The organism is Lacisediminihabitans sp. FW035 (assembly GCF_054880895.1).
In genome coordinates this window covers 901787-957067 of record NZ_CM142187.1, presented here as the reverse complement: position 1 = coordinate 957067, position 55281 = coordinate 901787, and the positions used below count along the sequence as shown (strand labels likewise).

At 68.2% G+C, this 55281-nt stretch carries 56 protein-coding genes (1 of these 56 running past the window's edge); 28 read left to right on the top strand and 28 right to left on the bottom strand.

Annotated elements, in window-relative coordinates; translation table 11 throughout:
- Positions 1-104: 104 nt before the first annotated feature.
- A complete protein-coding gene (gene serA / locus ACVXZ4_RS04680; protein WP_461797074.1) occupies positions 105-1694 on the bottom strand; it encodes a phosphoglycerate dehydrogenase in 1590 nt (529 codons plus the stop codon).
- A gap of 139 nt (positions 1695-1833) precedes the next feature.
- On the opposite strand from serA, the gene ACVXZ4_RS04675 reads away from it, so the two are divergent.
- Positions 1834-2235 carry a DoxX family protein gene (locus ACVXZ4_RS04675; protein ID WP_461797073.1) on the top strand — a complete coding sequence of 134 codons (402 nt, stop codon included), beginning with the start codon at positions 1834-1836 and terminating at the stop codon, positions 2233-2235.
- 10 nt (positions 2236-2245) lie between these two features.
- Here the strand turns inward: ACVXZ4_RS04675 and ACVXZ4_RS04670 are convergent, their stop codons facing one another.
- Genes ACVXZ4_RS04670 through ACVXZ4_RS04660 form a run of 3 tightly spaced genes read right to left on the bottom strand, consistent with a single transcriptional unit; the run spans position 2246 to position 4153 of the window.
- Positions 2246-2596 (bottom strand): hypothetical protein, encoded by a 351-nt coding sequence (locus ACVXZ4_RS04670; RefSeq protein ID WP_461797072.1) that lies wholly within the window; start codon positions 2594-2596, stop codon positions 2246-2248.
- Entirely contained in the window at positions 2596-3000 is a 405-nt protein-coding gene (locus ACVXZ4_RS04665) for a hypothetical protein (protein WP_461797071.1), read from the bottom strand. Before ACVXZ4_RS04665 ends, ACVXZ4_RS04670 begins: the two co-directional genes overlap by 1 nt.
- A 4-nt stretch (positions 3001-3004) precedes the next feature.
- Entirely contained in the window at positions 3005-4153 is a 1149-nt protein-coding gene (locus tag ACVXZ4_RS04660) for a mannitol-1-phosphate 5-dehydrogenase (RefSeq protein ID WP_461797070.1), read from the bottom strand.
- Positions 4154-4222: 69 nt separating this feature from the next.
- On the opposite strand from ACVXZ4_RS04660, the gene ACVXZ4_RS04655 reads away from it, so the two are divergent.
- A complete protein-coding gene (locus tag ACVXZ4_RS04655; protein WP_461797069.1) occupies positions 4223-5065 on the top strand; it encodes an FAD binding domain-containing protein in 843 nt (280 codons plus the stop codon).
- The gene (locus tag ACVXZ4_RS04650) at positions 5062-7755 is read left to right on the top strand and encodes a molybdopterin-dependent oxidoreductase (RefSeq protein WP_461797068.1); all 2694 of its coding nucleotides are present in this window, start codon (positions 5062-5064) and stop codon (positions 7753-7755) included. Before ACVXZ4_RS04655 ends, ACVXZ4_RS04650 begins: the two co-directional genes overlap by 4 nt.
- A 275-nt stretch (positions 7756-8030) precedes the next feature.
- Here ACVXZ4_RS04650 and ACVXZ4_RS04645 read toward each other — a convergent pair whose 3' ends face one another.
- The gene (locus tag ACVXZ4_RS04645; protein ID WP_461797067.1) at positions 8031-8927 is read right to left on the bottom strand and encodes an XdhC family protein; all 897 of its coding nucleotides are present in this window, start codon (positions 8925-8927) and stop codon (positions 8031-8033) included.
- A gap of 105 nt (positions 8928-9032) precedes the next feature.
- On the opposite strand from ACVXZ4_RS04645, the gene ACVXZ4_RS04640 reads away from it, so the two are divergent.
- Positions 9033-10319, top strand: coding sequence for an amidohydrolase family protein (locus ACVXZ4_RS04640; RefSeq protein ID WP_461797066.1), 1287 nt, complete (start codon positions 9033-9035; stop codon positions 10317-10319).
- Between the two features lie 246 nt (positions 10320-10565).
- Here ACVXZ4_RS04640 and ACVXZ4_RS04635 read toward each other — a convergent pair whose 3' ends face one another.
- Positions 10566-11507 (bottom strand): PDR/VanB family oxidoreductase, encoded by a 942-nt coding sequence (locus ACVXZ4_RS04635; RefSeq protein WP_461797065.1) that lies wholly within the window; start codon positions 11505-11507, stop codon positions 10566-10568.
- Positions 11504-12034, bottom strand: coding sequence for a helix-turn-helix domain-containing protein (locus ACVXZ4_RS04630; protein ID WP_461797922.1), 531 nt, complete (start codon positions 12032-12034; stop codon positions 11504-11506). Before ACVXZ4_RS04630 ends, ACVXZ4_RS04635 begins: the two co-directional genes overlap by 4 nt.
- 272 nt (positions 12035-12306) lie before the next feature.
- Here ACVXZ4_RS04630 and ACVXZ4_RS04625 point away from each other — a divergent pair, with 272 nt between their 5' ends.
- The 9 genes from ACVXZ4_RS04625 to ACVXZ4_RS04585 all read left to right on the top strand — a co-directional run bounded on the left by ACVXZ4_RS04625 (position 12307) and on the right by ACVXZ4_RS04585 (position 20369).
- Entirely contained in the window at positions 12307-13560 is a 1254-nt protein-coding gene (locus ACVXZ4_RS04625; protein ID WP_461797064.1) for an amidohydrolase family protein, read from the top strand.
- 5 nt (positions 13561-13565) lie between these two features.
- Positions 13566-14345: an ABC transporter ATP-binding protein gene (locus ACVXZ4_RS04620; RefSeq protein WP_461797063.1), complete on the top strand. Its 780-nt coding sequence runs from the start codon at positions 13566-13568 to the stop codon at positions 14343-14345.
- Positions 14345-15211 (top strand): ABC transporter permease, encoded by an 867-nt coding sequence (locus ACVXZ4_RS04615; RefSeq protein WP_461797062.1) that lies wholly within the window; start codon positions 14345-14347, stop codon positions 15209-15211. Before ACVXZ4_RS04620 ends, ACVXZ4_RS04615 begins: the two co-directional genes overlap by 1 nt.
- A gap of 73 nt (positions 15212-15284) precedes the next feature.
- On the top strand, positions 15285-16460 hold the full coding sequence (locus ACVXZ4_RS04610; protein WP_461797061.1) for an ABC transporter substrate-binding protein: 1176 nt from the start codon (positions 15285-15287) through the stop codon (positions 16458-16460).
- Between the two features lie 7 nt (positions 16461-16467).
- On the top strand, positions 16468-17256 hold the full coding sequence (locus ACVXZ4_RS04605) for an SDR family NAD(P)-dependent oxidoreductase (protein ID WP_461797060.1): 789 nt from the start codon (positions 16468-16470) through the stop codon (positions 17254-17256).
- 31 nt (positions 17257-17287) lie between these two features.
- Entirely contained in the window at positions 17288-18607 is a 1320-nt protein-coding gene (locus ACVXZ4_RS04600) for an FAD-binding oxidoreductase (protein WP_461797059.1), read from the top strand.
- Positions 18604-19383, top strand: a complete 780-nt coding sequence (locus ACVXZ4_RS04595; RefSeq protein ID WP_461797058.1) for a creatininase family protein — start codon at positions 18604-18606, stop codon at positions 19381-19383. Before ACVXZ4_RS04600 ends, ACVXZ4_RS04595 begins: the two co-directional genes overlap by 4 nt.
- Positions 19380-19964 carry a pyridoxine/pyridoxamine 5'-phosphate oxidase gene (locus ACVXZ4_RS04590; RefSeq protein WP_461797057.1) on the top strand — a complete coding sequence of 195 codons (585 nt, stop codon included), beginning with the start codon at positions 19380-19382 and terminating at the stop codon, positions 19962-19964. The genes ACVXZ4_RS04595 and ACVXZ4_RS04590 overlap by 4 nt, the downstream gene beginning before the upstream one ends.
- Before the next feature lie 12 nt (positions 19965-19976).
- Positions 19977-20369 carry a PPOX class F420-dependent oxidoreductase gene (locus ACVXZ4_RS04585; protein WP_461797056.1) on the top strand — a complete coding sequence of 131 codons (393 nt, stop codon included), beginning with the start codon at positions 19977-19979 and terminating at the stop codon, positions 20367-20369.
- Here the strand turns inward: ACVXZ4_RS04585 and ACVXZ4_RS04580 are convergent.
- Both ACVXZ4_RS04580 and ACVXZ4_RS04575 read right to left on the bottom strand, forming a co-directional pair.
- Positions 20356-20970, bottom strand: a complete 615-nt coding sequence (locus tag ACVXZ4_RS04580; protein WP_461797055.1) for a class I SAM-dependent methyltransferase — start codon at positions 20968-20970, stop codon at positions 20356-20358. The genes ACVXZ4_RS04585 and ACVXZ4_RS04580 overlap by 14 nt on opposite strands.
- Positions 20967-22019, bottom strand: coding sequence for a methylenetetrahydrofolate reductase C-terminal domain-containing protein (locus ACVXZ4_RS04575; protein WP_461797054.1), 1053 nt, complete (start codon positions 22017-22019; stop codon positions 20967-20969). The genes ACVXZ4_RS04580 and ACVXZ4_RS04575 overlap by 4 nt, the downstream gene beginning before the upstream one ends.
- A gap of 134 nt (positions 22020-22153) precedes the next feature.
- Here ACVXZ4_RS04575 and allB point away from each other — a divergent pair, with 134 nt between their 5' ends.
- From allB to ACVXZ4_RS04560, 3 genes are all read left to right on the top strand, one after another.
- Entirely contained in the window at positions 22154-23488 is a 1335-nt protein-coding gene (gene allB / locus ACVXZ4_RS04570; protein WP_461797053.1) for an allantoinase AllB, read from the top strand.
- Between the two features lie 95 nt (positions 23489-23583).
- On the top strand, positions 23584-24477 hold the full coding sequence (pucL, locus tag ACVXZ4_RS04565; RefSeq protein ID WP_461797052.1) for a factor-independent urate hydroxylase: 894 nt from the start codon (positions 23584-23586) through the stop codon (positions 24475-24477).
- A complete protein-coding gene (locus ACVXZ4_RS04560) occupies positions 24474-24956 on the top strand; it encodes a nucleoside deaminase (RefSeq protein ID WP_461797051.1) in 483 nt (160 codons plus the stop codon). Before pucL ends, ACVXZ4_RS04560 begins: the two co-directional genes overlap by 4 nt.
- A gap of 203 nt (positions 24957-25159) precedes the next feature.
- Here ACVXZ4_RS04560 and uraH read toward each other — a convergent pair whose 3' ends face one another.
- Positions 25160-25480, bottom strand: coding sequence for a hydroxyisourate hydrolase (uraH, locus tag ACVXZ4_RS04555; RefSeq protein WP_461797050.1), 321 nt, complete (start codon positions 25478-25480; stop codon positions 25160-25162).
- Complete coding sequence (gene uraD, locus ACVXZ4_RS04550; RefSeq protein WP_461797049.1) at positions 25477-25980, bottom strand: 2-oxo-4-hydroxy-4-carboxy-5-ureidoimidazoline decarboxylase; 504 nt, start codon at positions 25978-25980, stop codon at positions 25477-25479. The genes uraH and uraD overlap by 4 nt, the downstream gene beginning before the upstream one ends.
- Before the next feature lie 16 nt (positions 25981-25996).
- Between uraD and ACVXZ4_RS04545 the strand changes: the two genes are divergently transcribed.
- Positions 25997-26548 (top strand): nucleotidyltransferase family protein, encoded by a 552-nt coding sequence (locus ACVXZ4_RS04545; RefSeq protein ID WP_461797048.1) that lies wholly within the window; start codon positions 25997-25999, stop codon positions 26546-26548.
- A 34-nt stretch (positions 26549-26582) separates the two neighbouring features.
- On the opposite strand, the gene ACVXZ4_RS04540 is transcribed toward ACVXZ4_RS04545, so the two are convergent.
- From ACVXZ4_RS04540 to ACVXZ4_RS04530, 3 genes are read right to left on the bottom strand one after another with little or no spacing between them, the layout of a single operon-like run.
- Positions 26583-27392 carry a MurR/RpiR family transcriptional regulator gene (locus ACVXZ4_RS04540; RefSeq protein ID WP_461797047.1) on the bottom strand — a complete coding sequence of 270 codons (810 nt, stop codon included), beginning with the start codon at positions 27390-27392 and terminating at the stop codon, positions 26583-26585.
- Between the two features lies 1 nt (position 27393).
- Complete coding sequence (locus ACVXZ4_RS04535) at positions 27394-28617, bottom strand: allantoate amidohydrolase (protein WP_461797046.1); 1224 nt, start codon at positions 28615-28617, stop codon at positions 27394-27396.
- The gene (locus ACVXZ4_RS04530) at positions 28614-29831 is read right to left on the bottom strand and encodes a pyridoxal-phosphate-dependent aminotransferase family protein (protein WP_461797045.1); all 1218 of its coding nucleotides are present in this window, start codon (positions 29829-29831) and stop codon (positions 28614-28616) included. The genes ACVXZ4_RS04535 and ACVXZ4_RS04530 overlap by 4 nt, the downstream gene beginning before the upstream one ends.
- Before the next feature lie 94 nt (positions 29832-29925).
- Between ACVXZ4_RS04530 and ACVXZ4_RS04525 the strand changes: the two genes are divergently transcribed.
- Positions 29926-30690 carry an SGNH/GDSL hydrolase family protein gene (locus tag ACVXZ4_RS04525; protein WP_461797044.1) on the top strand — a complete coding sequence of 255 codons (765 nt, stop codon included), beginning with the start codon at positions 29926-29928 and terminating at the stop codon, positions 30688-30690.
- Positions 30691-30958: 268 nt separating this feature from the next.
- Here the strand turns inward: ACVXZ4_RS04525 and ACVXZ4_RS04520 are convergent, their stop codons facing one another.
- The 12 genes from ACVXZ4_RS04520 to ACVXZ4_RS04465 form a co-directional block, all read right to left on the bottom strand.
- Positions 30959-32509 (bottom strand): AtzH-like domain-containing protein, encoded by a 1551-nt coding sequence (locus ACVXZ4_RS04520; RefSeq protein ID WP_461797043.1) that lies wholly within the window; start codon positions 32507-32509, stop codon positions 30959-30961.
- The gene (locus ACVXZ4_RS04515) at positions 32502-33569 is read right to left on the bottom strand and encodes an acetamidase/formamidase family protein (protein ID WP_461797042.1); all 1068 of its coding nucleotides are present in this window, start codon (positions 33567-33569) and stop codon (positions 32502-32504) included. Before ACVXZ4_RS04515 ends, ACVXZ4_RS04520 begins: the two co-directional genes overlap by 8 nt.
- Positions 33570-33685: 116 nt before the next feature.
- Entirely contained in the window at positions 33686-34717 is a 1032-nt protein-coding gene (locus ACVXZ4_RS04510) for a sulfate/molybdate ABC transporter ATP-binding protein (protein ID WP_461797041.1), read from the bottom strand.
- Positions 34714-35523: an ABC transporter permease gene (locus ACVXZ4_RS04505; RefSeq protein ID WP_461797040.1), complete on the bottom strand. Its 810-nt coding sequence runs from the start codon at positions 35521-35523 to the stop codon at positions 34714-34716. The genes ACVXZ4_RS04510 and ACVXZ4_RS04505 overlap by 4 nt, the downstream gene beginning before the upstream one ends.
- A 2-nt stretch (positions 35524-35525) precedes the next feature.
- The gene (modA, locus tag ACVXZ4_RS04500) at positions 35526-36302 is read right to left on the bottom strand and encodes a molybdate ABC transporter substrate-binding protein (protein ID WP_461797039.1); all 777 of its coding nucleotides are present in this window, start codon (positions 36300-36302) and stop codon (positions 35526-35528) included.
- Entirely contained in the window at positions 36299-36703 is a 405-nt protein-coding gene (locus ACVXZ4_RS04495) for a TOBE domain-containing protein (RefSeq protein ID WP_461797038.1), read from the bottom strand. The genes modA and ACVXZ4_RS04495 overlap by 4 nt, the downstream gene beginning before the upstream one ends.
- A gap of 42 nt (positions 36704-36745) precedes the next feature.
- On the bottom strand, positions 36746-38335 hold the full coding sequence (arfA, locus tag ACVXZ4_RS04490) for an arabinosylfuranosidase ArfA (protein ID WP_461797037.1): 1590 nt from the start codon (positions 38333-38335) through the stop codon (positions 36746-36748).
- A 4-nt stretch (positions 38336-38339) separates the two neighbouring features.
- Entirely contained in the window at positions 38340-39611 is a 1272-nt protein-coding gene (locus ACVXZ4_RS04485; protein WP_461797036.1) for a family 1 glycosylhydrolase, read from the bottom strand.
- A 65-nt stretch (positions 39612-39676) separates the two neighbouring features.
- Positions 39677-40552 (bottom strand): carbohydrate ABC transporter permease, encoded by an 876-nt coding sequence (locus ACVXZ4_RS04480; protein ID WP_461797035.1) that lies wholly within the window; start codon positions 40550-40552, stop codon positions 39677-39679.
- Positions 40549-41502, bottom strand: coding sequence for a carbohydrate ABC transporter permease (locus ACVXZ4_RS04475; RefSeq protein WP_461797034.1), 954 nt, complete (start codon positions 41500-41502; stop codon positions 40549-40551). Before ACVXZ4_RS04475 ends, ACVXZ4_RS04480 begins: the two co-directional genes overlap by 4 nt.
- A 63-nt stretch (positions 41503-41565) precedes the next feature.
- Complete coding sequence (locus ACVXZ4_RS04470) at positions 41566-42831, bottom strand: ABC transporter substrate-binding protein (RefSeq protein ID WP_461797033.1); 1266 nt, start codon at positions 42829-42831, stop codon at positions 41566-41568.
- A 141-nt stretch (positions 42832-42972) separates the two neighbouring features.
- Entirely contained in the window at positions 42973-44013 is a 1041-nt protein-coding gene (locus ACVXZ4_RS04465; RefSeq protein ID WP_461797032.1) for a LacI family DNA-binding transcriptional regulator, read from the bottom strand.
- 152 nt (positions 44014-44165) lie between these two features.
- On the opposite strand from ACVXZ4_RS04465, the gene ACVXZ4_RS04460 reads away from it, so the two are divergent.
- The 8 genes from ACVXZ4_RS04460 to ACVXZ4_RS04425 all read left to right on the top strand — a co-directional run bounded on the left by ACVXZ4_RS04460 (position 44166) and on the right by ACVXZ4_RS04425 (position 52324).
- The gene (locus ACVXZ4_RS04460) at positions 44166-45251 is read left to right on the top strand and encodes a ThiF family adenylyltransferase (protein ID WP_461797031.1); all 1086 of its coding nucleotides are present in this window, start codon (positions 44166-44168) and stop codon (positions 45249-45251) included.
- Positions 45251-46441 (top strand): molybdopterin molybdotransferase MoeA, encoded by a 1191-nt coding sequence (locus ACVXZ4_RS04455; protein ID WP_461797030.1) that lies wholly within the window; start codon positions 45251-45253, stop codon positions 46439-46441. Before ACVXZ4_RS04460 ends, ACVXZ4_RS04455 begins: the two co-directional genes overlap by 1 nt.
- Positions 46438-47406 (top strand): bifunctional molybdenum cofactor biosynthesis protein MoaC/MoaB, encoded by a 969-nt coding sequence (moaCB, locus tag ACVXZ4_RS04450; protein ID WP_461797029.1) that lies wholly within the window; start codon positions 46438-46440, stop codon positions 47404-47406. The genes ACVXZ4_RS04455 and moaCB overlap by 4 nt, the downstream gene beginning before the upstream one ends.
- Positions 47399-47815, top strand: coding sequence for a molybdenum cofactor biosynthesis protein MoaE (locus ACVXZ4_RS04445; protein ID WP_461797028.1), 417 nt, complete (start codon positions 47399-47401; stop codon positions 47813-47815). Before moaCB ends, ACVXZ4_RS04445 begins: the two co-directional genes overlap by 8 nt.
- A gap of 185 nt (positions 47816-48000) precedes the next feature.
- Positions 48001-49494 carry an alkaline phosphatase family protein gene (locus tag ACVXZ4_RS04440; RefSeq protein ID WP_461797027.1) on the top strand — a complete coding sequence of 498 codons (1494 nt, stop codon included), beginning with the start codon at positions 48001-48003 and terminating at the stop codon, positions 49492-49494.
- Entirely contained in the window at positions 49494-50063 is a 570-nt protein-coding gene (locus ACVXZ4_RS04435) for a hypothetical protein (protein WP_461797026.1), read from the top strand. Before ACVXZ4_RS04440 ends, ACVXZ4_RS04435 begins: the two co-directional genes overlap by 1 nt.
- Before the next feature lie 136 nt (positions 50064-50199).
- The gene (locus tag ACVXZ4_RS04430) at positions 50200-51717 is read left to right on the top strand and encodes an alkaline phosphatase (RefSeq protein ID WP_461797025.1); all 1518 of its coding nucleotides are present in this window, start codon (positions 50200-50202) and stop codon (positions 51715-51717) included.
- 67 nt (positions 51718-51784) lie between these two features.
- Positions 51785-52324 (top strand): hypothetical protein, encoded by a 540-nt coding sequence (locus tag ACVXZ4_RS04425; protein WP_461797024.1) that lies wholly within the window; start codon positions 51785-51787, stop codon positions 52322-52324.
- Positions 52325-52342: 18 nt separating this feature from the next.
- Here the strand turns inward: ACVXZ4_RS04425 and ACVXZ4_RS04420 are convergent, their stop codons facing one another.
- Together ACVXZ4_RS04420 and moaA are read right to left on the bottom strand one after the other, a co-directional pair.
- A complete protein-coding gene (locus ACVXZ4_RS04420; RefSeq protein WP_461797023.1) occupies positions 52343-52585 on the bottom strand; it encodes a MoaD/ThiS family protein in 243 nt (80 codons plus the stop codon).
- Positions 52578-53675, bottom strand: coding sequence for a GTP 3',8-cyclase MoaA (moaA, locus tag ACVXZ4_RS04415; protein WP_461797022.1), 1098 nt, complete (start codon positions 53673-53675; stop codon positions 52578-52580). The genes ACVXZ4_RS04420 and moaA overlap by 8 nt, the downstream gene beginning before the upstream one ends.
- A 171-nt stretch (positions 53676-53846) precedes the next feature.
- On the opposite strand from moaA, the gene cobA reads away from it, so the two are divergent.
- Positions 53847-54884 (top strand): uroporphyrinogen-III C-methyltransferase, encoded by a 1038-nt coding sequence (cobA, locus tag ACVXZ4_RS04410; protein WP_461797021.1) that lies wholly within the window; start codon positions 53847-53849, stop codon positions 54882-54884.
- A gap of 54 nt (positions 54885-54938) precedes the next feature.
- Positions 54939-55281, top strand: partial view of a hypothetical protein gene (locus ACVXZ4_RS04405; protein ID WP_461797020.1) — the start only. 428 nt of this gene lie beyond the right edge of the window; 343 of the gene's 771 nt are visible here — the first part of the coding sequence; its start codon is at positions 54939-54941; the stop codon falls past the right edge of the window.

The window sequence follows — 55281 nt, the reverse complement described above, 5'->3', positions numbered from 1 at the left end:
CATCCGTCCGCAACTCCTGATCCGCGAACGGATGCAGGGTCGGACGGGCAACACCGCACCCGTCGAGGAACACCCAAGCAGCGTGCGCGCTGGCACGACGACACCTAATCGGTGATATCTACCTCGCACAGCAGGTCGGCCTGGATGGCGACACGCACGGTCTCGAGGAGCCCGGCGGGCACCGGCGAGTCGACGGTCAGCACACTCAGCGCCTGCCCGCCCGCCTCACGACGGCTGATCTGCATGCCGGCGATGTTGATGCCCGCATCGCCGAATTCCTTGCCGTAGACCGCGACGATGCCGGGGCGGTCGGTGTAGATCATCACGATGAGATGCTCGGCGACCGGCACCTCCACGTCGTAGCCGTTGATCTCGACGATCTTCTGCGCCTGCTTCGGCCCGGTGAGCGTTCCCGAGACGGAGATCTGGCTTCCGTCGCTGAGCGTGCCGCGGATGGTCAGCAGGTTGCGGTATTCATCGCTCACCGCATCCGTCGTCAGGCGCACGGTGATGCCGCGCTGCTCGGCGAGCAACGGCGCGTTCACGTAGCTCACGGACTCGCTCACGATGTTCGTGAAGATGCCCTTGAGGGCGGCGAGCTTCAGTACTTTGACGTCGAACTCGACGATCTCGCCACGGATCTCGACGTCGACGGCGGTGATCGGGCTCGAGGCGAGCCCGACGAAAAGCTGTCCGAGCTTCTCCATGAGCGGGATGCCCGGACGCACGGTCGTATCGATGACGCCACCGGCGACGTTGACGGCATCGGGCACGAGTTCGCCCGAGAGGGCGAGGCGCACAGACCGGGCCACCGAGACTCCGGCCTTCTCCTGGGCCTCGTCGGTGGAAGCGCCGAGGTGGGGGGTGACGACGATGTTCGGCAGGGCGAGCAGCGGCGAGCCGACCGGTGGTTCGTGTACGAAGACGTCGAGGCCGGCCCCGGCGATCGTGCCCGCCGTGAGCGCGCGATAGAGGGCATCCTCGTCGATGAGCCCGCCGCGCGCCACGTTGACGATGTAGGCCGTTTCTTTCATGAGGGCGAACTCGGCGTCGCCGATCATGCCGGTAGTCTCCGGGGTCTTCGGCATGTGGATGGTGACGAAGTCGCTCTGCGCAAGGAGCTCGTCGAGGCTGAGCAGGGTGACGCCGAGCTGCTGCGCCCGCGCGGCCGTGACATAGGGGTCGTAGGCCACGATGTTGGTGCCGAAGGCCTGCATGCGGGCAGTGATGAGAGCGCCGATGCGACCGAGTCCGATGATGCCGATCGTCTTCTCGAACAACTCGACGCCGGTGTACTTGGAGCGCTTCCACTGGCCATCGGCGAGGGCGCCATGGGCCGCCGGGATGTGGCGCGCGAGGCTCAGGATGTGCCCGACGGTCAGTTCGGCCGCCGAGATGATGTTGGAGGTGGGGGCATTGACCACCATGACACCGGCCTCGGTGGCCGCCTTGATGTCCACGTTGTCGAGTCCGACGCCCGCCCGGGCCACGACCTTCAGGTGCTTCGCGGCGGCGATGGCCTCGGCATCCACCTGCGTCGCAGAGCGGATGAGCACGGCACTCGCGTCGGCGAGCGCGGCGAGAAGGGCCGGCCGGTCGGTTCCGTCGACGGAACGCACGTCGAAGTCGGGACCGAGGGCCTCGACGGTAGCGGGAGAGAGTTCTTCAGCGATCACAACGATCGGCTTTGCCACGAATCGGATCCTTCGTTTGGAAAAGGGGGGATGCCGCGCCGCGACGGGCGCTTCGGCTCTTGAACTTTATCCCACCCCTCACGAACCGCTCCGCCGTGTGACGCCAAGCGGCAGGAGCTAGTGCTGCGAGGATGGAGGGATGACCGCCTTCGAAATCGTGCAACTCGCGCTGCGCATCCTGCTGGCCATCGTCTTCGTCGGCATGGGTATCACCCACTTCGTGCCTGCGCCTGCTCGCGGGATGGCCGCGATGATCCCGGGATACTTCACCCGCGGCGGGCTGATCTCCGGCAAGAGCCTTGTGCGATTCACCGGCGTCTGCGAGATCGCCGGCGGGCTCGGACTGCTCGTGCCAGTGACGACCTTCCTCGCCGGCATCATGCTTGTGGTGTTCCTCGTCGCGGTGTTCCCGGCGAATCACTTCGCCTCGGAGCATCCGGAGCGGTTCGGCTCCGCCGCCATTCCGTTCTGGCCGCGCTACATCGCCCAGCTGGTGCTCATCGCCGTGATCCTCGTGTCGATCGTGACCGTTCCTCGCTGAGGTCGAAAAGTCAGGCGAGGGCCTCGACCGACAGCGTCGTCGCGGCCACCAGTGTGAGCCCGATAACGAAGAGCAGCACCCTGAGCAGCAGCGGCTTCCGGCGTCCGATGACGAACGCGAGGGTGAACACGACCGGCGCGAGCAACACGTCGATCACCAGCCAGACCCACGGGATCGGCACCGGATCGAGTTTCACCACGGCTCGCGCCTGGTTGTAGAGGTCGATCTGCGAGGTGACGCCGACCACGTTGGACACCGCCTCGAAGAGGTCGTAGACGTAGAAGAGCCCGAACAGGATGGCGATGGCGATGCCGAGCCAGCCGAAGCGCGGGCGGTCCGGAATCTTGTCGGTGTCGGTCATCAGGCTCCCAGTCCGAGGATGAACGGCCACGGCGCGAGCAGCACGACCCCGAGCAGCAGAAGAAGGATGCGCACCAGCGTGCGGCGATTCCGCGCGAGTACGAGCACGCCCACGAACCACGCCGCCGGGGCCGCGATGGCAAGGATCTGCCCGAGCCGGTACATGAAGGCGAAGAACAGGTTCGCGCTCGGCACGGTTGCGCGCTGCACCCCGATGATCCAGCCGACGGTGAACAGCAGGAACACGCCACCGAAGACGCCGAGCGTCACCAGCAGCGCGGAACTCATCCCCGGTTCCTCGAGTTCGACGTCGGCGGACGGGTCGACGACGTCGGGCGCGTCGACATGGGTCGGATCGGTCTCGCCGCCCCAGGTGAGGGCTTCTTCGTCGGGGTCGATGGCCATGGCGCTAGCGGTTCAGTCGCAGCTGGATGACCTCGACCAGGTGAGGGAACAGCGGATGATCCGGCTCGACACCGGTGATGGCGACGGCGAGTTCGTCGGCCGGCAGCCCGCTCGAGAGCAGCTCCTGCAGTTGCACGCTCTCCTCATCCCCGGGAACGTCGAAGCGCAGGGCGGCGCCGACCGCGTTGAGGAGGTCCCAGGCCGGCATCCCGCGCTCGGCGAGCTCGGCCGCGGGTCCGATGAATCGTTCGTTGCGGCTCAACTTGCGCATGGGGTTGCGCCCCACCCGCTCGCAGGTGTCGGGAAGGTGCGGATTGGAGATTCGGACGAGCGTCTTCTCGATATAGGCCTGTTGTTCGTCGGCGTCGAACTCGTGTTTGGCCACGAGGAGCGACTTCGTCTCGGCGAGCGCGGCGCGCACCTCCGCCTGCAGTTCCGGGGTGGCGAGGGCCTCACGGATGGACACCCAGCCGCGATCGATGCCGTGATAGGCGGCCGCGGCATGGGCGGTGTTCACGGTGAAGAGCTTGCGCTCGATGTACGGGGCGAGGTCGTCAACCCAGGTGATCCCGTAGATGTCGGGGGTCGTGCCGGTGCCGTCGTGGCCGAGGAACGGTGTGCGGTCGACGACCCACTCGAAGAACGATTCGATCGTGACATCCAGCCCGCCGTCCTGCTCGGGCACGATACGGTCGATCGCGCAGTTCGCGAAGACGGCATTGTGTGCGGGGGCGTGCTTGCGCACGTGGCCGGCGAGGATGTCGGTGCCGCCGAGCGCGTTCTCACAGGCGATGACGGTGAGTTTTGGCGCATCTGTGTGCCGGGAGTCGAGTCCCTTGGCGATCACAGGGGCGATGAACTGCAGGATGCGCGCACCGACCGCCGTGGTGACCACGTCGGCGGAGGCGATGGCGGCCACGACCTCGGCCTCATGGGTGCGGCTGTTGAGGGCGCGGAAGTTGTCGACGACGCTGGATTTGGAATCCTCACCGACCTCGTGCACGTGGTAGCTGTCGGCCGCCTGAAGCTCCGCGATGATGTCGTCGTTGACGTCGGCGAAGATCACTTCGTATCCGCTCGCGTGCAGGAACTGGGCGACGAAGCCGCGACCGATGTTCCCGGCGCCGAAATGGACAGCGGTCTTGTTGCTCATGGCTGGCAATTCTACTTCGGCGGGCGCTGTCATCCATCCGTCACATTCGTGCTGTTTACTGATCAGACAATGGATCTCATCGATGTGCAGGAGGTGCGGGTACCCGCCACGCGCGCGGACCTGCGCGTCGGAGAAGGGGAGAAGGTGCTCGCCGGGGGCACCTGGCTCTACTCGGTGAAGGAGACCGGTCTGCGTGGCCTGGTGGATATCACCCGGCTGGGCTGGCCGCCGGTGACGTACACCGCGACCGCGCTCGTGATCGCGGCTACCTGCACGGTCGCCGAGCTCTCCCGCCTCACCCCGCTCGAGTTGCGCACGGACCCGGTTCACGCAGCTCGCGGAGTGGAGGCACACTCCGATCCGCTCGCGCTCTTCTGGCAATGCGCCAACTCGTTTCTCGCCTCGTTCAAGATCTGGAATGTCGCGACCGTCGGCGGCAACATCGCGCTCGCGCTGCCGGCCGGGCCGATGATCTCGCTGGCGGCGGGCCTCGACGCGGACGCGGTGATCTGGATGCCCGGGGGCGGTGAGCGACGGATGCCCGTCGCCGAGCTCGTCACCGGCGTGATGCAGACCGCCCTCGAGCACGGTGAGGTTCTGCGCGAGATCGAGATCCCCCGCTCCTCGCTCGAGTCGCGCACCGGGTTCCGCCGCCTGGCGCTCAACGACCTCGGCCGCACGGGCACTCTCGTGATCGCGCGGCGGGCGGCGGACGGGCAGACAGTGTTCACCGTGACCGGGGGCACGACGCATCCGGTGCAGCTGCGGTTCGACGAGCCGCCGGCCGCGTCGCTGCTCGAGGAGCGGATGCGCGCCATCGACTGCTGGTACGACGACGCCCACGGCTCCCCCGACTGGCGGCTCGCCCTCGGAGTGCGCTTCGCCGAACAGCTGCGACGGGAGCTGGAATGAGATTCTCGGTGAACGGGTCCCCCGCGGAAGCGAGTCCGGCCCCCGGCCAGGTGCTGCGAACGGTGTTGCGCGACCTCGACCACTTCGACGTGAAGAAGGGCTGTGACAGCGGCGACTGCGGTGCCTGCACGGTACTGCTCGACGGCGATCCGATCCACTCGTGCATCTACCCGGCCCACCGCCTCGAAGGGGCCGAGATCACGACGGTCGCGGGACTCGGGAGTGCGGAGCATCCGCATCCGCTGCAGCAATCGTTCGTGGATGCCGCGGGCTTCCAGTGCGGATTCTGCACCGCGGGAATGATCGTGACGGCGTCGACCTTCACCGACGACGACCTCGACGACCTGCCACGCCTCCTCAAGGGCAACATCTGCCGGTGCACCGGTTACCGGTCGATCCGCGATGCTCTCTGCGGTACCTCGAACACGCAGTCCCCGGCTTCCGGGGAGGCCGCCGGGCAGTCGGTGCGGGCGCCCGCCGGCCTGCGGGTCGTCACCGGCGAGGAGGAGTTCACCCTCGACTTCCGAACCACCGGACTCCTGCATCTCGCGGTGCTGAAGAGCCCGCACGCGCACGCTCGTATCGTCTCGATCGACACCTCCCGCGCGCTGGACGCCGACGGGGTGCACGCCGTCCTCACCCACCGCGACTCCCCCACTACCCTGTTCTCGACCGGCCGGCACGAGATGCGCACCGACGATCCGGATGACACCCTCGTGCTCGATCCCGTGCTGCGCTTCATCGGCCAGCGGGTCGCGGCCGTCGTGGCCGACACCGTCGCCATCGCCGAACGCGCGCTCGCGCTGATCGAGGTCGAGTACGAGGTGCTCGCCGGCGTCTTCGACCCGGAGCTCGCTCGTCAGCCGGGGGCTCCGCTGCTTCATGCCGACAAGGGAATCGACCAGCGGGTGGCCGCACCGGAGCGCAACGTGCTCGCCCAAATGCACGGAGAGATGGGCGATGTGGATGCGGCGATCGCCGCGGCGGATGCCGTCGCCACCGGCACCTGGCAGACGCAGCGGGTGAGCCACGCGGCCCTGGAGACCCACGCTACCCGTGGCTGGCTCGATGCCGACGGCCGCCTGGTGCTGCGCACCTCGTCCCAGGTGCCCTACCTCGTGCGCGACGAGCTGTGCCACATCTTCGACCTCTCGCACGACCGGCTGCGCGTTTTCACCGCCAGGGTCGGAGGCGGCTTCGGCGGAAAGCAGGAGCTCTTCACCGAGGACCTCGTGACCCTCGCCGTGCTCCGCACCGGGCGTCCGGTGCAGTACGAGTTCACCCGCGAAGACGAGTTCACCCTCGCCTCGCCCCGGCACCCGATGCAGGTCTCGGTGACCCTTGCTGCGACATCCGATGGCACGCTCACCGCGATGGCGATCGACGAGCTGATGGACACCGGTGCCTACGGCAACCACGGCATCGGCGTGATGTACCACAGTGTTCACGAGTCGATCAGCGTGTACCGCTGTGCAAACAAGCGGGTGGATGCCGAATCGGTGTACACCAACAACCTGCCCTCTGGCGCCTTCCGCGGCTACGGCCTTGGACAGGTGATCTTCGCGATCGAGTCCGCGATGGACGAGCTCGCCCGCACGCTCGGGATGGACCCCTTCGAGCTCCGGCGCCGTAACGTCGTGGTGCCGGGGGACGACATGGTCGTCGTGGAGCCGCACGCCGAGACCGACCTCATCTACGGTTCGTACGGCCTCGACCAGTGCCTCGACCTCGTGCAGGACGCGCTGTCCGGGCCCCCGCCGGCGTCCACGCCCGAATGGCGGGTCGGCACCGGTATGGCGCTCGCGATGATCGCCTCGCTGCCTCCGCGCGGGCACTACGCGGATGCTACGGTCACCCTGCTGCCCGGCGGGGATGTGGAGATTGGGGTGGGCACTGTCGAGTTCGGTAACGGAACGACGACGGTGCATGCCCAGTTGGTGGCATCCGCCCTCGGCCTGACCGTCGACCGCGTGCGCATTCGCCAATCGGACACCGACGTGGTGGCATACGACACGGGCGCGTTCGGATCGGCCGGCGTGGTGGTGGCGGGCAAGGCCCTACTGGCTGCGGCATCGCTGCTCGCAGAACTCATGCTCGAACGAGCATATTCAATCTCGCCTGTCCCCGGCGGGGTCGTGTCAGGGGGCGGGGTGCTCATTGGATCGCTTTTCCTCTCCGCGTCGGAGCTGCTCGCCGAGGGACCGCTCACCGCGAGCGGCCGGCACGACGGCACTCCGCGCTCGGTGGCGTTCAATGTGCACGGCTTTCGCGTGGCGGTGAATCCCGCGACCGGCGAGGTGCGCATCCTCGAGTCAGTGCAGGCGGCCGACGCGGGCACGGTGCTCAATCCCGAGCAGCTGCGGGGGCAGATCGAGGGGGCGACGGCGCAGGCGATCGGCACCGCGCTCTACGAGGAGATGCGCCTCGACGGCGCGGGACGCGTCACCACCACGGCGTTCCGCAACTACCACGTGCCCCGGTTCGCCGACGTACCGGTGACCGAGGTGCTCTTCGCCGAGACCTTCGACGCCCTCGGACCTCTCGGGGCCAAGTCCATGAGTGAGGCGCCCTACAACCCGGTGGCGCCGGCGCTGGCGAACGCGATCCGGGATGCCCTCGGCGTGCGACCACACGAGCTGCCGATGTCGCGAGACCGGGTGTGGCGACTGGCCGGGTCGCCGGGCGCGTAGGAGGCCGGCGCGGGTCGTGTCTCCCTTCGAAGGACTCCCCCGAAGGCGTTCGTTCGCTCCGCCGACCCCCATCGATTGCCTGCCCTGTTCGCGGATCAGGAGTCTCGGGCGAGTGTCGGCGTGTCGAACCTTCCGCGCGCGGCGTGTCGCGCGGCACTCCTGATCCGCGAACACCAGCGGCTGCCGGGATGCCCTCGGGCGAACGTGTTGCCACGGAGACTCGCGATCGGGTCGAGACGTGCTGCGGGTTGCCGCGCAGCACAGTCGCAGGCTCGTCAAACCCGGGTACGCACCCGGTGGATCGCCCCCGCCGTGGTAGACAACGGCAGCGCGGATGCCCCGGACCGGGCCGCGATCACCTCGGCGAGGATCGCGACCGCGGTCTCCTCCACCGTGCTGCCACCGAGGTCGAGGCCGATCGGCGAGCGCAGCCGGGAGATCGAGTCCTCGTCGACTCCGCGCTCCCTCAGGGATGCGACGCGGCGGTCATGTGTGCGGCGCGACCCCATCGCGCCGACGAAGCCGGCTGGCGACGCGAGCGCGAGCGCGACGAGCTCGGCATCGAACCGGGCGTCGTGGCTGAGCACGCAGATCACGGTGCGATCGTCGATCTCTGCGCTCTCGAGCCAGACCGTCGGCCAGGCGACGACGACCTCGGCTCCCGCAAATCGCTCTGGCGTCGTGAAAAGGGGGCGCGGGTCGCAGACCGTCACCCGATAGCCGAGCACCTGGGCGGCCGCCGACAGCGCGGCGGAGAACTCCATCGCACCGAACACGATCAGGTGGCGGTCGACCGGCGGCCGTTCGGTGAATCCCGAGCAGACTTCGATCTCGCTCCCGGTTCGCAACGCCTCGACGAGGTCGTCGGTGAGCAGCTGCACCTGGATGCGCAGCCGCCCGCCGCAGGTGAGTCCGACGGAGTAGGCGGTCTCGTCGCTCACCCCGTACTCGACAGTGCGCGTGACTCCGTCGGCACGCACGAGTTCGCAGGTGGCGACGACCGCGCCCTCGACGCATCCGCCCGCGATACTTCCGATCACGGCAGTGCCGTCGAACGCCATCGAGGTACCGGCGGTGCGTGGTGCGCTGCCCTCGATCGAGACGGCAGTCGCGACGGCAAGACGACGGCCCGCAGCAACGGCCGCCAGCAGCCTGTCGGCGATCTCGAACATGGATTCAGGATCGCACAGCCGCATAACGGGGCGGTTACGGACGGCTGTGCGGCGGCTGCAGGTCCACGTCACGCGCCGGACACACGCGGGTGCTAGAAAATCACCATGCTCACAATCACCGGCGCCACCCGCATCCTCGTCGACGAGACGACCGAACGCGATGGTGCCCTGGTGGTACGAGACGGGGTGGTCGCGACCGATACACGATCACCCGGCGAGCACAGCGAGACCCTCGATGCGAGCGGATGCGTCGTCACGCCGGGCCTCGTCAACGCGCACCATCACCTTCTGCAGTCCGCCTTCCGCACCCTTCCCGGCACGCGCGGCGTCGCCATGCGGGACTGGCTGCCCACGATGGCGACGGCCTATGCCCGGGCGGGGGTGGATGCGTCGCTCGCGAGCGCCGCGGCATCCGTCGGGGTCGCCGAGGGACTGCTCTGCGGCGTCACGACCGTCGCGGATCACCACCTGACCTGGCCATCGGGTGCGGACACCGTGGCCATCGCGACCGCGACCGCGGATGCCGCCCGCGCCCTCGGCGGCAGGCTGGTGTTCGTGCGGGGATCCGCCCGGGACGATCCCGAGGAGGCGGCGCTCTCCGCCGAGGAGATCGTGCAGGCGCTCCTTCCGCAAACGGCGGACGGCATGCTGCAGCTCGCGGTCGGGCCCGCCGGGGTACACAGCGACAGCAGGGAGACCTTCGAACTGCTGGCCGAGGTCGCCGCGAAGCACGGTCTGCGTCGGCGCACGCAAGCCAACGAACAGGTGGATGTCGCGATCGCGCTGGAGAAGTACGGAAGACGTCCGATCGACCTGCTCGAGGATTGGGGCTGGCTCGAGCCCGGAGTGACGCTCGCCCACCTCTGCGACGTGACCGGGGACGAGATCCGCCGGCTGGCGGCATCCGGCATCACGGCGACGCACGCCCCGGGCTGCGACCTGCCGATGGGATGGGGCATCGCGCCGGTCGCGGCACTGAGGGAGGCCGGCATCACGGTCGGCCTCGGCACCAGCGGCGGCGGAAGCAACGACGCGGGACATCTGCTGGCGGATGCCCGGCTCGCGATGCAGGTGGCCCCGCTCGTCGGACCTCCGCTCGCCGCTCGCGCGGTGCTCGGCATGGCGATGACGGGGTCCGCCGCGGGTCTCGGACGGTCGGACCTCGGCACTCTTCGCGAGGGGTCCGCCGCGGATCTCTGCGTCTGGGACGTCTCGGGTGTCGCGGATGCCGGCGTCGCCGACCCCGTGGCGGGGCTGCTGTGGGCGAATCCCGGGCGCCGCCCGAAGCATGTCGTCGTCGCGGGACGGGTGGTGGTGCGGGACTACGAACTCGTGAACGCCGACGAGAGGGAGCTGGTTGCACGGCTGGCGGAGCGGGTGCCGGTGCAGTAGGGACGCCCTGCCGGTCGAGTAGGGACACCCTGCCGGTCGAGTAGGCCGTCCACGGCCGTGTCGAGACCTGACTGCGCGCATGACGGGTCTCGCTCCCCACCGGCACGGCCGCTGAGCGAACTACTCGACCAGCAGACGGCACGGGTCTCGCTCCCCACCGGCACGGCCGCTCGATTCTGACGAATCGATCGGAACCGGCGGCGTGGCCCCACGGTCGCTGGCGCTCCCTACTCGACCAGCTGAGGGCTACAGCTCGAGCACCAACCGGGGGCAGGCCGCGCGCGAGACGCAGATGTACATCACGGCATTCTGCTCTTGCTCGAGCGGGGTGAGGATCGAGTCGCGGTGGTCCACGTCGCCCTCTATCACCGGCGTCTCGCAGGTGCCGCAGGTGCCCTCGCGGCAGCTCGAGAGCACGAACACCCCGGCCTCTTCGACCACCTCGAGGATGCTGCGATCCGGCGGGACAGTGAGCGTCTCGCCACTGAGCGCGAGCTCCACCTCGAAGTCGCCCGCGAAGACCGGCGCCGCAAGAGGTTTGGCCTCGAAGTGCTCCACGTGCAGCGGATGCCCGCCCGCGGCGGCCTCGACCGCCTCGATGAAGCGCGTGGGGCCGCAGGCGTAGATCGTGGCCATCGGGTCGAGCGACTCGAGGAGCTCCGCGACATCCAACCTCGTGCCTTCGTCGCTGAGGTGGAGGGTCGCCTCCCCGACCTCGTCGAGCAGCGCGAGCGCCGACCTGGACCGCCCCGAGTAATGCAGGTCGTAGTGGATTCCGGATGCCGCGGCCGCGCGCGCCATCGACGCGATCGGGGTGATGCCGACCCCGGCGGCCAGGAGCAGCACGGGCGATCCGGGGAACGGCGCGAATTCGAAGTGGTTGCGGGGCCCGCGCACCCTGATCGACGCTCCCGCTAGGAGGGAGTCGTGAAGCCACAGCGATCCGCCTCGGCCGGACGGCTCGCGCAGCACGGCGATGCGCCAGGTCGGGGACTCCGGCGACACCGCGGGAAGGAGGGAATACTGACGCTCGTCACCCGACGGCAGCACGAGGTCAATGTGCGCGCCCGCCTGCCACCGTGGCAGCGCTGCGCCGTCGGCCCGCGCGAGCTCGAAGACCTCGATCGAGTCGGCGGCGCGGCTGCGCGAGACCACGACGGCCTCGAACTCGGTCTCGTGCGAGCTCATCGGCCCTCTGGCTTCTCTTTGACCACGAAGAGCCGGTAGCCGCCCGGCTCGGCGGCGTGCCAGCGATGACGGATGCCCCCGGCGAAGTAGATCGAGTCGCCCGCGCTGAGAACCGACGACTCCCTGCCCTCGAAGTCCACCTGCACGACCCCGGACACCACATGGAGGAATTCGTCTCCCACGTGTTCGTAGAATTCGCCCGGCACCTGGTTCGATCCGCGAAACTCCATCGGGTGGAAGCGTCGGCGACCGTGCACGAGCAATCGGCCCTCACCATCGCCGTAGGGTCCACGAGTGCCCTGGTCGGCATGCACCACCACGATGTCCGACTGGTCGGCCGGGTCATCCTCCGCCTCGGCCATCAGCTCGAGCTGGCTGCTGCCGAGCGCGCGCGCGATCTTCTCCAGCGAGGTCATGCTCGGGCGTGCCCGGCCCCGCTCCAGCTGGCTCAGGAAGGGGTGCGACAGGTCCGCACTCACAGCGAGCTGGACTAAAGTTAGTCCTCTGGCTCGACGCAGTTGACGGATGCGGATGCCGATTCGTTCGGCCTGCAGGTCAATCGCGGAATCGACGGTAGTAACGGGGTCCTCCTCACTGTGAGAGCGCTAGCGATCCTGCAGGACGGGAGCGGCCCGGGCAACCCGACGGACTCAGGCTTAATAGATGGAAACGATGCCGTTACATGTCGGAAACGGGGCGTCCCTAGATTCGATGATGTTGACGATATCAACATTTTTCTGCGACCAGCTCACCGGTGCGATGGTCGCCCACCCCCGCCGTTCGAGGAAGGTGCAGCACCGTGTCATCCCTGCCTCGCAGCATCCATCACCTGACGAATGCGACGCTGCCCGACGGGTCGCGAGTGGATGTCACGCTCGAGGGCGGCACAGTGAGCGGAGTGTTCCCGGCGGGGCACATCGCTGACGGAGGCGGCCCCGACTCCCTCGATTTGAGGGGCTTCCTGCTCCTCACCGCCCCGGCGGAACCGCACGCCCATCTCGACAAGGCACTCTCCTGGGATCTGATCGATCCGCCGATGGGAGACCTCGAGCTCGCGATCCAGTCCTGGCGCGACTACACCGCGGTGATGACCGTCGAGAGCATCGCCGACCGGGCGCGCGCGGCCGCGCTGCTGCTGCTGCGCCAGGGCACCACCGCCGTCCGCTCCCACGTGGACATGCTGGTCGGCGACGACCCCATGCGGGGCGTGCGCGCCCTGGTGCGAGTGCGCGACGAGCTGCGTGAACTGATGGACATCGAGCTTGTGGCCCTCGCCGGCCCCTTCGTGCCGAGCGAGCACGTGGATGAGGCTCTCGACCTCGGCGTCGATCTCGTGGGTGGCGCGCCGCATCTCGCCGAAGATCCGATCGCCGACCTTCGCCGCCTCATCGGGATCGCCGAGCGGCGGGGGGTCGGCGCCGACATCCACACCGACGAGAGTCTCACGGGAGCACCGACCCTCGGGGAGTACGCCCGGCTGGTACGCGACTGGACTGTGCCGGCATCCGCGGGTCATTGCGTGCGGCTCGGCACTCTCGAACCCTCCGAGCTCGCCGCCGTGATCGCGGAGGTGGTCGCGAGCGACCTCGGCATCATCTCGCTGCCCATCACCAACCTCTACCTGCAGGGCTGGCAGCACCCGGTGGGCACCCCGCGGGGGCTCACGGCACTGCGCGCGCTGCTGGATGCCGGAGTACGGGTCGCCGCGGGCGCCGATAACGTGCGCGATCCGTTCAATCCCGTCGGGCGCAGTGATGCGCTCGAGACCGCGTCGCTGCTCGTCTCGGCCGGGCACCTCACGCTCGACGAGGCCTACGCGGCCGTGAGCTCCGGAGCCCGGTCGGTGATGTCGCTGCCCGACGCCGGGGTGCGGGTCGGTGCGGCAGCAGAACTGCTCGCCGTGCGAGGCACCAACCTCTCGGACGTGATCGCCAACGCCTCCGCCGACCGGTTCGTGATCCACGCCGGACGCCTCGTCGCGCAGAGCACCGTGAGCTATGACGTGGCCGCCCCCGCCCTTCTCCCCACCGAATCCCTAGCCGAAACGAGGTGATGCTGATGTCCGCACCAGCACCCACGAAACCGTCGCGCTCCGCTGCGGCGAACAACACGCTGCTCGACTTCCGCAATGTCGCGATGCAGTTCCCCAACGGGACTGTGGCGCTCAGCGGCATCGATCTCACCGTGAACCGGGGTGAGTTCGTCACCGTCGTCGGGCCGTCCGGCTGCGGCAAGTCCACCCTGCTGCGCATCGCCTCCGGGCTCGAGACCGCGTCGGTCGGCACCGCCGAGGTCGACACCAAACGCATCGGCTACGTGTTCCAGGATGCGACGCTGCTGCCGTGGCGCACTGTTCAGGACAATGTCGAGCTGCTCGCCGAGCTCGGCGGAGTGAAGCCGAAGGAGCGTCGCGCGAAGGCGCAGGAGGCGATCGACCTCGTGGGGCTCGGCGGCTTCGAGAAGAACCTGCCGAAGCAGCTCTCCGGTGGAATGAAGATGCGCACCTCGCTCGCCCGCTCACTCACCCTCGAGCCGGAGTTGTTCCTGTTCGACGAACCGTTCGGTGCGCTCGACGAGATCACCAGGGAGCGACTGAACGACGAGCTGCTCCGACTCTTCGTCGAGAAGCAGTTCGCCGGGCTCTTCATCACCCACTCGGTCTCCGAGGCGGTGTACCTCTCGACAAAGGTGGTCGTGATGTCCGGCCGCCCCGGATCGATCGTCGGCACCTTCGACGTGCCGTTCCCGATGCCGCGGGATCCGGACATCCGCTTCACCGCGGAGTTCGCGGAACTCGTCGGCGAGGTTTCGCACGCGCTGCGAGAGGGGCACCACTGATGTCGATCGCAGGCTCGGAATTCGCCTCCGGCGCCGGCGATGCGGTGTCCCCTCGCGCGCTCCGGCAGGCACGAATCAACCGGGTCTACGCCCGGCGGGCCAATCAGTGGTGGCCTCCGCTCGCAGTACTCGCCGTGCTGGTCGGGCTCTGGTACCTCGTGGCGAACTACTACGCCAGCCAGCAGCTCGCCTTCCTCGTGCCGTACCCGCACCTGGTGGTGAAGGCCGCCTTCGCGGATCCGCTGTTCACCCCCCAACTAGTCGCCGACCTCGGCAACTCCACCCAGGTCGCCCTCACCGGTCTCGTCATCGCCATCGTGATCGGAGTGGTCTGGGCCACCCTCATGGCGCAGGCGAAGTGGGTCGAGCGATCTCTGTTCCCCTACGCAGTGATCCTGCAGTGCATCCCGATCCTCGCCCTCGTGCCGCTGATCGGCGCACTTTTCGGCTACGAATTCCTCTCCCGCGTGATCGTGACGGTGATGATCTCGATCTTCCCGATGGTGTCCAACACGCTCTTCGGACTCCAATCCACCGATCTCGCCCAGCGCGAGCTGTTCAAGCTGCAGGGCGCAAGCAAGTGGACGACGCTCACGAAGCTGCAGTTCCCTGCGGCACTGCCATCGATCTTCGTCGGGCTGCGCAACGCGGCCGGGCTCTCGGTGATCGGCGCCATCGTCGGGGACCAGTTCTTCCAGCGCGGCACCCCCGGTCTCGGCGTGCTGATCCAGGTCTCGACATCCCGACTCAATGGCGCGGGCACCTACGCGGCCATCCTCACCGCCTCGCTGCTCGGCGTCGCCGTCTTCCTTCTCTTCGGATGGCTCAGCCGCCTGGCGATCGGCAAGTGGTACGACTTCGGCTGATTCACCCCCAGATTTCCACCCGCACAACCCTTCGCAATCACCCGCAGAATCACACAGCACACGAGGAGTACCAATGCACAAAACAGCAGTTCGCTCCACCATCGCCGTCGGCATGGTGTTCGCTGCCGGAATCGCCCTGGCCGGCTGTGCCAGCGCGTCACCCAGCAGCAGTTCAGCGCCGACCGCCGCAGCAGGCGCCGTCGACCTCTCGGGCGTGTGCCCGGCCACCGTCACCATCCAGACCGACTGGAACCCCGAGGCCGATCACGGGCATCTCTACCAGCTGCTCGGACCGAACCCGGTGATCAACGCCGACAAGAAGTCCGTGAGCGGCGACCTGTACGCCAGCGGCAAGTCCACCGGCGTCAAGGTCGAGATCCGTTCCGGTGGACCGGCCATCGGATTCTCCACCGTGAGCTCGGAGATGTACAAGGACAAGGACATCACCCTGGGCTACGTCTCCACCGACGAGGCCGTGCAGCTGTCCGCGAGCCTGCCGACAACGGCGGTCTTCGCCGAGAACGACATCTCCCCGCAGATGATCATGTGGGACCCGGCGACCTACCCGAAGGTGAAGACCATCAAGGAACTCGCCACGGCGTTGAAGGATGACGGCGGAGTCGTGCGTTACTTCCAGGGCGCCGCCTACATGGGCTACCTGCAGGGATCGGGCATCCTCCCGGAGGCCCAGACCGATGGCGCCTACGACGGCACCCCGGCCAAGTTCGTCACCGCGAAGGGCAAGGACGGCCAGCAGGGCTTCGCCACCGCCGAGCCGTACATCTACCAGAACGAGGTCTCGGCCTGGGGTAAGCCTGTCGACTTCCAGCTGATCAACGACACCGGATACCCCATCTACCCGGAAGCGATGTCAGTGCGTTCGTCCGAGCTCTCCACCCTCAGCCCGTGCCTCAAGAAGCTCGTGCCGGTGCTGCAGCAGGCCGACGTGGACTACATCTCGAAGCCGGCCGCGACCAACAAGCTGGTCGCCGACCTCGTGACGGCGTTCAACAACGGCTGGGTCTACTCCGAGAAGGTCGCTAACTTCGGCGTCAGCCAGATGAAGAAGCTCAAGATCGCCTCGAACGGATCCAACGCCTACGTCGGCGACATGGAGGAGGCTCGCATTCAGAAGGTCATCGACATCGACACCCCGCTGTTCACCGCCTCGGGTTCCGCACCCAAGTCCGGCCTCAAGGCGACCGACCTGTTCACCAACGAATTCCTCGACACGTCGATCGGATTCTGATCCACCCATGAGTGATCCACTGGTGACGACGACCCTGGCCCGCCCTGCGCGGGCACCCGGTCAGCGACTTCTCACGAAGCGTGTCGTCGTCACCGGTGGCGCCCGGGGGATCGGCGGCGAGATCGCCCGCCGATTCGCCTCCGAGGGCGCGACCGTGGTGATCCTCGATCGACTGGTCGACGAGGGAACGGCGCTCGCGAGCGAGATCGGCGGAGGCTTCCTGCCGGTGGACCTGGGGGATGCGGCAGACACCGAGTCCGCGACATCCGCCGCGATCGCCCGGCTCGGCGGCGTCGACATCCTGGTCAACAGCGCCGGAATCCTGCGCTTGTCCCCCTTGCTCGAGGTGACGGTGACCGACTGGAACGAGGTGTTCTCGGTGAACGCGCGGGCCATGCTCACCACGATGCAGGTGTGTGCGCGCATGATGATCGCGAGCGGCACCGGAGGCAAGATCATCAATCTCTCCAGCATGGCCGCCAAGAAGGGCGGCGCCGGGGAGGGGCACTATGCGGCGTCCAAGGCCGCGGTCGTCGCGCTCACCCGCGTGGCCGCGCTCGAATGGGGCTGCCATGGCATCACCGTGAACTCCCTGTGCCCCGGCTACGTGCTCACCGAGATGGGCGCCACCACCCGCACCGACGACGACGTGAAGACCTGGTCGAGCTACTCCCCGCTCGGCCGGCTCGGCGAGCCCGCTGATGTCGCGGGCGTCGCCCTGTTCCTCGCGTCCCCCGACGCCGACTATCTCACCGGACAGGCGATCAACGTCACCGGTGGGATGGTCATGCACTGAGCTCCCGGCACACCGAACCAAAGGAACACCAATGAACGACTCCCCCCTCGCGGCGCTCGAAGCCGAGTTGCGCGAACTTCTCGGCGATCGTGGAGTGAGTGTCGAACTCGCCGCGCGCCAGAGGGCCTCCACCGACGGGGCCCACCTCTCCCCCGTGATCAAGGAGCAGTTGCCGCTCGGGCTCGCCGAACTGGTGGCCTACCCCGCGAGCGCCGAGCTGATCGCAGCGACGGTCGCGGCGGCCGTTCGGCACGGCATCCCGATCACGCCGCGCGGCAAGGGCACGGGCAACTACGGGCAGGCGATCCCGATGGCGGGAGGCCTAGTGCTCGACATGTCGAGGGCGCGCGCGATCATCGAAGTCGGAGACGGATTCATCACCGCCGAAGCCGGGGCCTCGATGGCCGCCCTCGAGCAAGCCGCCAACAAGGCCGGGCAGCAGATCCTGATGTACCCGTCGACCGCGAACTCCTCGCTCGGCGGTTTCCTCTCCGGCGGCTCCGGCGGTACGGGATCGATCAAGCACGGCTCCAACAGCCAGGGCTTCGTCGCCGCCCTCGACGTGGTGCACGCCGTTCCGGATGCCTCACTCGTGCACGTCGCCGGTGAGGCCGCCCAGCCCTACGTGCACAACTACGGCACCGCCGGCATCATCGCCCGGGCGACCGTGGTGACCGAGCCCCTGCAGGACTGGCGGGGATTCTTCGCGAGTTTCGACACCTTCGAGCAGGCCATCTCGGTGATCCGGGAGATCGGCCGGCTCGAGCCGATCCCCCGCCTGGTTTCAGCCGATCTCCCGACTCTGGCGGGCGCATTGCCGCCCGATCCGGGCATCCCCGCCGACCGGGCGAGCCTTCGCGCCATCCTCGACCTCTCGACCGTGGCCGCGGCGACCGCCCTCGTCGAGGCGGCCGGCGGTCGGGTCGAAGACGTGCGGGAGGGTGCGCAGGCCACCATGAAGATCAGCATGATGTCGTACAACCACCCGATCGAGTTCCTGCAGAAGGCATATCCCGATCGCTACTTCCACGTGGAGGTGAGTGGCGACGCGCTCGTCGACCGCATCGACGAGGTGCACGCGGTGTACCCCGGCGGGATGCTCCACATCGAGGCGCAGCACGAGCGCCCGATCGGCATGCTCGCCGGTATCTACTCCAGCGCCGAGGAGGTCTTCGCCGGCTTCGAGAAGCTCACCGAGCTCGGCGTCGGCTACCACAACCCGCACCAGTGGTTCGTGGACTTCGAGCCGGAACGAACTGCCGCCCTCGCGGCGACGACAGACCCGCAGCGACTGCTCAACCCCGGCAAGCTCATCGCACCGACGGTGTCCACGGGGGCGAAGGTCTCATGAGCCCCTCTCGCGACCTCGTGAACCTGTCGGGACCGGCCGCGACCGCCGCCCTCACCGCCGACTCGATCCTGGTGCTCCCGACCGGCGCGATCGAGCATCACGGTCCACACCTGCCACTCTCGACCGACTTCCTCATGGCCGACCTGGTGGGGCGCGCGGTGGTCGAGTCCGCAGCATCCGCGGGGCAGGACGTCTGGCTGCTTCCGCCCCTTGCCTACACCAAGTCCGACGAGCACCACTGGGCGCCTGGCACGGTCTGGCTCACCTGGGACACGCTCATGCAGACGGTGGTGGACATCGGACGCTCGGTTGCCGCGACCCCGGCCAAGACGCTCGTGTTCTACAACGGGCACGGCGGCAACATCGCCCTCCTGCAGGTCGCACTGCGCGAGCTGCGACGTCGATTCGGGCTGCGCACCTTCCTCATGGGCACCGGCATCGTGGCCGGGGATGGCCTCGACGAACCGGATGAGCGCGGCTTCGGCATCCACGGTGGTCATGGCGAGACGTCCCTCATCCTGCACCTGCGACCCGACCTCGTCGACATGACCAAGGCGGCCCGCTGGGTGCCCGATCACCTGGCCGACCTTCAGTACATCAAGTTCAACGGCGGGCCGGTGAGCTTCGGCTGGCTGTCGAACGACTTCGGACCGGAGGGCGTCATCGGTGATGCGACCGGCGCGACCGCGGAGCACGGTCGCGCCATCTTCGACCGGGCCGTCGCGAACGGGGTCGCGTCTCTCGCCGAGATCGCCGGATTCCGGCACGAACCGTGAACGAGCCGAGCAGTCCCTGGCAGGTGATCGAGCAGTGGCTTCCCGCCAACGACGAAGTCGAACGCCCGCAGATGAATCTCGCCACGGTGAGCATCACCGGCGAACCGGATGCCCGCACGGTGCTGCTGAGCGAATACGACTCCTCGGGGTTCTACTTCCACACCGACGCGCTCTCGCGTAAGGCGGCGGCGATCGTGGCCAACCCGGCCGTTGCGCTGACCTTCCTCTGGCCGGGATTCACGAGGCAGCTCGTGGTGCAGGGCCGGGCAGAGGTGGCCCCCGCCGAGGAGATCAGCGCGGCCTACCGTGCGCGGTCCCCGTTCCTGCAGCAGCTTGCCTGGCAGAACACCTTCGAGTTCGCGCAGTACCCGGACGAGGAACGTCGCGCACGGTGGGCAGCCTTCACCGCGGAGCATTCCGACGGGGCAACCCCCGTCTTCCCCCAGCCCGACACCTGGATCGGGTTCCTCGTGCGTCCCACCCGGATGACCTTCTGGACGAGCGGCTCGGACACCCCGAGCCGCCGCGTCGAGTACCGCGCCACCTCGGGCGGCTGGACGGTGGCCTACCTCCCGGGGTGAGATGATCGAGCCATGTCCGCTCTCCCTCTCACCGAAGATGGCATCCGGTTCGTGACCGAGCGGCATCTGGCCACGCTCTCGACCCTGTCCCGCACCGGATCGATCCATACGGTGCCGGTCGGATTCACGCTTCACGACGACACCGCGTTCATCATCACCTCGCGGTCCTCGCAGAAAGTGCTGAACGCCCGGCGCTCGGGCCATGCCACGATCTGCCAGGTGGAGGGTGCCGGCTGGGTCACCCTCATCGGCCAGGCGGAGGTGCTCGACGATCCCGAGAGCGTCGCGCTCGCGGTGACCCGGTACGCCGCGCGCTACCGCCAGCCCCGCGTGAACCCCGAGCGGGTCGCGATCGCGGTACGGGTGGAGCGGATGCTCGGATCCGCCGGTTTCATCGAGCGGTAGCCGACGCGGGCTTGGTGGCCAGGAGGATGGTGTCGATCGCCACGGCGCCATCCGCCGTGGTGCGGTCGTAGCGACGACACTCGGCGATGTCGAGGCCGGAGGCGGCGGCGCGCACCACTTCGAGGTCGTGGAGCATCGCGGGATCCTTCGGTCCGCCGACACCGTGCTCGAGGTTCTCGCTGTCGTGGCCGATCAGGGCGAGGGTGCCTCCGGGAGTGAGGGAGGCCGTCGCGTTCGAGATCGCCGCGGTGAGCTCTGCCGCCGGTAACTGCAGGTAGGCCATGACGACGAGGTCGACCGGGGTCGGGGAGACCCAGGTGGTGGCATCCGCGGTCACCCAGGCGAGGTCGAGCGCGGCCTCGGCGGCGCGCTGCCGGCCGATGGCCAGTCCCGTGCCGGAGAAGTCGACCGCGGTGACGTTCCACCCGCGTGACGCGAGCCACAGGGCGTTGCGCCCCTCGCCCGCCGCGAGGTCGACGGCCGTGCCCGGGGCCAGCGTGCCGGTGACCTGCGCGATCCAGGCGTTCGGCTCGATCGACCAGACTGCCGCGCCCTCGGCCGCGGCCTTCGCATACCGGTCGTTCCAGAAGGCATTGCTCATGACACATCCAATTCGTCGGAGATTCGGGCGAGCGCTTCGGCGAACCAGGCCTCGCGGCCGGGTCCCGTGCCCCCGGAGAGGTTGACGCCGCGCACACCGTCGATCTGCAGCAACTCGCGCCCGAGCTCGACGGCCGCGGAGACACCCTCGGCGAAGGGGTCACGGGCTGCGAGGATCCGGTCGAGGTATCCCTCGGGGAGCACGAGGGTGGTGAAGGTGCGCAGCAGCGCCGCGCTCTCGTGATCGACCACGATCGGTACGCAGGGGATGAACATCATGGCGGCCCCGAGTTGCTGGGCGGCATCGATGAACCCGGCCACCGGTGCCGCGCCCCCGGCGTGGTTGACGAAGCAGACCTCGGCCCCCGCGTGCATCTTCTCGAGGAGCCGGGCCGGTCGGCGGTCGACCGGGGGTGTGGCCGGGGACTCTCCAACCGAGACGAGGTGGCCGGCGGCGCGGGCGAGAGCCGCCGTCTCGGTGGAGTCGAGATCGAAGACCGGGGCTGCGTCCGGTCGGCTTCCGGTGAGGGTGTGGTCGCCGGTCACGCAGTGCACGCCCGCCACCCCGACGTGGGCGAGACCGGCGAGCTCGCCCTCCAGCGCAACCCGGTTGCGGTCGCGGCAGTTGAATCCGGCCCAGACCGCGAGGCCCGCGGACTGGATGAGGTGGGCGCGGTAGCTCGGCGAGAACTGCACGCGGGCCGCGCCGGCATCCCCGGCGAGCACGGCATCCACGCGGCCGGAGAGGATGCCGGCGCACTCGGCGATCGATGCGGCATCGAGGGCGCGGGCCGGGAAGTCGGCGACGATCACCGGTCGGGTGGCCAGGAGTGCCCGCATCCGCTGCGCTCCGATCGAAGCGGTAGGCAGGGGCACCGGGTCGGCTGCGCCCGGCTCCCGGGCACGCTTGACACCGTGCCAGCGCACGGTCTGCGCATCGAGGAACACGCACCGGGCCGGCGACACCTCGCAGCTGCCGTCGAACTCGACGCCGCCGCACGGCCCGTACTCCATGTGCTTGGGGCACTCCGCCAGCGGCGCGATCGTCATCCCCTCATTATTCAGGAACCTGTGGGGCCGGATCGGGCGGATGCAGCCTCCCGGGTTCCCGGTGGTGCGCAACTGTCCCTCCCGCCCCACAACCTCCTGAATAATGAAAGGTCAGGACGACGGAGGGGCAGCGGATGACCGCACGGTTCGAGTGGGTCGTGCGGGCGGCATCCGCTCTCGTCGACGGGGAATTCCGTCCGGCATGGATCGGCGTCAGCGAGGGCATGATCACCGCCGTGTCCGCACAGCCACTCGACGGCGACCTCGTGGTGACCCTCGCCGATGACGAGGTGCTCATCCCGGGTCTCGTCGACACCCACGTGCACATCAACGAGCCGGGGCGCACCGAGTGGGAGGGCTTCGCCAGCGCCACCCAGGCCGCCGCCGCCGGCGGCGTCACGACGCTCATCGACATGCCGCTCAACAGCATCCCGGCGACGACCACCGTGCCGGCGCTCGCGGTCAAGAGGGAGGCCGCCCGCACGTCGATCGTCGACATCGGATTCTGGGGCGGGGCCGTGCCGCAGAACCTCGGCCACCTGCGTGAACTCCACGACGCCGGCGTCTTCGGCTTCAAGGCTTTTCTCGCCCCCTCCGGTGTCGACGAATTCGACCACCTCGATGCGGCCCAGCTCGAGCGGGCACTCGAGGAGATCGCCGGCTTCGGCGGAGTCCTCATCGTGCACGCGGAAGACCCCGGCGTGCTCGACGCCCATGCCGACGACGGCGGCACGGATTACCGCCGCTTCGTGGAGTCCCGCCCCGATGCGGCCGAGGTGACGGCCATCGAGAGGGTCATCGCGGGCGTGCGCCGCACCGGAGCGCGGGCCCACATCCTGCATCTGTCGTCCGCCGCCGCGCTTCCCGCTCTGCGCGCGGCACGGGCCGAAGGCCTGGCGATCACGGTCGAGACCTGCCCGCACTACCTCACGATCACCGAGGAGCAGGTGCCCGACGGGGCCACCCAGTTCAAGTGCTGCCCGCCGATCCGGGACGGCGCGAACCGGGATGCGCTGTGGCAGGCCCTGCTCGATGGCGACATCGACATCGTGGTCACCGACCACAGCCCGAGCACCGCGGCCCTCAAGTTCGCCCACGACGGAGACTTCGGCCTCGCCTGGGGCGGCATCGCGGGTCTCCAGACGGGACTCGCCGCCGTCTGGACGGAAGCCGCCCGCCGCGGCATCCCCCTCGAACGCGTGATCGGATGGATGTCCACCGGCCCCGCGGACTTCGCGGGCCTCGCGACGAAGGGTCGCATCGCGGTCGGGGCCGCCGCCGACCTCGTCTCCTTCGCCCCGGACGCGACCTTCACCGTGCACGCCGCCGAACTGCTGCACAAGAACCCGGTGAGCGCCTACGACGGCCGAGAACTGCGCGGGATCGTGCGGACGACCTGGCTCGCCGGGCATCCGGTGTCCGTGTCCGCGGACGCGCCGGCCGACGGACAGTTGCTCGTCCGTCCGTGAACGCTGTCACACGCTGTGCTGTCACACGCTGTGCTGTCACACAGAATGTTGACCACGGAAACATCGTCGTCACACGAGTTTGGGAGGATCCGGAGATGGCAATCATCCTTGGCGACAACCAGTACGGCAAAGCCGAGTCGCGACTGGTGCGCATCTACCGCGATTCGGCGCGTCACGAGATCCGAGACCTCAATGTGACCACGGCGCTGCGCGGCCCGTTCGAGCCCGCGTACCTCGTCGGCGACCAGTCCAATGTGCTGCCGACCGACACCCAGAAGAACACCGCGTTCGCGTTCGCCAAATCGAAGGGCATCGACTCGATCGAGAGCTTCGGACTCGAGCTCGCCCGCCACTTCGTGCACGACGTCGACCCGGTCGAGGGCGCCCGGATCGAGATCGAGGAATACGCCTGGGAACGCGCCATCGTCGACGGCGCCGAGCACGACCACACCTGGCTGCGCAAAGGCCAGGAAATCCGTACCGCCGCGGTGACGGTGGATGCATCGGGCGAACACGTGATCGGCGGATTCAAGGAACTCGTCATCCTCAAGTCCACCGGCTCGGAGTTCGCCGGGTTCCTCACCGACGGCTACACGACTCTCGCAGAGACCCACGACCGCGTGATGGCGACCGCCCTCGACGCCAAGTGGCGCTTCACGACCACGGATGTCGCGTGGGACGAGGTCTACCGCGACATCAAGAGGATCCTCGTGCGCGAGTTCGCGACGCTGCAGTCGCTCGCGCTGCAGCAGACCCTGTGGCACATGGGCAAGGCGGTGCTCGAGGCGTATCCGTCGATCGCCGAGGTGCGGCTCAAGGCACCGAACCGGCACCACTTCAGCTACGACATCGGCCAGTTCGGGCTCGACAACAGCAATGAGGTCTTCATCGCGGCAGACCGGCCATACGGACTCATCGAGGCCACCATCCTCCGCGACGACGCCCCGGATGCCGGCCAGGCCTGGCGCGCATCGGCGGGTCTCGCATGACCGGGATCTCACCGGTCGATGCCGGGTGGCTCGAACGCACTGTCGAGCTCGCTACCCTGAACATCGCGAACGGAGGCGGACCCTTTGGGGCACTCATCGTGCGAGACGGCGTGCTCGTGGCCGAAGGGCAGAACCGGGTCACCGCCGACCTCGACCCGACCGCGCACGCCGAGGTCGTGGCCATCCGGGCCGCCTGCCAGTCGGAGCGGTCGTTCTCGCTGGCCGGCGCGACGCTCTACACCTCCTGCGAGCCGTGCCCGCTCTGCCTCTCCGCGGCCCTCTGGGCGCGAGTCGACCGGGTGGTGTTCGCGGCCGACCGGCACGATGCCGCCCGCGGAGGGTTCGACGACCTCGAGTTCTACGAGCTGTTCGCGCGCGACCGCGCCACGTGGCACGTACCGGTGGAATCTGTGCGGATCCCCCAGTCCCCGGCACCCTTCGACGCCTGGCTCGCGAACGAGGCCCGCACGGAGTACTGAGCTGCGGCGCTTGCTGCGCTGTCGAGCGCACGGCGGGGCGCGAGGTCGCGCGACTCTGCGTTGCAGAGTTGACTCAGCGCGCGAAAGTCACGCCTCCGTGAGACCGTGCTGCCTTTCGTGCACCGTGCGTCACGAAGTTCGACCGCAGGGTCAACGAATGGCAGCACAGCTCGTGCGGGCACCGCGGCAGCGCCGCCCGGCGCTCAGGATCCGCGATACGTCGAGTACGCGAACGGGCTCAGCAGCAGGGGCACGTGGTAGTGCGAGGCGATATCCGCGAGGGTGAAGTCGATCGTCACGCGCGGGAAGAAGTTGGGAGCGCCACCGAACCAGCTTCCGGTGTCGAACACCAGGCGGTAGTCACCCGGGGTGAGCGCATCCGGCCCGAGGGAGGCGATGCGACCGTCGCCGTCGGTCGATCCGCTCGCAATCACGGATCCGTCGCCGGCGACGAGGGTGACCGGCACACCGACAGCGGGCCGGCCGTGAGCGGCGTCGAGAACGTGCGTGGTGACGTGGCTCATGACAGGTTCTCCTCCGCAGGAGCGGCCCACAGCTTCTCGATGCGCAACACAGCGATGTCGCGCAGCTGCTCGCCGACGATCTCGAGCTCCGAACTGTTGGGCAGTTCCAGCCGGCGCTCGAGTTCGGCGAGGATCTCCGCCCGTGAGCGCCCGGCCGCACGGATGATGAACACGCGCCCGAACCGCTCCTCGTAGGCGCGATTGCCGGCCGCGATCGCCGCGATGAGGTCGTCTTCGTCAGAGCCGAGGCCGGCCTGCTCGCTGCGGCTGAAGGCCTGCGCCGCGCCCTCCCCCACCGGCTTCTCACCGATGCGCGGATGATGCGCGATCGCCTCATCGATCTCGCTCGCGCTGAGCGGCGTCGCTGCCTCACTTGCGACTTCCAGGAGTTCGGCGACCGACGCGAACGGGGCGACCCGCACCACGTCATCCACCCAGCGGGGCACGGCGAGGCTCGCCATCAGCCCCGCGCGCAATTCGGTGAGAGGGAGCTCGATCATCTGCCTAACATTACCCATGACCACGCTCACCGGAATCGTGCTCGCGGCGGGTGCCGGCTCGCGGATCGGGCGTCCGAAGGCGCTGATGCGCGCAGCGGATGGCGAGCCCTGGGTCGCCCGCGCCGCCGGCCTCCTGCGGGCTGCGGGCTGCGATCGCGTGCTCGTGGTGCTCGGCGCTGCAGCCGCCGAGGCTACCGCTCTCGTGCCCGTCGACGCTGACATCCTCGTCGTCGAGAACTGGGTCGATGGTATGGGCGAATCCCTGCGGCAGGCGCTGGCCACCGCCACGGGGGATGCCGCGCTCGTCACGCTCGTCGACCTTCCCGACCTGCCCCTGGCGGTGGTGCAGCGAGTGCTGCGGGAGCCGGTGGATGTCAGCTCGCTGACTCAGGCGGTCTTCGAAGGCAGGCCGGGGCATCCGGTGCTCATCGGGCGCTCGCACTGGGCCGCGGTGTCCGCCACCCTCGCGGGCGACCACGGCGCGCGCGGTTACCTCATGGCCAATGGCGTCACCGAGGTGGAGTGCGACGACCTATGGGACGGGCACGACGTGGACCGCCTGACCTGACCCCGCGGGCGTGGACGATCACCCTCCTCGCCCGTCAGTAGACCTCCAGCTCGTCGAGGGCGGCGTAAGAGCGGCCGATATCGTCGAGACGGGTGCGGCCGGAGTCCCCGACCGCAACCAGCACCTCTGAGGCCAGCAGGCTTACGACGCTCGACACCGCCGCGTAGCTGTCGAACCCCCCGACGCTGTCGAGCGGGCACTCGATGAGGGCATCGACGAGATCCCGGTAGCGCCGGCCCCCGGCATCGGTCAGCAGCAGCACGCGCGCGGGAGCGGCCGCGAGGGTGTCGACGAGCCGAGCGAAGTCCGCCGGACGGCGGCGGAACCCCACGAGCACCACAACGTCGTCGGGGGTGAAGGCAGACAGCTCCTCGCCGAGTGTCTGGCCGGGAAGGGGAGCGAGCTCCACGCGATCGCGCGACTGGGCGAATTGCTGGCGCAGGTGCAGGGCCACCGGGTAGCTGTTACGGAAGCCGATGACGATAACCCGACGGGCATTCGCGATGAGTGCGGCAGGCGCGGCGAGATCGAGCCCGGACAACACCGAGCGCAGGTTCGCGATCTCTCGCTCGAGATGTTGCGAGACCGTCGGCGAGGCGGCCACCGGGGTTCCCGATCCGCGCGCGGCCCGCACGTGATCCCGCAGGTCGTCGGCTCCGTCGAACCCGAGTCGTCGATACAGCCGACTGACCGTCGCCTTCGACACCCCGCTGAGGTTGGCCACCTCGGTGGCGTTGTAGACCGCGAGATCGGAGAGGTGCCCCCGCATGAATTCGGCGGCGCGCTGCTCCTGGGGAGACAGCTCGAACCAGGTGTCGTCGATGCGCTGCGTGAGAGTGGGCATGTCAGTACCCTGCCACGAGAGACAGCACCGTCGCTTCATACGCGTCGAGGGCGGCATCGACATCGGCTGGCGTGACGTGCTCATCCGGATGGTGACTCACCCCGCCACGGCAACGCACGAACAACATGGCGAACCGGGTGAGTGCCGAGACAGCGACGCCGTCGTGGCCGGCTCTGCTCCAGAAGGCCATCGGGTCGGCATCGCCGGTGGAACGGATGCCTGCGGTGACCGCCGCCTGCAGCGCGGGATCGCAGGTCACGGCATCCGCCCGGTAGGTCTCGGTCTCGGCGAAGCCGAGTCCGCGGCGGGTGCAGATCTCTCCGGCAGCGGCACGGATGCGTGCGAGGCAGTCATCCCGGTCGGCATCGAATTCCGCGCGCAGGTCGAGACTCAACTCGACCCGCCCGGGAATCACGTTCACTCCGCCGGGGAAGGCCTGAAGGCGGCCGACGGTGCCGATCGTGCCGGTCTCCCGGGAGATCCGCTCGATTGCGACGACGAGTTCGCTCGCTCCCACGAGCGCGTCCCGCCGACGGTCGTAGGGGGTGCCGCCGGCATGGCCGGCCTTCCCGGTCACCGTCAGGGCGAAGCGGCGTGCACCGGCGATCGACGTGACGACGGCGAGACGACGGTCCGCATCCTCGAGCTGCGGTCCCTGCTCGATATGGGCCTCGAGGTACGCGACGACCGACTCCGGCCGGCGGAACGCGCCCGGCAGGCGGGCCGGGTCCAGGCCGAAGTCCTGAAACGCCTCGGCCAGGGTGATGCCGTCTTTGTCAGTGAGCTGCCACCAGTGCTCGTCCCAGGTGCCGGCGACAGCCCGGCTGCCGAGCAGTGCCGTGCCGAAGCGGGTGCCCTCCTCGTCGCTGAAGGCGACGACCTCCAGCGCGAACGGCAGGGCGATGCCCGAGCGACGAACTCGGTCTGCGACGGCTATCGCGAGTAACACGCCGAGCATCCCGTCGTAGCGCCCGGCATCCGGGACAGTGTCGATGTGCGACCCGAGAAGCAGCGCCGGCAGCCCGGGGGTCGCCCCCTCGAGACGGCCGCACTGGTTGCCTGCCGCATCCTGCCAGGTCGACAGGCCCGCCTCGCGCATCCAACCGGCGACGAGGTCGTTGGCGGCGCGATGCTGCGGCGAGAGGTGAACTCGTTCGAGGCGGTCCGGCTGGCTCGAGATCGTGGCCAGCTCATCGCACCGATCCAGGATGAGTGCCGAATTCATGAGGCGTAATAGTCGAGCGCGGCGCCGACACCGCCGCCAGCGGGCACCGGCACGCCACCGCGGCGGAGCACCTGCTCGAGCGCCGCCAGGGTGGTGAGCACCGTGTCACGACGCGCGTTGTAGCCCATGGTGCCGATGCGCCAGACACGACCGTGCAGTGGGCCGAAAGAGGTACCGATCTCGATTCCGTAGTCGGTGAGCATCGCGGCTCTCGCGCCATCGCCATCGATCCCGGCCGGGATCTCGACACCGACGACATTGTTCATACGCACCGACTGGTCGCCGAAGAGGTCCAGGCCGAGGCCCACGAGCCCAGCGACCATCGCCGACCCGTGAAGCCGATGACGCTCGACCGCCTGCGGGATGCCCTCCTCGAGCAGGATCCGCGCGCATTCGCGGGCGCCGTAGAGCATCGTTGTGGCCTCGGTGTGGTGATTGAGACGCTTGGGACCCCAGTAGTCCATGATCATCGCGAGGTCGAAGTAGTTGGACCGGATCGGGCTGGCAAGCACCGCGTCCCCCTCGGACCGGATGCCCGCCTCGATGCTCTTGCGGCGGTCGATCACGTCCACGGCCGCGGCCGAGAGGGTGATCGGGGCGCTGCCGGACGGGCCGGCCAGGCACTTCTGCAAACCGGCGGTCGCGACATCCACCCCCCACGCGTCGGCCTCGAACTCATTGCCGCCGAGGGACGCCGTGGTATCGGTGTAGAGCAGCACGCCATGCTTCGCGCAGAGGGCCCCGAGTTCGTCGAGAGGCTGGGCGAGCGTCGTAGAAGTGTCACCGTGCACGATGGCGAGGATCTTCGGCCGGGCCCGCACGATCTCAGCTTCGATCTCCGACGGGGTGAAGACGGTGCCCCATTGCCGCTCGAAGGCGTGCACCTCGGCGCCACATCGCTCCGCGATCTCCCGCAGAAGGTGGCCGAAACGCCCAAAAACCGGCACGAGCACACGATCTCCCGGCTCGATGAGCGACACGAGAGCCGCCTCGATACCCGCGCGGGAGGTGCCGTCGACGAGCAGTGTCGCCTCATTCTCGGTGCGGAAAACGCCGCGATAGAGCTCCATCGTCTCGGTCATGTAGGCCGTCATCGCCGGGTCGTACTGGCCGACGAGCTGGGCCGACATCGCGCGCAGAACTCTCGGGTCGGCGTTGATGGGGCCGGGTCCCATGAGCAGCCGCTGGGGAGGATCGATAGGGTTGCTCGGCATGGTGTCCTCAGCTCGTGAATCAGTTGTTGCAGATTTCCAGTCTACGGAACACATGTTTCAGACGGGTTTCGGGAAGTGTGATGGACTCGATGTCGTGCACCTTGACCTGTCGAGTTACGTCGCCATCGGCGACAGCTTCACCGAGGGCGTCGGCGACGACCTTCCCGACGGCCGTGTCCGCGGCTGGGCGGACCTCGTCGCCCTCGGCCTCGCCGCCGCTTCGGCGCAGCCCGTGACTTACGCGAACCTCGCCATCCGGGGCCGGCTGCTCGCCCCGATCGTGTCGGGCCAACTCGATGCCGCGATCGCCTTGGGTCCGGCACTGCTGAGCATCAACGGCGGCGGCAACGACATCCTGCGACCCCGGGTCTCGATCGCGTCGATCGCCGACCAACTGGAGGCTGCCGTCGACCGGGCCGTGGCGAGCGGGGTGCACGTGATCCTGGCGAGCGGCGCCGATCCGACCAGGCACATCCCGCTCGGCTCCTTCGTGCGGGCGCGCGGAGACCAGCTCGCCGCATCCGTTCGCGATCGCCTGCCCAAAGAGAACGTGACCTTCGTGGACAACTGGGCCGATGCGGAGCTCGGGCGCCTGCCCTACTGGTCCCGCGACAAGCTCCACCTGAATCCGACCGGTCACGCCCGGGTGGCCGGCACCGTGCTCGCGGCGCTCGGCGTGCCGATCGCGGATTCCTCGGACCCCGGCGCCCCGGCGGAGGCCCACGAACGCACCGCCGCCTACTGGCGCCGGTACGTCTTGCCGTGGATCGGTCGACGCCTCACCGGTCGCTCGTCCGGGGACGATCGCGAGCCGAAGATCGCCACCCTGCAACCGGTAGAGACTCCGCCGCGCGACTGAGGGGTGGGGCTTCCGTGTCGCTAGGCGTCCCGGGCACTCCTCGGCCGGCCGGTCGCCGGTCGCTCCCCCGTCACCCGTCACCCGTCACAAACGGTCCCCCCGGCCTGCCGCGGCAGCAGTTTCTGACGGCTGAACCCGCCACTGACCGCCAGCCACCGCTAGTCCCCCGGCGATCCGTCACAAACAGTCGCCCCGGCTTGCCGCGGCAGCAGTTTCTGACCGGTGAACGCGCGCGAGCAGACCGGCAGACACCCCCGGCGCCGCCGACCTACGCCAGCGACTCCCCGAGCGCGATGAGCGCGACGTCGGTGTTCGGCGGCCCGACGAGGCAGAGTCCCACGGGAGCGCCGTCCACCGTCAGGGCCGGCACGCTCAGCGCCGGGCGCCCGGCGATGCCGGCGACGCAGGTGAGGCGCAGCGTGGCCTGGCGGACCTGCTCGATCGCCTCGGCATCCGCGGTCGTCGACGGGGCGACGGATGACGCGGACGGCAGCAGCAACACCCGCTCACCGACGATCGAGACGATGCGCTCCCTGGCGAGCTCGAGAGCCTGCCGCGCGAAGGACTCGGTCTCCGAGTCCACGGTCGAGCCGAACGCGAACCGGGCGGCGATCTCGTCGCCGAGGGCGTCCGGATGGGCCCTGATCCATTCGCCGTGGGTCGCCCATGCCTCCGCGGACTGCACGGTGCGGAAGATCTCGTGCAGGTCGTCGATGTCGGGAAGGGTCACCTCGACGAGGTCGTCGGTGAGTCCGGCTTGCGCAAGCCTGGCGAGGGCCTCGGCGAAGGCGTCCTGCACGGCCGGCGAAGCGAGGGCCATCAGTGCCGGGGCGATGGCGAATCCGGCGGTGAGGCCCTCACGGCCGGAACTCCCCAGTGACGCGGATGCCGCGGCCCGCAGGGTCGCTGCATCACGCGTCATCCACCCGACAGTGTCGAACGACGGCGCGAGACCCAGCAGGCCATCGCGGGCTACGGCCCCGTGCGTCGTGCGGAGGCCCCACAGCCCCTGGTACGACGCGGGAACCCGGATCGACCCGCCGGTGTCGGTGCCGAGACCGATCGAGACCTGCCCGGAGGCGACGGCTGTTGCCGGGCCGCTCGACGATCCGCCCGGGATGGCGCCGGCGACCGCGGCGTTCGGCGGGGTGCCGTAGTGCGAGTTCTTGCCAGCCACGCTGTAGGCGAATTCGTCGGTCTGGGCGATGCCCTGCACTGCGGCTCCGGCGGCGAGAAGCGAGGTGACGGCCGAGGCATTGGCGACGGTTCGCGGTGATTCGGCGAGGTACGCGGGCACCCCGGCACCCACGGCGAATCCCGCCACATCGAAGAGGTCTTTCACGGCCACGGTCTCGCCGACGAGCGGTCCGTCGGCGGCGCCGGTGACGAGCGGGCTGCCGACGACGCGCCAGACGGATGCCGCGATCGCGGGCGCCGGAACGCTCACGTGGGCGGCCTCGACCAGCCAGTCGGCATCCCCGTCGTTGGTGGAGCCGCGGTGCCAGACCTGGGTCTGCTGGCCCCGGCCTCCGGTCGCGGGCAGCGTCTCGGCGACGATGAGCGCCCGGTCATTGCCGAGGTCACGCACGTGGATGTCGCCGATGGTGCGTGCCGGGGCTCCGCCGCGCCCCTGGCGGAACGCGCTGATGGCGTCGTGCCCGACCAGGATGCCGCCGGCGTCGCCGCGAAGCGTCTCGTCTCCCGGTGCGAAGATCCGGTCGAGCGCCTCGAGGTCGTTGGCCATGAGGGCCCGCTCGTACTCCCAGAATGCGTCGAGGAGCCCGTCTGGAGCGGCTCCTTCTACGGTGCTGTCAGTCAAAATCTGCCACCCTAATCTTTGCGTGAACGCCTTTCACGATATCCACGACCTGCGAGATGTTGAAGTCCGTCGCCGCGCTGAGGTACGCGTAAGCGTGCGCGGCGTCGAGTGAGAATCGGGCCTGCAACAGGGCGATCGCAGCGCGCACGCAGGCCTTGACCGCCTCATCCAGGTCTTCGTCCATGCCGGTCGGCACGAGGTATTCGGTCGTCTCGACGAGAGGCCCGACGAGCGCGCCGAAGGCCTCGAGTGCGTCCCGCTGGGTGAGCACGTCGAAGCGGAGGGTAGCCCGAAGTGAGGCCTCCATCGCGGTAAGGGCGACTTCGCCGTCCCCCTGCGCGAAGTGCGGGTCGCCGACATAGGCGAGGGCGCCCTCCGCCTGCACCGGCAGGTAGAGGGAACTACCGACTGTCAACAGGTTGATATCGATGTTGCCGCCGTGGGGACCGGGTGGCACCGAGTGCGGACGCACGTCGCCCGCCACGGCCACCCCCATGATTCCGAGGAACGGCGCGAGCGGGAAGCGGATGCTGTGCTCGCCGCCCCGCACGCGCGGCATGGTGCCGAAACCCTCCGAGACGCCCGCGAAAACGCTGACGCGCTCGCCGTCGACCGGGTACTCGCCGGGCAGTGCGCCACGACCGTGCCGGTTCGACACGATGCCGTACGGCACGCGTTGCAGGGTCTCGACAACGGTGATCTTGAGCAGGTCGCCCGGGCGGGCACCCCGCACGCGCACGGGTCCGGTGACGACGTGCGGCCCGTCGACCGCCGGATCACGCCGGTAGTCCGAGGAAGCGAGGGCCACGGCATCCGTCAGCACACTGGCGGGATCGACCCCGAAGCCCGCGAAGAAGGCGAGCGGATCGCGCCCCTGGTCTTCGTGGATACCCTCGTGGCTGATCGTGTCGATCGTGACCTCGTCGCCCGGGTCGATCGTGAGCACGGGGCTGTCGGAGGCGCAGGGAAGGCGTCCCCAGAGCACCGCGGCCGGATCGGCGGGCAGGTAGTGGGCAGCGCGAACCGGGCCGACGCCGGGCTGGAGCACCGCGTTCTGCATGCCGCCCTCGCTTTCCGACTCTGTCGACCGCACTGACAACCTGTGTCCCCTGAACCCTACAGAGGCAGCCAACGGGGGCGGCGGCGCCATGCGGCGGGGGCGCAGATCGGCACCCGTCAGACGGCGTAGATGGACACTTCTTCAGGGGCGAAGCCGAACCATGCCGTCAGTCCGGGCGTGAGGCCGAGGGCTGCCGCACGACCGGGCGAGATGTCCGCGACGATCGATCCGGCGCGCACCCGGATGCTGTCCTCCCGCGGTTCGAGATCCTCGACGATCACCCGGAGGCAGTTAGGGGTGTCACTGCGCTCCAGCGAGATCGTCACGGCCGAGGGGCGCACCGCAGCGGCCGCGGGCGCACCGGTCGGGCCAGAGCCCGGCCCGGTGATCGTCGTGCCGTCGGGCATCCGCAATCCGTCGGGGGTGCGGACACCGGTGAGCAGATTGAGACCCGCGAGCCGGGCGGTGAACGGATGCCGCGGCCGCTGCAGCACCTCCGCCGTCGCCCCCTGCTCCACGATCACGCCATCCCCCATTACAACCACGCGGTCGGCGAGAGTGAGTGCATCGAGCACCTCGTGGGTCACGAGGATCGCGGTGCGGCCCGCGAGCACTGATCGCAGCATGCGTCGAAGGGTCGGCGCGACGGCCACATCGAGCGCCGCGAGCGGCTCGTCCAGCAGCAGCAGTCGAGGCTCGGGAGCCAGTGCGCGCGCGATCGCCACGCGTTGGGCCTGACCACCGGAGAGCCTGGCGGGCCGATCGTCCGCGAGTTCCGCGGCCTCGACGGCGGCGAGCCACCGGCGTGCGGATGCCCGGGACTCGGCCCGCGATCGGCCGGCGCTGCGCGGACCGAAGGCCACATTCTCGAGCGCGCTCAGGTGTGGGAACAGCAGCGGCTCCTGGGCGAGCAGGGAAATCCCGCGCAGATGTGGCTGAAGCCAGTGCCCCTGTGCGAGGTCGAAGAGAGACTCGTCGTCGAGCCGGGCACTGCCCGAATCCGGCCGCAACAGGCCGGCGAGGATCGACAGGAGGGTCGACTTGCCCGCGCCATTGGGCCCGAGCACCGCCAGGGTCTCACCCTCGGCGACGTCGAGAGATACATCGAAGCCGCGCCCGGTGAGGCTGGCCTGCAGGTGGAGGCTCACCCGTCGACTCGTTCCCGCCGCGGCCCGGGCGCTGTGCGCAGGGTGAGTCCCACCACCACGAGGGAGACGAGTACCAGTACGAGGGACAGGGCCACCGCAGCATCCGGATCGATCTCCCGCTGAAGGTAGATCTCCAGCGGAAGCGTGCGGGTGACCCCCTGCAGGCTGCCGGCGAAGGTGAGCGTCGCGCCGAATTCGCCGAGCGCCCGCGCGAACGACAGCACCGCTCCGGAGAGCAGGGCGGGCAGCACCAGCGGCAGCGTGATCCGCCGTAGCACGGTGGTCGGGCGTGCCCCCAGTGTCGCAGCGACGGCCTCGTACCGGGTGCCGGCCAGCCGGACTGCGCCCTCGAGGCTCAGTACCAGAAAGGGCAGCGCAACGAAGGTCTGGGCGATCACGACCGCGACCGTTGAGAAGGCGACGCTGATGCCGAGCACCTCGAGCGGGCGACCGAGCAGCCCTTGGCGACCGAAGGCGGAGAGCAGCGCGATGCCGCCGATCACCGGCGGCAGCACGAGCGGCAGCAGCACGATGGTGCGCACGATCCGCTGTCCGGGAAATGTGGTGCGGGCGAGCACGAGCGCCATCGGCACACCGAAGACGACACAGAGGATCGTGGCGGCGACCGAGGTGCGCAGGCTCAGTAACAGGGCGGCGACTGATGATTCGCTCGAGACCAGCGCGACGAATCCGCCCCAGTTGACCCTGGTTGCCATCGCCACCAACGGAAGCAGCACGAAGGCGGTACCGATGATCGCGATCACGATCACCCAGCGGGGAACCCCGGAAAACGATGCGCGGTCCATTATCAGGGAGCGCCGAAGCCTGCCTTCGCGAGCACCGAACGACCGACCTTCCCGGTGACGAAGTCCACGAACGCCTTCGCGACCGTCGCATTCTTGCTCGCCGCGATCGTGGCGATCGGGTAGGTGTTCACCGCCGTGCTCGACTCCGGGAACGGGATGCCGGTAACGCTGGATCCGGCGCCTTTCACATCGGTGACATAGACGAGTCCGGCATCCGCCTCGCCCGACGAGACCTTGCCGAGCACGTCGGTCACGGCGTTCTCCTCGCTGACCGGGGTGAGCGTGACGCCGGCGGAGGTCTCGATCGCGACCGTTGCGGCGCCACAGGGGACGGCCGGAGCGCAGACCACGGTCTTCACGCCGGGCTTCGCGAGATCGGCGAACGAGGCGATCTTCGCCGGGTTGCCCGGCGGTACTGCAATCTCGAGAACATTAGTCGCGAAGTCCACCGGGGTGCCGACCAGGGTCGAGACCTTCGCCATGTTCTTCGTGTCGGCAGAAGCGAACACGTCGGCGGGTGCTCCCGCGGTGATCTGCGCAACCAGGTCGGCGGATCCCGCAAAGCTCGTCGAAACGGTTACACCGGGGTGCGCGGCCTCGAACTTCGTGGCGAGCTCACCGAAGGTCTTGGTGAGGGATGCCGCGGCGAAGACCGTGATCGACCCGTTGAGCGAGTCCTTTGAGGGGGTCGTCGAGGGTGCCGGGGCTGCGGGAGCGGAGCATCCCGCGACGGCGAGCACGATGCCGACGGCGAGGGTGCTGAGCAGCTGTTTCTTCACTGGTGCCCCCCGGGGGTCTCGATGATGACCGTCGTGGCTTTCACGACGGCGATGGCCACGGATCCGAGCTCGAGCCCGAGGTCGCGGACGGCCTCGCTGCTCATGAGGGAGACGACGCGGTGGGGGCCGCACTGGAGTTCCACCTTGGCCATGACGGTGTCCATCACGATGTTCGTGACGAGCCCGACGAAACTGTTGCGTGCCGACCGGGAGACGCCGGAGGGGTCATCCGGCAGCACCGCATGCTCCCGCGCCAGGGTTGCGAGGGCGAAGCCGTCGACCACGGCCCGGCCGGACTCGTCCTTCTCGGCGACCAGGGTGCCGTTGTCGACCCAGCGGCGAACCGTGTCATCGCTCACGCCCAAATAGAGCGCTGCGTCCTTGATCCGTATCTGCGGCATGAAAGCCATATTACTTCCGTTTTAGCGGATCTAAGCTCTCTACTACCCGTGGCTCAGGGAACCTGCCGGCCCGATCCCGGTGGCCCGGGTCGCGGGCGCCGACCTCGGTGCCGCCGCTACCTCCCCGTTCGTGACGGTGATCTCGGTCCACGAGATCGGTGGCAGCACTATCGAGAGACGGGATCCGACCAGCTGAAGGGATGTGTTGCGTTCCAGGCCGACCCGCGTCGGCGTCTCGAGGGTGTTGGTCGCATCGGGGTCTTCGTCGCTCAACGTGCGCGCGTCGATGGTTCCGAGTGCGATGTCGCGCAGATCCACGACGACTTCGGCCTCCTCATCCTGGCTTCGATTCACGAGATAGACGGATGCGTTGCCGCTGATCGGGTCGCGGGTCGCGACGGCATCGATGATCGGCACATCGCCGAAAGTCGCCGTCGTGTAGGTGTCACAGTCCACCTTCACGGAAAGGGACTCTCCCCTCGCATTCGCGGCGGTGGCGGCGAACGGGAAGAACGTCGTCTGGCGCCAGGACGCCCCACCGGGCTCCGTCATGATGGGCGCGATGACGTTCACGAGTTGCGCGAGCGATGCGCTGGTCACCCGGTCGGCATGCTTAAGGAGTGAGATGAGAAGGCTTCCGAAGACGACCGCGTCGGTCACCGTGTAGGCGTCCTCGAGCAGACGCGGAGCGATCGGCCAGTTGTCGACCCCCTGGATCTTGTCGACCTTCTCGAACCGTTCGTTGTACCAGATGTTCCATTCGTCGAATGAGATGTTGATGGTCTTGTCGCTGCGACGGATGGCTTTGACATGATCCGCCGTCGCGACGACGGTCTCGATGAAGCGATCCATGTCGACACCGGAGGCGAGAAAGGCCGCCCGGTCGCCGAGGTCCTCGTAGTAGGCGTGACAGGAGATGTAGTCCACCTCCTCATAGGTATGAGTGAGTACCACCCGCTCCCACTCACCGAAGGTCGGCATCGCCGCGCTGGACGAGCCGCATACTACGAGCTCGAGCGTCGGGTCGAAGGAGCGCATCGCCCGTGCGGTCTGGGCGGCGAGTTTTCCGTAGTCGTCGGCAGATCGATGACCCAGTTGCCACGGACCGTCCATCTCGTTTCCGAGGCACCACATCGATACGCCGAATGGTTCGGTGCTGCCGTTCCTGATCCGAGCGTTGGACAGGGAGGTGCCGTTCCGGAGATTCGTGTATTCGAGCAAGTCGAGCGCCTCCTGGGTTCCTCGCGTACCCAGATTCACCGCGAGCATCAACTCGCCGCCGACCTTATCGAGCCAGCCGGCGAACTCGTGTAGGCCGATATCGTTGGTCTCGGTGGAGTGCCAGGCGAGGTCGATCCGCGTGGGCCGCTCCTCGCGCGGTCCGACGCTGTCCTCCCACCGGAATCCGGAGACAAAATTGCCACCGGGATAGCGGATGGTCGTGGCCCCGAGCTCCGTGACGAGATCGATCACATCCTGTCGGAATCCATCGGAATCAGCCAATTCATGGCCGGGTTCGTAGATGCCGGTGTAGACGGCTCGGCCAAGGTGCTCGACGAAAGAGCCGAAAAGGCGCCGGTCGATCGCACCGATCGGCATTGTGGAGTCGACAGCGAGATGTGCTTTCAACATCGGTTCACTTCCCGGTGGGGACAGCAGCGCGGAACAACGCGGTCGCGTGTTCGAGAAACCGGTCGGCAAGGGGATTGCGCCGCCGTTCGAGGTGACCGGAGGACGACTCGACGAGGTCGTACAGGCCCATCGTGAGCAGGTGGTCGGCCCGCGGATTGGTGCTGTGGCGATAGGTCCACTCATACATGTCGAAGAGCGGCCACCAGGTGAAGCCGACCACCGGCACGCCTTCGGCGCGGAGTTCGCGGAGTGTCAGGACGGACTCATCCATCCAGGCAAGTCGCTCTTCGACTGTGCCGGTCACACAGGTCTCGGTCAGCATTACCGGTGCTCCGTAACGCTCCGCGAAAGTGGTGAGCACCTCGCGAAGGCCGTTCGCGCCCGCATCGAAGAACGGCCGTGGATCAGCGAATCCGCCCCGGTGATGGACGCCGGTCTCGAAGACCTCCGTCGAATGCCGCGGGTAGTAGTTGACGCCCATCACATCGGGCCGAACGATGTTGTCACCGAACCAGGCGAGCTCCTTGTCGGTGACGCCGCCCCTGGCGAGCTGGGCGAGAAGCGGATGACCGTCAGTGACGTTTCCGGTGACCAGGTCCTCGACCAGGAAGGCCTGCTCGCGAAGGCGGGCGACCGTGGCGCGATGTTCGGGAGCATCGACGTCGCCGACGTATCGCATTCCCGCGTCCACATGCACGAAGGTCGCCGAGTCGCCGAGGATATCGGCGACTGCCTGCTGAGTGAGAACGAAACCTCGCGCAATCGAGGTCGCGATCGTCGCGAGGCCCGACGGACCCTCGAGATACGGCGGCCAATACGCGTATTCACCCGCGAAGAGTGAATGGATCATCGGCTCGTTGACGGGCGTGTAGTCAGTGGCGATGTGGCCGTATCGCTCAGCGAACCGTCCGGCGAACTCGCTCACATGCTGCGGATAGTCGGGGTTGGCGAACTGGTCGTCGAGCCAGAGCGGTGTGCCGTAATGGAGAAGGTCGATCACGGGTCGCAGTTCGAGGATCTCGAAGCGAGCCATTGCGCGGTCGACCCAGGTCCAATCCCAGGCGCCCTCCGCCGGTGCCACTCGATGCCATGGCACCCCCCAGCGCACCAATTCCGCTCCGACCTCTTTCGCGAGCCCGAGGTCGGTTTCGACCTGCGCGTAGTGGTCGGTCAGTTCGTACTCGTCGATCGGCCTCTCGCCGACACGGCTCTGGGGCACGAAGGTGTCCTCGATACCGAGTGCGAAATGCAACTCTCCGTCGTCGAACCATTTCATGGGCAGTCTCGTCTCGTGTGTGGTCGAAGAAGGATCTCGGTGAGTGGACTCGTCGAACCGACGGGTCATTTGAGCCCCGTGCTCGCGACGCTCTCAATGAAGCGGCGCTGCACGATGAGAAACATGATCGCGAGGGGAAGCACCGCGATCAGCGCACCGGCCATCATGATTCCCTGCGGGATGATGCCACCAGGCCCGGTGAGCAACGTGAGACCGGAGGTGATGGTGCCCATGTCCTGGTCGGTCGTGAACACCAGGGGCCAGAGCAGATCGTTCCAGTTGTTCACGAAGGTGAAGATCCCGAGAGTCAGGAGCGCCGGCACCGCGTTGGGAAGCACGACGCTTCGAAAGACCCGCCACTCGGAGGCGCCATCGATTCGCGCGGCGTTGTCAAGGTCCCGCGGGAGCGACAGGAAGAACTGGCGGAGAAAGAAGATCCCGAAGGCGTCGGCGGCTCGAGGTGCGATCAGACCGAGGAAGGTGTTGACCCAGCCCAGCTGCGAGACGAGCTGATAGATCGGAATCAGCGTGGCCTGGAACGGGATCATCAGGCTCGCGATGATCACGACGAGGAGTACTCGCGACCCTCGGAAGTCCAATCGCGCGAGCGCATAGGCGGCAAGCGAATCGAAGACCAGCGCGAAGAGCGTCACGCCCCCGGCGAAGACGAAGCTGTTCGCGATCAGTCTCGCAAACGGGAGCTCTGAGAAGATCGCCCGGAAATTGTCGAGCGTCCAGGTGTGCGGAAGAAGTGTCGGCGGGAACGCATTCACCTCGGAGGCCGGCTTGAAAGCGGTAAGCACGATGATGATGACTGGCAGCATCAGGGCGAGGGTGACAAGCAGGAATCCGGCGAAGAAGATCCAACGGGTCGGATCGCGTCGTTTCCGGGTGCGGCTGTTGCCAATCGGGATTGCGCGAGAACGGGTGAGAACGGTCACGATGCGGTGTCCTCACCGCGACGCCCGAAGAAGAGGAACTGCACGAGGCTGAGGAGCAGGGTAACTATCAGAAGCACGTAGGAGAGCGCGGACGCGAACCCGAGATTGAGCTCTTTGAATCCGGACTGATAGATCTGCATGACGATCGTCTCCGTACTGCGGTAGGGACCTCCGCCGGTGAGGACGTAGATCTGGTCGAAGGCCTGGAGTGCGGCAATCAGCGCCACGATCACGACGAAGGCCATCGTGTTGCTGAGCATCGGAAGAGTGACATTGGTGAATCGCTTCCAGCCGCTTGCGCCGTCGAGCTGGGCCGCTTCGTAAAGGCTGGTGGGTATGTCCTGCAGTCCCGCGAGGAAGATCACCATGTAGAAGCCGAAGTTCTTCCAGACCGCGACGAGCACCACCGTCGGCATCGCGAGCACGGGGTCCTGCAGGACGTTGCCGATCCGGATGCCCAAGGACTGAAGCCAATAGTTGACGAGCCCGATCTGGGGGTCGAGAAGGTACGACCAGGCGAACGCCGCGACGGCGAGCGAAACGATGAACGGGAGGAAGAGGGTGGACCGGAAGAATCCGCGGAACGGCAACCGAGGACTGTTTATGGCGAGAGCGAGCACGAGGGCGGTCACGATCGCCACCGGGGTGAACAACACGGCGTAAAGACCGGTGTTGAGCATCGCCCTCAGGATGCTCGAGTCGGTGAAGGCACGAACGTAGTTGTCGAACCCGACGAAGCTCGGGGTTCCGAACCCGCTCGCGTCGGTGAACGAGAGCTGGAGGGCCGAGATCATCGGCCACGCGACGAAAGCGGCGAGGACGACGAGGGCGGGGGCGAGGAAGCCCACGATTGTGGCCCGGCGTTTGAATGATCCGTTGAGGGCCGTGCGCCCGCCGAGCTGGCCGGGGGGACGATAGGGGCGTCGTCGCGAGACTGGGTGGGTGCTCATGATGTCTCCGTCGGGAGTGGGAGCCCGCTCGCGGGCCCCCACTCGCTGGGGTGATACAGCGTTCTACTTCGCGAGAGCGCTCTGAATGCTCGACTGCGCCTCGGTCAGCAGTTGCGCTGGGTCACCACCGGCGACGGCCTTCTGAGTGGCAGTGTCGATCGCCGTGAGCACGTCAGTGCTGTTCACGACTCCGGGGAGCAGAGCGCGGGTGTTAGGGGCGATCTTCGTAAGGCTCGCGACGGTGGCGTTCGCTTCGACATCCGCAGCGGACACGTCGGTGCGCAGCGGGGGCCAGCCCGAGCCGAGCGACCAGGTGGTGGCAGTGGACTTCTCGTTGAAGTAGGCGAGGAATTTCTCGGCCGCCTTCTGCTTGGCCGGGGTGGTCTGCGCGGTGATAGCGAGGGAGATGCCGATCGCCGAGGACGCCTGAGCTGTGGGTCCAGCAGGAATCGCGGCAAGGCCGTAGTCGATCTTGGATGCGGTCGCGACACCGGCCATCCATGGACCACCGACCTCCATCGCGGTCTTGCCCGCGGTGAACAGCTTGTCGGCGCCGATGCCGTCGAGGCCGGTCGGCGAAATCTTGTCTTTGCGAATAGCATTCGCCCAGTAGGTGAGTGTCTCGACGTTTGCTTTCGAGTCGATCGTCGCCTTCGTGGCGCCGTCATTGGTGATCGAACCACTGTTGCCGGCGAAGAGACTCGGCCAGATTCCGTTACCGACCGTTGCGTGGTCAGGAAGCGCGAGCCCGAACTGTTCCGGAGTTCCATCCCCGTTTGCGTCCACGGTCAGCTTCTTCGCGTCTGCCACCCATTCGTCCCAGGTTGTGGGGAAATCCGTGATGCCGGCTGCGGCGAAGAGGGTCTTGTTGTAAATGACCGACAGCGGTACGAATCCGCTCGGCACTCCGAACTTCTTGCCGTCGACAGTCTCCATCGCGACGGCCTCTGTCTTGAGTGCCGCGGTGTTGCTCGACGCCTGCGAATAGAAGTCGTCCAGGTTGATGAGTGCGTTCTTCTGTGCATAGACCGGGAGGCGGTCGGAGGTCATCGCGACGATATCGGGGCCGTTCTTCGAGGACAACGCGGGCAGCAGTGTGTCGTCGATGACCGCCCAGGTCTTCGTCTGCGTCTTGATGGTGATGTTCTTCTGCGACGAGTTGAACTTCTTGACGATATCGTCGAGCACTCCCCCGTCTGCCTCCGTATAGCCGTGCCAGAACGTCAGGGATACTTTTCCACCGGCACTGTCGCCGGAAGGACCGGCGCAGCCGGTGAGTCCTGCCGCCACGACCGCCGCAGCCGCCATGACTCCAATCAGCTTCTTCACTGAATACCTGCTAACTGCTTCCGACGTCTCTGTTCGGAAGCGATCGAGTTGTGAGTACAAGATTTACATCGATGTAAATAAGGATCATACGGAAGGGGACTGTTCGTGTCAACGCACCTGCGAAAGTGCCGGCCAGTGCGTTCAGACGGCCGGTGTTCCGACGGAGGATTCGCGGATGACCAGCGCGAATCCGATCTCGATGAGCTCGGGTGCCGTGCGCGTCGCGAGTCCCTCGATCCGGTCTACGAGCAGGTCGACGGCGCTCCGGGCGATGTCATCGCGGCGAGGCGAGACCGTTGTGAGCGAGGGTGTCGAATAGGCGGAATCCTCGATGTCATCGAATCCAACGACCACGACGTCCTCGGGGATCCGCAGCCCGCTTCTGTGCAGCGCTCGCATCGCGCCGAGCGCCAGGGCGTCGTTGAAGCAGACGACGGCGTCGAAGGATGCCCCGCTCTCAAGAAGACGGTCCATCGCTTCGACGCCGTTGGTGCGATGCCAGAGGGCTGCCGTCATGACAAGGGTCGGATCCACATCGATCCCGTGGGCGAGCAGTGCTTCGGTGTACCCGCGCAGCCGCGAGGCACCAGTACCGACAGGGCCGTCCGGATGAGCACCGATCACCGCAATCCGGCGACGCCCTAGGCCAAGGATGTGCTCGGTTGCGGCGCGCATCGCCGCTTCGTTCGACATAGTCACGTGATCGGCCCGGCTCCCTGTCACGCGCTCCCCCAGGACGACGAGGGGGAAGTCGACGTCGAGTCGGTCGACATCACCAGTCCCGAGAGCGAGTGGGCTGTAGATGAGGCCGTCGATCGAATGCTTGCGCATCGCGGCCACGGCACCGATTTCGATCGAGCGGTCCGCAATGGTCTGCTCGATGAGCACGGTGTACCCGCGCATGCCCGCTGCCCGGATCACCGAATCCGCGAGCTCCGCGAAATACGCCTGACTGAGCTCCGGTACCGCCAGCCCAAGCACGTGGGTGCGGCCAACCCGCAGGTTGCGTGCCGAGATGTTGATCTCGTAGTCGAGCTCACTGACGGCCGCCATCACGCGGTCGCGCATCTTTGTGGAGACGTGCTCGTACCCCGAGAGCACGTTCGACACGCTCTTCACCGAAACTCTGGCCAGAAGGGCGACGTCTTGCATTGTCGCCGGGGACCGTACCGTGCGATCCATCGTTGCCCCTCTTCTCGGCGACGCCGCGGCGCCGCACGTGCTCACGTCAGGAACATAACGCACTCGGGCACGAACCGGTCCCGCAGAACCTCGAGTGTCTGTGAGCCCTGCGCCATCACCCCCACACCACCCACACCTGCGAGAATCGAAGGATGCCAGCATCCCCGCCGCCGAACTCGATGCGGTACTCCCGCCAGGTCGCGCTGCCCGGCTTCGGAACGGCGGCCCAACAGAAGCTGACGGATGCCCGCGTGCTGGTGATCGGCGCCGGCGGACTCGGCAGCAGCGTCATCCCTGCGCTGGCCGCAGCAGGCATCGGAACGATCGGCATCATCGACGACGACACCGTGGAACTCAGCAACCTGCACCGCCAGCTCGCACACGGACTGGCGGATGTCGGGCACGCGAAGGCGCGCTCGGCAGCGGAGGCGGTGGCCGCCATCGACCCCGCGACCACGGTGCACACCGTCGACGCGCGCCTCACCGCCGCCACCGCGCTCGACCTGTTCGCCGGCTTCGACCTGGTCGTCGACGGCAGCGACAACTTCCCTACCCGCTATCTCGCCAACGACGCGGCGACGCTCACCGGCATCCCCCTGGTCTGGGGCGCAGTATCCCAGTACGCCGGGCAGGCCGGGGTGGCCTGGGCCGCGCGTGGCCCGCAATACCGCGACCTGTTTCCCACTCCCCCGCCGCCCGGGTCCGTGCTCTCCTGCGAAGCTGGTGGGGTACTGCCGAGCGTCGTGGCTGTTATCGGATCGATCATGGCCGGAGAGGTGCTGAAGATCCTCACCGGAATCGGAACACCCCTCGTCGGGCGGGTCACCACCTACGACGCCCTCAGCGGCGGATTCCGCGAGCTCGCGTACAACCGCGATCCGGACGGCGTGCCCATCACCGGGCTGATCGACTACGACCTGTTCTGCGGCGTCAGCACCGACTTCACCGTCGAAGAACTCGCGGGAGCACTCGACGGGGTCACCCTCGTCGACGTGCGTGAGCCCTGGGAGGCGCAGATTGCGAGCCTGCCCGGGTCGACGCTGCTGCCGCTCGGGTCCCTCGAATCCACGATGGCGCAGATCGACCGCTCGAGGCCGGTGGTCGTCTACTGCCACGCGGGCATCCGTTCGGCCACCGCGGTCGCGCTCCTCGGCGCGCACGGTATCCCCGCTCGCAGCCTGGACGGCGGCATCGACGCCTGGTCACGGCGCATCGACCCGAGCGTCGCGAGATACTGATGGCCCACCGCAACGTCGCGGAGCACGCCGCTCACGTGCGCGCGCTCATCACTCCCGCGCTGCCCACGGTAACCGAGGCCGTCGAGCTCGGAGAGGCCCTTGGTCGCGTGACGGTCGCCGCCATCCCCTCGCCCGTGGATCTGCCGCTCTTTCGCAACTCCCAGATGGACGGATTCGCGGTCGTCGCGGCCGACCTCGCGCACCTGCCGGCGACCCTTCCGGTGGTCGGCGAGGTCGCCGCGCAGCCCGGGACCCCGCCGCCACTCGCCGCCGGAACCGCGGTGCGCATCATGACCGGCGCCGTCGTTCCAGAGGGTGCGGATGCCGTCGTTCCGGTCGAAGATACGACGGTGAGCGGTGCCTCAGTGACGATCCTTCGGGGCCGCGCCAGCGGGGAATTCGTGCGCGACCGCGGAAGCGACCTCCGCGCCGGGGACCCCCTTCTGCCGGCGGGGCTCCGCCTCGCGTCCCGTCACCTCGCCGCGCTTGCCGCCGCGGGAATCGGAGCCGTCGAGGTGCGTACCCGCGTGCGGATCGTCGTGATCAGCACGGGCGCGGAACTCGCGCCGGTGGGTCGGCAGGCGGGCCCCGGGGAGATCTACGATTCGAACAGCACCGCGCTCACGGCCGCCGCGACCGCGTGTGGAGCGAACGTGACCTACGCGATCCATCCGGTGGAGGACGAGGTTTCGCAGCTTCGAGGGACGCTCCTTTTCGCTGCGTCGAATGCTGACCTCATTCTCACCTCCGGCGGCATCTCGATGGGCAAGTACGAGGTCGTGCGCGAGTTTCTCCTGGCCAACGGCGGCGAGGTGGGGCACATCGCCATGCAGCCGGGCGGACCGCAGGCGACGGGGGTCTTCAATGGCGTGCCGGTGATCAGCTTCCCCGGCAACCCGGTGAGCACCCAGATCTCGTTCGAGGTCTTCGTGGCGCCGATCCTGCGTGAGGCCGCCGGACTCCCGGCCGCTCCCCGACAGGCCCGGAGGCTCTCCGCCGACCTGCGCTCCGCGCCCGGAAAGCGCCAGTTCCTGCGCGGACGCGCCCGGCCCGACGGCCGGGTCGAGGTGGTCGGTGGGCCGAGCTCCCATCTCGTGGCCGGGCTGGCGGCATCCGACCTGCTTCTCGACATCCCCGAAGACATCACCGAGCTGAAAGAGGGCGACCTCGTGGAAACGATCGACCTGTGAGCGGGCTCAGCCATCTCGACGCGGAAGGTCGTGCACGCATGATCGACGTCGGCGACAAGGCCGTCACCGCCCGAACAGCCACGGCGACCGGGCGGTTCGTCACCACGCCCGACGTGATCGCTCTGGTGCGTGCCGACGGCCTGCCGAAGGCCGACGTGCTCGCCACGGCGCGCATCGCCGGCATCTCGGGAGCCAAGAAGACCAGCGAGCTCATCCCGCTGTGCCACCAGGTGCCGCTCTCCTCGGTCATTATCGACTTCTCGTTCACGGATGACTCGATCCTGGTGTCGGCGACGGCGAAGACCGTCGGTCAGACCGGCGTCGAGATGGAAGCCCTCACTGCGGTCGCGATCGCCGGGCTCACCCTCCACGACATGATCAAGGCGGTGGACCCGGCGGCGGTGCTCGGGGAGATCCGCCTCGAGTCGAAGACCGGTGGCAAACGCGGGCACTGGACCCGGCACGGCGTGCTGGCACCGCCGACCGTGCGCCCCGGTACCGCGGCCGTCGTCGTGGCCTCCACCGCCGCCGCCGCCGGGACGCGCGAAGACACCACCGGACCGGTGATCTCCGACTGGCTCGGCGCCCGCGGGTTCGCGGTCGACGCGGTGACCGTCGTGGCCGACGCCGCCATCGCCGCCGAGTTGGCCCGAGTGGTGGCATCCGCTCCCGCGGTGATCATCACGACCGGAGGCACCGGCCTCAGTCCCACCGACCGCACCCCGGAGGCCACTCTCGCGCTGCTCGATCGTGAGCTGCCCGGGGTCGCCGAGGCGATCCGCGCGCGCGGGCTCTCGGCCACCCCGACCGCAGCGCTCAGCCGCGCGGTCGCCGGCACCGCCAACGGCACCGTCGTCATCAACCTGCCGGGGTCCCGCGGCGGAGTGCGCGACGGCCTCGCCGTGCTCGACGGGCTGCTCGAGCACCTCGTCGCGCAGGTCGCGGGCGGGGGCGCCCATGAGTGACGACATCCTCGCGCTCATCTCGGCCGAGCCGCTCGACGCGACCGCCATCGAGGACTTCGTGATGGATGACGAGAAGGGTGCCCTCGTCACCTTCCGGGGAGTGGTTCGCAATCACGACCACGGGCTCGCCGTCACCGCGCTCGAGTACTCCGCCCACCCGGATGCCGCCCGCTTCCTCGAGGACTGCTGCCGCACGATCGCGGCCGAGACCGGCCTCCGCGTGGCGGCCGCGCATCGCATCGGGTCGCTTGCAGTCGGCGATATCGCGCTCGTAGCCGCAGTCTCTGCGGCCCACCGCGGGGAGGCCTTCGCCGCGTGCGAGCGCCTCGTCGACCTGATCAAGACGTCAGTTCCGATCTGGAAGCGGCAGCACCTGGCCGACGGCGCCACCGAGTGGGTCGGACTGTAGCCGGCATCCCTTCCCTCCCCTTCCCGAGCCGTCATCCCCGCTGTTTCATCATTCAGGAAGGTGTGCGCGCGGGCGCCTGCCGCTCAATTTAGTTACTTGACGTCAACTAGTTACCTGACGTTCACCTCCGGTCACTCCCGAGAGAGCACCATTGACTCACGATTTCGGTAGCGGAGGGCACGGCCATGAGAATCTCGCGGGCAAAAAAGGTCATCATCGCATCACTGGCGGCGATCGCCACGGCGGCTGGAGTGGGCATCGCGGCGGCATCGCCCGGACTCGCCGAAACCGCCGACGGCGCTCACCACAGCGAATTCCATGCGCCGCACGTGGGTCACGTGTGGACGATCATGCTCGAGAACAAGTCCTACGAGTCGACGTTCACCGGGCTCAACCAGAACGACTACCTGTGGAAGACGCTCCCCTCCTACGGCGAGCTGCTCACCCAGTACTACGGCACAGGCCACTACTCGCTCGACAACTACATCAGTGCCGTCTCCGGCCAGGCTCCCGCTCCGGCGAACCAGGCCGATTGCCCCCAGTACACGGATGTCGCGCCAGGGCTTCCGGCGGCGGACGGCCAGGTCTACGCCTCGACCGGCTGCGTCTACCCGGCATCCGTGCAGACGATCTTCAACCAGCTCGACACCAAGAAGGTCTCCTGGAAGGTCTACAACCAGGACATGGGCAACGATCCCACGCGCGAGAACGTCTACAAGTGCGGGATCCCCGGTGACCCCTCCGGTGCCGGAGTCGTCGACCCCGGAGGGGCAACTGCTACCGACCAGTACGTGCCGAAGCACAACCCCGCCGCCTGGTTCCACTCGATCATCGACAACCCCGCCGACTGCGCGAATGTAGTGCCGCTCGACGGCTACAAAGCCACTACGGGCCACGCCGCCATCCCGAGCCTCGCCGACGACCTGAAGTCGGAAAGGACCACTCCCGCCTTCTCCTGGATCACCCCGAACAACTGCTCGGATGCCCACGACGCCACCTGCAAGGGCGACAACCTCTCGGGCGACCCGAACAACCACCAGGGCGGGCTCTACGCCGCCGACCAGTTCCTGAAGAAGTGGATCCCCACCATCATGGCGTCGCCGGCCTTCCAAAAGGACGGGGAGATCCAGATCCTCTTCGACGAGGCCTTCCCTCCCTACAAGATGTACGGCAACTCGATCGCCGACCAGCAGTACGCGGCAGACAGCACATTCGGCACGGACACCGGCACCGGGGCATCCGCCCAGGCTGAGGCCGACACCGCCCAGTCGGTGGTCGCCTGCTGTGGCGAACTCCCGGGCCCGAACACGACCCAGCCCGGCTTCCAGGCCTTCAACCAGGACACCACCCCCGGCGGCGGCATCACCGGCGCGGTTCTCATCAGCCGCTTCATCACCCCCGGGTCCGTGAGTGCCCAGCCCTACAACCACTACAGCTGGTTGCGCACCATCGAGGACACCTTCGGCATCCGCCGCGGAGGGATCGACGGTGACGGCCACCTCGCCTACGCCGGTACCGACGGACTGCGGCCGTTCGGACCCGACGTGTACAACAATGCCGCGGGACGGGCACTGAAGCCGTCCCCGTCGGGCAGCTCGCTCTACGCTGCGACGGCGAGCATCAACGAGGCACCGACGGCGAAGATCGTCACGAAGTCCGTGCCGGTCGACGGCAAGTGATGGCGTCGCGCCGCGTCGGTCTGGCGGCCCTCGGCACCTCTCTGCTTCTGCTCGGGGCGCTGTGTGGCTGCAGCAGCGCCCCGACCGCCGAGTCCGTGACCGCCTCGCTCGGGGCGGTGCCGATCCCCACGGCCCCGGCCGTCGATCCGGTGCCGACAGCCACCATCGGCAAGCCCCAGGTGCTCGCGATGGGGGCGCCGACGCTCGTGGTCATCGACTCCGCCACGCGCGGCACCGCCACCGCCACCGGTCCCGACCAGACGATCACCCAGCCCGCGGCATCCGTCGCCACCTCGCCGGCCCGCGCCACCACCGCCGCGACGATCACCCTGACCGTGAAGTCCGCACGGGGATCCATCCCCCTCGTCGCCTCCGACCTCATCTGTCGCGACGAGACCGGCGCCGTCGTCCCGCTCACGCCGGTCGGTTCGGCGAGCGCGACCGCCGCTCCGGGCGCCCCGGCTGTGCTGGTGGTGTCGGGCACCTTCACCAGCGGGGCGGCGCAGGTGACCTGGCAGCCATCCGGGCATCCGATCGCACTCTGGGACTTCAATATCGAACTGGATTAGCGCGCGTCACCGCCGGTCGTTAACCTTCCGGCCATTCGGGGGTCATCCGGGTCTTCTACTGTGCTGGCGTGGCAGGGCACTCCAGCACTGCCGCACTCCCGCAGACCCGCAGACCCGCAGACCCAGGAGAATACTCATGCGACGACGAATCCCTGTTCTCACCTCCGCAACCCTCATCACCGCGCTCGTGGCCACCGCCGTTGTGGCCGGGACCGCCGGCGTTGCCTCCGCACACGGCGACTCCGGCGACGACCGCGGGCGCGCCAAGAACGTGATCTACCTGCTCGGCGACGGGATGGGACGCACCCACGTCACCGCGGCCCGCGAGCGCTTCTACGGCACAGACGGCAAGCTCGCCATGGAGACACTCCCCTCGCAGGGCTACGTCAGCACCTATGCTGTCGAGAAGCTGTCGGGCCAGCCCGGTTCGAAGAACTTCCACCCCAACCCCGTCACCGACTCGGCTTCCGCCGCGACCGCCTGGTCGTCCGGAGTCAAGACCTATAACGCGGCCCTCGGCATCGATGCCACCGGTGCGGTCAAGCCGACGGTCATGGAGCTCGCCAAGAAGGCTGGCCTGCGCACCGGCAACGTCTCCACCGCGGAGATCACGGATGCCACCCCCGCCGGCCAGATGAGCCACGCCCTCGCGCGCGGATGCCAGGGGCCGGTCTACTCGGATGCCGCGTGCCAGGATCTCTCGATCACCGGCACCGCGCTTCCGACCAGCGACATCCGGGTGACCCCGATCGCCGACCAGATCGCCCGCAACGGTACCGCGGACGTCATCCTCGGCGGAGGACTCAGCCGGTTCGACGCCGCCGATGAGAAGGCGCTGAAAGACCAGGGCTACTCCGTGCTCGGCTCCCCGACCAGCCAGACCGTCGCCACCAAGACGGACCTGGCCTCGGCATCCGGCCAGAAGGTGTTCGGCCTCTTCAACAAGGGCAACCTCACCATCGAGAAGGCCAAGCAGGACAACCCCGCCTCTGTGCAAGCTCAGGAGCCGACCCTCCCCGAGATGACGAGCAAGGCGATCGCGCTCCTCACCAGCAAGGCGAACTCAAAGGACAAGAGCGCCGGCAAAGGCTTCTACCTGCAGGTCGAGGGCGCACTGATCGACAAGCGGTCGCACGCCAACGATGCGGCGCAGACCCTCGGTGAGATGAAGGCCTTCGACGACTCGGTGAAGATCGCCAAGGAGTTTGCGGCGAAGGACGGCAACACCCTCGTCATCGTCACCGCCGACCACGAGTGCGCCGGCTTCAACATCATCGAGAAGGGCACCTTCACCAACGCCGAAGCGACCGCCCCTCCGACGAATGTCGACTCGGGCAACACCGCGAACAACTCGACGCCGACCCGCCCGAACAACGCCAAGGACGCCACCCGCTCGACCGGGATCATCAACGGTGCAGGCTCCGCCGACCCGAAGAACTTCGCCCCGGCGACGTTCCGCATCCCGAGCGACCCGGCCGGCGTGGTCGACGGATCGCCGGAGGCCGGCCTCTGGCTGACCTACCTGTCGGGCAACCACACCGGGGCTGATGTTCCGGTGTACGCCTTCGGACCGGGGTCCGACCAGCTGGATGGCACCATCGACAACACCGCACTGTTCGGCATCGTCGGCAAGGCGCTTCGCGTCATCAAGTAGCACCCCGCACGGTCCGGGCCGGGGAGTGTATCCCCGGCCCGGAGCGTCGATCTGCAAGGACACCCCCATGAAGAGACCACGCCCGATCATCGCCATCGCCGTCGCCGCAGCAGCCGTCGTGGTCGCCGGCTCGATCGCGATCGGCGTGACCGCGATGGCGCGCACCGACGCCGCGGCCCCGCTGCCGACGGACGCCGTGAAGACCACGCTTCCCGGACTGGTTGCGCCGAGCGGAGCGCCGGAGCTCGCCGGCATCCGCCTCCTTCATCCGAAACCCGGCGAAGTGGGCACGGCCGCCGGTCCGTTCGACGATCGGTTCGCGGTCGACGGTCTCGCCTTCGACGGCGCGAGCGTGAGCGGAGCCCTCCGTGTGACGAGCGACGTGAGCGCGGTGCTCGACCTCGAGGTCATCGCCGGGTTCTACGACGCCGGCGGATCACTGATCGGCAGCGACCGTTTCGTTTATCACGCGACTGATGACGGCCCGGTCGACCCGGTCACCGGCACTCCGGTCGAATCAATTCCGTTCCGGGTCGCGGTGCCGACGGAGCTCGCCGGGCGTGCGGTGTCGGCGTCGATCGGCGTGCCCGTCCTCGTCAACGAGTAGCGGTGGCTTCGACCGGGCTCATCCCCCGGCGAACGGCGGAAGCACGTCGACCCGGGCACCGAGCGCGCGCGAGTCGTCTCGGCTGACGATCCCGTCGACGAGAAATGATCCGGTTGCAAGCACCCGGCGCATGCCGTCTCCATACCGGTCGGCGAGAAGGGCCCGCAACTCGCCCACCGTCGCCACGGCGGGCAGGCGCTCTTCCTCGCGGCCGGCAGCCTCGGCGGCGGACGCGAAGTAGCGCACGAGAACGTCAGCCACCGATCGCGCCCATGCTGCGGTGCGGGCGCACGAAGTCGTCCCGGTCCATCCCATGACCGGCCTGCTTGCCCCACTGGGCGGCCCGCCACCAGGTGGCGATCGTCGCATCATCGGATCCGTCGCGCAGCAGTGCCCGAAGGTCGGTCTCGTCGTCGCCGAACAGGCACGATCGCACGGTGCCCTCAGCAGTGACGCGCGTGCGGTCGCAGGCTTCGCAGAACGAGCGGGTCACCGAGGCGATGATGCCGACGGTGGCGGGCCGGCCCTCGAGCTGATGTCCGTCGACGATCCATTCCTCGGCAGGCGCCGACGGATCGTCGCGGTGGGGCTGGCTGAGGGTGAAACGTGCACCGAGCACGCCGAGCAGCTCCGCGGCATCCACCATGTTGTCGCGCGCCCAGGCCTCGTCGGCGTCGAGGGGCATCTGCTCGATGAAACGCAGGCGCACCCCGTTGGCGAGGGACCACTCGAGCAGGTCGGCAGCCCCGGCGAGGGTGTCGCGCATCAGCACCGCATTGATCTTGAGCGGAGTGAGTCCGGCATCTTTCGCCGCCTGGATGCCGGCGAACACCGAGGGGAGCCTGTCCCGCCGGGTGAGACGGGCGAAGTGGTCGCGGTCGACGGTGTCGAGGGAGATGTTGATGCGGTCGAGCCCCGCCTCCACCAGCTCGTGGATGCGGTGGTCGAGACCGATCGCGTTGGTCGTCATCGAGATGGACGCCTTCGTGCCGTCGGACAGCCCGGCGACAGCGGACGAACGGGCGATGATCTCGGCCAGGTCCGCCCGCATGAGCGGCTCTCCCCCGGTGAAACGGATGTCGCGCACCCCGAGGTCGCGAACGGCGATCTCGACGAGGCGCGCGATCTCCGTCGCGGTGAGCAGGTCGTCGCGAGCGATCGCAGGAAGGCCCTGTTCCGGCATGCAGTACGTGCAGCGCAGCGAGCACTTCTCGGTGATCGAGATGCGCAGATCGCGGGCGGTGCGGCCGAAGGTATCCAGCAGTCCGGCGTCATCGGGACGCCCGACGGTCGGCGGAAGGCGGGCGGGATCGCGCCGGATCCCGGGGATGCCGAGCGCGAGCGAAGTCATGGATTCAGCCTACGTGACCGGGTCGGTATCAGCGCTGCGAGCCTGGTACGGCGACGGCGACGCGTACCGCAAACATCTCGCCGTGTTACGCCCGCCCGATGAGTCTGCCCGGCCGGCTCCTACGCTGGTCCCCACCCATCTCAACGCCGCCACAGGCAGAAGGACCCCACCATGGACCTGAACCTCGACGTCTCCGGCCGACGCGTGCTCCTGGTCGGTGAGCCCCACGCCTCTCGGCGAGCGATCGCCCGCTACCGGGCCGCCGGGGCGACGGTGCGCCTCGCGACCGGGCCGTCTGTGACAGAGGAGGTACGGGCGCAGATCGGCGCCGCCGACCTCGTCGTGCTCGTCGGCGTCGCACCGGCGCTCGACCGATCGATCTCCGCGCTCGCCACCGAGCATGCGGTCTGGCTCACCCGCGAGACTGCCGCCGCGACGGGCCCGCTCGGGCATGTGACCCTCGTCGGCGGGGGACCGGGCGAGGAGGGTCTCATGACTGTCGCGGCGATGCGCGCTCTCCGGGCCGCCGACATCGTCTACTTCGACAGGCTGGGGCCGCACGACCGGCTCGCCGACTGGGCGCCCGGCGCCGAGCGGGTCGATGTGGGAAAACTCCCCGGTCACCACGCCGTGCCCCAGGCCGAGGTCGAGCGGATGCTCGTGGCAAGCGCCCTCGCCGGCCTGACCGTCGTGCGACTCAAAGGAGGGGATCCGTTCGTCTTCGGGCGCGGCGGGGAAGAGGTGCTCGCCTGCCGGGAGGCCGGCGTGCCGGTGAGCATCATCTCGGGGGTCTCGAGCGCGATCGCGGCGCCGGGAATCGCCGGGATCCCGGTTACCCACCGGGAGGTGAGTCGCATGTTCACGGTGGTCTCGGGCCACGCGCCGTTCACCGACGAGCAGCTGGCTCACCTCGTCGGCCTTGGCAGCACGATAGTCGTACTCATGGGCATCGGCACCCTCCCCCACCTTTCGGCGGGGCTGGCACGACACGGGATGGACGCTTCGATGCCGATCGCCATCATCGAGCGCGCCTTCTCGGAAAGCCAACGCACCACCATCGCGTCGATCGGCACCGTCGTCGACAGCGCGACGCGCACGGGCATCCGATCTCCGGCGGTCATCGTGATCGGGGAGGTGGTTCGGATGGCACACCGCGACGATGGACAGGCCGCGGAGCTGCTGGCGCAGGCGGCGCGCCTGGTGCGGTAGCCGAGCGGGCACACCACGACTCAGGAGGCCACCAGACGTGGAAGAGTTGTCTCCATGCCTGACGAAACGCTGCGACTGCCGAATACGATCTTCCAGGCGGTCTTCGACCTCGGCGACAAGCGTGCGGCGAAGATCACCCTTCCGCCGGCACTGCGCGAGCCCGAGATCTTCGCCGAGTGGCAGGACGACGAAAACGTGGTCTCCCTCTACGTCGGTTACGACGACGGGCAGCTGCATCTTGACCTCGGTTCGTCCGGCGGCGAGCACCATTTCCACGGTGCGAGCGGCGATGCGAGCGAGAACAGCCCCTGGAACGGGGCCGACACTGCCGTACTGCTCTCCTGGGCGACCGCTCTCGCCGGCAACTTCTTCGAGCGGATGCCCGAGCTCATGGAAG

Coding starts and splice junctions, on each gene's coding strand:
- ACVXZ4_RS04485 (WP_461797036.1), bottom strand. CDS start 39,611: ATGAAATGGTTCGACGACGGAGAGTTGCATTTCGCACTCGGTATCGAG.
- ACVXZ4_RS04645 (WP_461797067.1), bottom strand. CDS start 8,927: ATGTTCGAGATCGCCGACAGGCTGCTGGCGGCCGTTGCTGCGGGCCGT.
- ACVXZ4_RS04605 (WP_461797060.1), top strand. CDS start 16,468: ATGAGTGATCCACTGGTGACGACGACCCTGGCCCGCCCTGCGCGGGCA.
- ACVXZ4_RS04660 (WP_461797070.1), bottom strand. CDS start 4,153: ATGAGCAACAAGACCGCTGTCCATTTCGGCGCCGGGAACATCGGTCGC.
- allB (WP_461797053.1), top strand. CDS start 22,154: ATGACCGCACGGTTCGAGTGGGTCGTGCGGGCGGCATCCGCTCTCGTC.
- ACVXZ4_RS04545 (WP_461797048.1), top strand. CDS start 25,997: ATGACCACGCTCACCGGAATCGTGCTCGCGGCGGGTGCCGGCTCGCGG.
- pucL (WP_461797052.1), top strand. CDS start 23,584: ATGGCAATCATCCTTGGCGACAACCAGTACGGCAAAGCCGAGTCGCGA.
- arfA (WP_461797037.1), bottom strand. CDS start 38,335: ATGTTGAAAGCACATCTCGCTGTCGACTCCACAATGCCGATCGGTGCG.
- ACVXZ4_RS04445 (WP_461797028.1), top strand. CDS start 47,399: ATGAGTGACGACATCCTCGCGCTCATCTCGGCCGAGCCGCTCGACGCG.
- ACVXZ4_RS04515 (WP_461797042.1), bottom strand. CDS start 33,569: ATGCAGAACGCGGTGCTCCAGCCCGGCGTCGGCCCGGTTCGCGCTGCC.
- ACVXZ4_RS04650 (WP_461797068.1), top strand. CDS start 5,062: ATGAGATTCTCGGTGAACGGGTCCCCCGCGGAAGCGAGTCCGGCCCCC.
- ACVXZ4_RS04665 (WP_461797071.1), bottom strand. CDS start 3,000: ATGGCCATCGACCCCGACGAAGAAGCCCTCACCTGGGGCGGCGAGACC.
- cobA (WP_461797021.1), top strand. CDS start 53,847: ATGGACCTGAACCTCGACGTCTCCGGCCGACGCGTGCTCCTGGTCGGT.
- ACVXZ4_RS04620 (WP_461797063.1), top strand. CDS start 13,566: ATGTCCGCACCAGCACCCACGAAACCGTCGCGCTCCGCTGCGGCGAAC.
- ACVXZ4_RS04460 (WP_461797031.1), top strand. CDS start 44,166: ATGCCAGCATCCCCGCCGCCGAACTCGATGCGGTACTCCCGCCAGGTC.
- ACVXZ4_RS04430 (WP_461797025.1), top strand. CDS start 50,200: ATGCGACGACGAATCCCTGTTCTCACCTCCGCAACCCTCATCACCGCG.
- ACVXZ4_RS04465 (WP_461797032.1), bottom strand. CDS start 44,013: ATGGATCGCACGGTACGGTCCCCGGCGACAATGCAAGACGTCGCCCTT.
- ACVXZ4_RS04440 (WP_461797027.1), top strand. CDS start 48,001: ATGAGAATCTCGCGGGCAAAAAAGGTCATCATCGCATCACTGGCGGCG.
- ACVXZ4_RS04615 (WP_461797062.1), top strand. CDS start 14,345: ATGTCGATCGCAGGCTCGGAATTCGCCTCCGGCGCCGGCGATGCGGTG.
- ACVXZ4_RS04540 (WP_461797047.1), bottom strand. CDS start 27,392: ATGCCCACTCTCACGCAGCGCATCGACGACACCTGGTTCGAGCTGTCT.
- moaA (WP_461797022.1), bottom strand. CDS start 53,675: ATGACTTCGCTCGCGCTCGGCATCCCCGGGATCCGGCGCGATCCCGCC.
- ACVXZ4_RS04505 (WP_461797040.1), bottom strand. CDS start 35,523: ATGGACCGCGCATCGTTTTCCGGGGTTCCCCGCTGGGTGATCGTGATC.
- ACVXZ4_RS04530 (WP_461797045.1), bottom strand. CDS start 29,831: ATGCCGAGCAACCCTATCGATCCTCCCCAGCGGCTGCTCATGGGACCC.
- ACVXZ4_RS04455 (WP_461797030.1), top strand. CDS start 45,251: ATGGCCCACCGCAACGTCGCGGAGCACGCCGCTCACGTGCGCGCGCTC.
- uraD (WP_461797049.1), bottom strand. CDS start 25,980: ATGATCGAGCTCCCTCTCACCGAATTGCGCGCGGGGCTGATGGCGAGC.
- ACVXZ4_RS04610 (WP_461797061.1), top strand. CDS start 15,285: ATGCACAAAACAGCAGTTCGCTCCACCATCGCCGTCGGCATGGTGTTC.
- ACVXZ4_RS04600 (WP_461797059.1), top strand. CDS start 17,288: ATGAACGACTCCCCCCTCGCGGCGCTCGAAGCCGAGTTGCGCGAACTT.
- ACVXZ4_RS04595 (WP_461797058.1), top strand. CDS start 18,604: ATGAGCCCCTCTCGCGACCTCGTGAACCTGTCGGGACCGGCCGCGACC.
- ACVXZ4_RS04575 (WP_461797054.1), bottom strand. CDS start 22,019: ATGACGATCGCGCCGCTGGCGGAGTGCCCCAAGCACATGGAGTACGGG.
- ACVXZ4_RS04425 (WP_461797024.1), top strand. CDS start 51,785: ATGAAGAGACCACGCCCGATCATCGCCATCGCCGTCGCCGCAGCAGCC.
- ACVXZ4_RS04655 (WP_461797069.1), top strand. CDS start 4,223: ATGGATCTCATCGATGTGCAGGAGGTGCGGGTACCCGCCACGCGCGCG.
- ACVXZ4_RS04475 (WP_461797034.1), bottom strand. CDS start 41,502: ATGAGCACCCACCCAGTCTCGCGACGACGCCCCTATCGTCCCCCCGGC.
- ACVXZ4_RS04495 (WP_461797038.1), bottom strand. CDS start 36,703: ATGCCGCAGATACGGATCAAGGACGCAGCGCTCTATTTGGGCGTGAGC.
- ACVXZ4_RS04580 (WP_461797055.1), bottom strand. CDS start 20,970: ATGAGCAATGCCTTCTGGAACGACCGGTATGCGAAGGCCGCGGCCGAG.
- ACVXZ4_RS04635 (WP_461797065.1), bottom strand. CDS start 11,507: ATGAGCTCGCACGAGACCGAGTTCGAGGCCGTCGTGGTCTCGCGCAGC.
- ACVXZ4_RS04535 (WP_461797046.1), bottom strand. CDS start 28,617: ATGAATTCGGCACTCATCCTGGATCGGTGCGATGAGCTGGCCACGATC.
- uraH (WP_461797050.1), bottom strand. CDS start 25,480: ATGAGCCACGTCACCACGCACGTTCTCGACGCCGCTCACGGCCGGCCC.
- ACVXZ4_RS04560 (WP_461797051.1), top strand. CDS start 24,474: ATGACCGGGATCTCACCGGTCGATGCCGGGTGGCTCGAACGCACTGTC.
- ACVXZ4_RS04640 (WP_461797066.1), top strand. CDS start 9,033: ATGCTCACAATCACCGGCGCCACCCGCATCCTCGTCGACGAGACGACC.
- ACVXZ4_RS04675 (WP_461797073.1), top strand. CDS start 1,834: ATGACCGCCTTCGAAATCGTGCAACTCGCGCTGCGCATCCTGCTGGCC.
- ACVXZ4_RS04670 (WP_461797072.1), bottom strand. CDS start 2,596: ATGACCGACACCGACAAGATTCCGGACCGCCCGCGCTTCGGCTGGCTC.
- ACVXZ4_RS04435 (WP_461797026.1), top strand. CDS start 49,494: ATGGCGTCGCGCCGCGTCGGTCTGGCGGCCCTCGGCACCTCTCTGCTT.
- ACVXZ4_RS04585 (WP_461797056.1), top strand. CDS start 19,977: ATGTCCGCTCTCCCTCTCACCGAAGATGGCATCCGGTTCGTGACCGAG.